The 54603-nt window shown below is 58.5% G+C and carries 55 protein-coding genes and 14 pseudogenes (1 of these 69 only partly in view); 45 read left to right on the top strand and 24 right to left on the bottom strand.

Annotated elements, in window-relative coordinates; all coding sequences use genetic code 11:
• Both FHX15_RS31515 and FHX15_RS29135 read right to left on the bottom strand, forming a co-directional pair.
• A pseudogene (locus FHX15_RS31515) lies at nt 1–819 on the bottom strand (ATP-binding protein) (it extends 1378 nt beyond the left edge of the window).
• Nucleotides 820–970: 151 nt separating this feature from the next.
• On the bottom strand, nt 971–1297 hold the full coding sequence (locus FHX15_RS29135) for a PRC-barrel domain-containing protein (protein WP_184328168.1): 327 nt from the start codon (nt 1295–1297) through the stop codon (nt 971–973).
• A gap of 1067 nt (nt 1298–2364) precedes the next feature.
• On the opposite strand from FHX15_RS29135, the gene FHX15_RS29130 reads away from it, so the two are divergent.
• The 3 genes from FHX15_RS29130 (at nt 2365) to FHX15_RS29120 (ending at nt 6070) form a co-directional block, all read left to right on the top strand.
• A complete protein-coding gene (locus tag FHX15_RS29130) occupies nt 2365–2907 on the top strand; it encodes a DUF1003 domain-containing protein (protein WP_184401817.1) in 543 nt (180 codons plus the stop codon).
• Between the two features lie 612 nt (nt 2908–3519).
• Nucleotides 3520–3894 carry a hypothetical protein gene (locus tag FHX15_RS29125; protein WP_184401866.1) on the top strand — a complete coding sequence of 125 codons (375 nt, stop codon included), beginning with the start codon at nt 3520–3522 and terminating at the stop codon, nt 3892–3894.
• Nucleotides 3839–6070, top strand: a complete 2232-nt coding sequence (locus FHX15_RS29120; RefSeq protein WP_312861943.1) for a cation:proton antiporter — start codon at nt 3839–3841, stop codon at nt 6068–6070. The genes FHX15_RS29125 and FHX15_RS29120 overlap by 56 nt, the downstream gene beginning before the upstream one ends.
• Before the next feature lie 454 nt (nt 6071–6524).
• Here FHX15_RS29120 and FHX15_RS29115 read toward each other — a convergent pair whose 3' ends face one another.
• A complete protein-coding gene (locus FHX15_RS29115; RefSeq protein WP_184401815.1) occupies nt 6525–7451 on the bottom strand; it encodes a LysR family transcriptional regulator in 927 nt (308 codons plus the stop codon).
• Nucleotides 7452–7551: 100 nt separating this feature from the next.
• Here FHX15_RS29115 and FHX15_RS29110 point away from each other — a divergent pair, with 100 nt between their 5' ends.
• Nucleotides 7552–8343, top strand: a complete 792-nt coding sequence (locus tag FHX15_RS29110; RefSeq protein ID WP_184401814.1) for an alpha/beta fold hydrolase — start codon at nt 7552–7554, stop codon at nt 8341–8343.
• 459 nt (nt 8344–8802) lie between these two features.
• Here the strand turns inward: FHX15_RS29110 and FHX15_RS29105 are convergent, their stop codons facing one another.
• The 5 genes from FHX15_RS29105 to FHX15_RS29085 form a co-directional block, all read right to left on the bottom strand.
• Complete coding sequence (locus tag FHX15_RS29105) at nt 8803–9498, bottom strand: response regulator transcription factor (protein ID WP_184401813.1); 696 nt, start codon at nt 9496–9498, stop codon at nt 8803–8805.
• 1 nt (nt 9499) lies between these two features.
• Entirely contained in the window at nt 9500–9877 is a 378-nt protein-coding gene (locus FHX15_RS29100) for a response regulator (RefSeq protein WP_184401812.1), read from the bottom strand.
• A 2-nt stretch (nt 9878–9879) separates the two neighbouring features.
• Nucleotides 9880–10521 carry a response regulator transcription factor gene (locus FHX15_RS29095; RefSeq protein ID WP_184401811.1) on the bottom strand — a complete coding sequence of 214 codons (642 nt, stop codon included), beginning with the start codon at nt 10519–10521 and terminating at the stop codon, nt 9880–9882.
• A complete protein-coding gene (locus tag FHX15_RS29090) occupies nt 10518–14579 on the bottom strand; it encodes a PAS domain-containing protein (RefSeq protein WP_184401810.1) in 4062 nt (1353 codons plus the stop codon). The genes FHX15_RS29095 and FHX15_RS29090 overlap by 4 nt, the downstream gene beginning before the upstream one ends.
• Before the next feature lie 379 nt (nt 14580–14958).
• Complete coding sequence (locus FHX15_RS29085) at nt 14959–15939, bottom strand: alpha/beta fold hydrolase (protein WP_184401809.1); 981 nt, start codon at nt 15937–15939, stop codon at nt 14959–14961.
• A gap of 234 nt (nt 15940–16173) precedes the next feature.
• Between FHX15_RS29085 and FHX15_RS29080 the strand changes: the two are divergent.
• The 7 genes and pseudogenes from FHX15_RS29080 to FHX15_RS29050 all read left to right on the top strand — a co-directional run.
• Nucleotides 16174–16548: pseudogene (locus FHX15_RS29080) on the top strand (carboxymuconolactone decarboxylase family protein); the annotation flags it as partial.
• A 315-nt stretch (nt 16549–16863) separates the two neighbouring features.
• Nucleotides 16864–17832, top strand: a complete 969-nt coding sequence (locus FHX15_RS29075; RefSeq protein WP_184401807.1) for an MBL fold metallo-hydrolase — start codon at nt 16864–16866, stop codon at nt 17830–17832.
• 163 nt (nt 17833–17995) lie between these two features.
• Nucleotides 17996–18748: an SDR family oxidoreductase gene (locus FHX15_RS29070; RefSeq protein WP_184401806.1), complete on the top strand. Its 753-nt coding sequence runs from the start codon at nt 17996–17998 to the stop codon at nt 18746–18748.
• A 52-nt stretch (nt 18749–18800) separates the two neighbouring features.
• Complete coding sequence (locus FHX15_RS29065) at nt 18801–19217, top strand: cupin domain-containing protein (RefSeq protein WP_184401805.1); 417 nt, start codon at nt 18801–18803, stop codon at nt 19215–19217.
• 69 nt (nt 19218–19286) lie between these two features.
• On the top strand, nt 19287–20312 hold the full coding sequence (locus FHX15_RS29060; protein ID WP_184401804.1) for a mechanosensitive ion channel family protein: 1026 nt from the start codon (nt 19287–19289) through the stop codon (nt 20310–20312).
• A gap of 176 nt (nt 20313–20488) precedes the next feature.
• Nucleotides 20489–21943: an amidase gene (locus FHX15_RS29055; RefSeq protein ID WP_184401803.1), complete on the top strand. Its 1455-nt coding sequence runs from the start codon at nt 20489–20491 to the stop codon at nt 21941–21943.
• Nucleotides 21928–22533, top strand: coding sequence for a TetR/AcrR family transcriptional regulator (locus FHX15_RS29050; protein ID WP_184401802.1), 606 nt, complete (start codon nt 21928–21930; stop codon nt 22531–22533). Before FHX15_RS29055 ends, FHX15_RS29050 begins: the two co-directional genes overlap by 16 nt.
• 35 nt (nt 22534–22568) lie before the next feature.
• Here FHX15_RS29050 and FHX15_RS29045 read toward each other — a convergent pair.
• Together FHX15_RS29045 and FHX15_RS29040 are read right to left on the bottom strand one after the other, a co-directional pair.
• A pseudogene (locus FHX15_RS29045) lies at nt 22569–22866 on the bottom strand (ATP-binding cassette domain-containing protein); the annotation flags it as partial.
• Between the two features lie 174 nt (nt 22867–23040).
• Nucleotides 23041–23199 carry a DUF982 domain-containing protein gene (locus tag FHX15_RS29040; RefSeq protein ID WP_184401801.1) on the bottom strand — a complete coding sequence of 53 codons (159 nt, stop codon included), beginning with the start codon at nt 23197–23199 and terminating at the stop codon, nt 23041–23043.
• 26 nt (nt 23200–23225) lie between these two features.
• Between FHX15_RS29040 and FHX15_RS29035 the strand changes: the two are divergent.
• From FHX15_RS29035 to FHX15_RS29020, 4 genes and pseudogenes are all read left to right on the top strand, one after another.
• Nucleotides 23226–23561, top strand: a pseudogene (locus FHX15_RS29035) (LysR substrate-binding domain-containing protein); the annotation flags it as partial.
• Nucleotides 23562–24101: 540 nt separating this feature from the next.
• The gene (locus tag FHX15_RS29030; protein WP_184401800.1) at nt 24102–24332 is read left to right on the top strand and encodes a hypothetical protein; all 231 of its coding nucleotides are present in this window, start codon (nt 24102–24104) and stop codon (nt 24330–24332) included.
• A 377-nt stretch (nt 24333–24709) separates the two neighbouring features.
• Complete coding sequence (locus FHX15_RS31510; protein ID WP_184401799.1) at nt 24710–25120, top strand: hypothetical protein; 411 nt, start codon at nt 24710–24712, stop codon at nt 25118–25120.
• Nucleotides 25121–25235: 115 nt separating this feature from the next.
• Entirely contained in the window at nt 25236–25820 is a 585-nt protein-coding gene (locus FHX15_RS29020; RefSeq protein ID WP_184401798.1) for a hypothetical protein, read from the top strand.
• A gap of 865 nt (nt 25821–26685) precedes the next feature.
• On the opposite strand, the gene FHX15_RS29015 is transcribed toward FHX15_RS29020, so the two are convergent.
• Nucleotides 26686–26868 (bottom strand): hypothetical protein, encoded by a 183-nt coding sequence (locus FHX15_RS29015; RefSeq protein WP_184401797.1) that lies wholly within the window; start codon nt 26866–26868, stop codon nt 26686–26688.
• 420 nt (nt 26869–27288) lie between these two features.
• Between FHX15_RS29015 and FHX15_RS31275 the strand changes: the two genes are divergently transcribed.
• The 3 genes and pseudogenes from FHX15_RS31275 to FHX15_RS29005 all read left to right on the top strand — a co-directional run bounded on the left by FHX15_RS31275 (nt 27289) and on the right by FHX15_RS29005 (nt 28207).
• Nucleotides 27289–27489 (top strand): hypothetical protein, encoded by a 201-nt coding sequence (locus tag FHX15_RS31275; protein ID WP_246779131.1) that lies wholly within the window; start codon nt 27289–27291, stop codon nt 27487–27489.
• Nucleotides 27486–27969: pseudogene (locus FHX15_RS29010) on the top strand (DUF2243 domain-containing protein). The gene FHX15_RS31275 and the pseudogene FHX15_RS29010 overlap by 4 nt, the downstream one beginning before the upstream one ends.
• A 16-nt stretch (nt 27970–27985) precedes the next feature.
• The gene (locus FHX15_RS29005; protein WP_184401865.1) at nt 27986–28207 is read left to right on the top strand and encodes a hypothetical protein; all 222 of its coding nucleotides are present in this window, start codon (nt 27986–27988) and stop codon (nt 28205–28207) included.
• Nucleotides 28208–28240: 33 nt separating this feature from the next.
• Here the strand turns inward: FHX15_RS29005 and FHX15_RS29000 are convergent, their stop codons facing one another.
• A complete protein-coding gene (locus tag FHX15_RS29000; RefSeq protein WP_184401796.1) occupies nt 28241–28483 on the bottom strand; it encodes a DUF982 domain-containing protein in 243 nt (80 codons plus the stop codon).
• Between the two features lie 208 nt (nt 28484–28691).
• Complete coding sequence (locus tag FHX15_RS28995) at nt 28692–28991, bottom strand: DUF982 domain-containing protein (RefSeq protein WP_184401858.1); 300 nt, start codon at nt 28989–28991, stop codon at nt 28692–28694.
• A gap of 127 nt (nt 28992–29118) precedes the next feature.
• Between FHX15_RS28995 and FHX15_RS28990 the strand changes: the two genes are divergently transcribed.
• From FHX15_RS28990 to FHX15_RS31905, 4 genes and pseudogenes are all read left to right on the top strand, one after another.
• On the top strand, nt 29119–29268 hold the full coding sequence (locus FHX15_RS28990; RefSeq protein ID WP_184401795.1) for a hypothetical protein: 150 nt from the start codon (nt 29119–29121) through the stop codon (nt 29266–29268).
• A 225-nt stretch (nt 29269–29493) separates the two neighbouring features.
• Nucleotides 29494–30337 (top strand): annotated as a pseudogene (locus tag FHX15_RS31665) (type II toxin-antitoxin system HipA family toxin); the annotation flags it as partial.
• Between the two features lie 1326 nt (nt 30338–31663).
• Complete coding sequence (locus tag FHX15_RS28980; RefSeq protein WP_409527047.1) at nt 31664–31966, top strand: ferritin-like domain-containing protein; 303 nt, start codon at nt 31664–31666, stop codon at nt 31964–31966.
• Nucleotides 31963–32118, top strand: coding sequence for a hypothetical protein (locus FHX15_RS31905; RefSeq protein ID WP_409527046.1), 156 nt, complete (start codon nt 31963–31965; stop codon nt 32116–32118). Before FHX15_RS28980 ends, FHX15_RS31905 begins: the two co-directional genes overlap by 4 nt.
• 177 nt (nt 32119–32295) lie before the next feature.
• On the opposite strand, the gene FHX15_RS28975 is transcribed toward FHX15_RS31905, so the two are convergent.
• Both FHX15_RS28975 and FHX15_RS28970 read right to left on the bottom strand, forming a co-directional pair.
• Nucleotides 32296–32514 carry a hypothetical protein gene (locus FHX15_RS28975; RefSeq protein WP_184401794.1) on the bottom strand — a complete coding sequence of 73 codons (219 nt, stop codon included), beginning with the start codon at nt 32512–32514 and terminating at the stop codon, nt 32296–32298.
• A gap of 62 nt (nt 32515–32576) precedes the next feature.
• Complete coding sequence (locus FHX15_RS28970) at nt 32577–32819, bottom strand: hypothetical protein (protein WP_184401793.1); 243 nt, start codon at nt 32817–32819, stop codon at nt 32577–32579.
• A 344-nt stretch (nt 32820–33163) separates the two neighbouring features.
• Between FHX15_RS28970 and FHX15_RS28965 the strand changes: the two genes are divergently transcribed.
• The 3 genes and pseudogenes from FHX15_RS28965 (at nt 33164) to FHX15_RS28960 (ending at nt 34439) form a co-directional block, all read left to right on the top strand.
• Nucleotides 33164–33352: a hypothetical protein gene (locus tag FHX15_RS28965; RefSeq protein WP_184401792.1), complete on the top strand. Its 189-nt coding sequence runs from the start codon at nt 33164–33166 to the stop codon at nt 33350–33352.
• Between the two features lie 190 nt (nt 33353–33542).
• Nucleotides 33543–33963: pseudogene (locus FHX15_RS31260) on the top strand (EamA family transporter); the annotation flags it as partial.
• A gap of 200 nt (nt 33964–34163) precedes the next feature.
• Nucleotides 34164–34439, top strand: coding sequence for a DUF6894 family protein (locus tag FHX15_RS28960; protein WP_184401791.1), 276 nt, complete (start codon nt 34164–34166; stop codon nt 34437–34439).
• A 1579-nt stretch (nt 34440–36018) separates the two neighbouring features.
• On the opposite strand, the gene FHX15_RS28955 is transcribed toward FHX15_RS28960, so the two are convergent.
• Complete coding sequence (locus FHX15_RS28955; protein ID WP_184401790.1) at nt 36019–36705, bottom strand: glutathione S-transferase family protein; 687 nt, start codon at nt 36703–36705, stop codon at nt 36019–36021.
• Between the two features lie 104 nt (nt 36706–36809).
• Here FHX15_RS28955 and FHX15_RS28950 point away from each other — a divergent pair, with 104 nt between their 5' ends.
• Both FHX15_RS28950 and FHX15_RS28945 read left to right on the top strand, forming a co-directional pair.
• Nucleotides 36810–37385 carry a TetR/AcrR family transcriptional regulator gene (locus FHX15_RS28950; protein ID WP_184401789.1) on the top strand — a complete coding sequence of 192 codons (576 nt, stop codon included), beginning with the start codon at nt 36810–36812 and terminating at the stop codon, nt 37383–37385.
• A 257-nt stretch (nt 37386–37642) separates the two neighbouring features.
• Nucleotides 37643–38732 (top strand): annotated as a pseudogene (locus FHX15_RS28945) (GSU2403 family nucleotidyltransferase fold protein).
• A 113-nt stretch (nt 38733–38845) separates the two neighbouring features.
• Here FHX15_RS28945 and FHX15_RS28940 read toward each other — a convergent pair.
• Nucleotides 38846–39467: pseudogene (locus tag FHX15_RS28940) on the bottom strand (plasmid pRiA4b ORF-3 family protein).
• Between the two features lie 258 nt (nt 39468–39725).
• Here FHX15_RS28940 and FHX15_RS31660 point away from each other — a divergent pair.
• The 3 genes and pseudogenes from FHX15_RS31660 to FHX15_RS31900 all read left to right on the top strand — a co-directional run.
• A pseudogene (locus FHX15_RS31660) lies at nt 39726–39773 on the top strand (hypothetical protein); the annotation flags it as partial.
• 21 nt (nt 39774–39794) lie between these two features.
• Nucleotides 39795–40220: a LysR substrate-binding domain-containing protein gene (locus FHX15_RS31250; RefSeq protein WP_246779140.1), complete on the top strand. Its 426-nt coding sequence runs from the start codon at nt 39795–39797 to the stop codon at nt 40218–40220.
• Entirely contained in the window at nt 40193–40564 is a 372-nt protein-coding gene (locus tag FHX15_RS31900; RefSeq protein ID WP_409527045.1) for a LysR substrate-binding domain-containing protein, read from the top strand. Before FHX15_RS31250 ends, FHX15_RS31900 begins: the two co-directional genes overlap by 28 nt.
• Before the next feature lie 151 nt (nt 40565–40715).
• Here FHX15_RS31900 and FHX15_RS28930 read toward each other — a convergent pair whose 3' ends face one another.
• Entirely contained in the window at nt 40716–41003 is a 288-nt protein-coding gene (locus tag FHX15_RS28930; RefSeq protein ID WP_246779139.1) for a helix-turn-helix domain-containing protein, read from the bottom strand.
• Between the two features lie 193 nt (nt 41004–41196).
• Here FHX15_RS28930 and FHX15_RS28925 point away from each other — a divergent pair, with 193 nt between their 5' ends.
• From FHX15_RS28925 to xth, 3 genes are all read left to right on the top strand, one after another.
• A complete protein-coding gene (locus FHX15_RS28925) occupies nt 41197–42051 on the top strand; it encodes an SDR family oxidoreductase (protein WP_184401787.1) in 855 nt (284 codons plus the stop codon).
• 81 nt (nt 42052–42132) lie between these two features.
• Nucleotides 42133–42309: a DUF3606 domain-containing protein gene (locus tag FHX15_RS28920; RefSeq protein WP_184401786.1), complete on the top strand. Its 177-nt coding sequence runs from the start codon at nt 42133–42135 to the stop codon at nt 42307–42309.
• 3 nt (nt 42310–42312) lie between these two features.
• The gene (gene xth, locus FHX15_RS28915; RefSeq protein ID WP_184401785.1) at nt 42313–43113 is read left to right on the top strand and encodes an exodeoxyribonuclease III; all 801 of its coding nucleotides are present in this window, start codon (nt 42313–42315) and stop codon (nt 43111–43113) included.
• Nucleotides 43114–43139: 26 nt separating this feature from the next.
• On the opposite strand, the pseudogene FHX15_RS31655 reads toward xth, so the two are convergent.
• Nucleotides 43140–43325: pseudogene (locus FHX15_RS31655) on the bottom strand (SOS response-associated peptidase); the annotation flags it as partial.
• Nucleotides 43326–43565: 240 nt separating this feature from the next.
• Between FHX15_RS31655 and FHX15_RS28910 the strand changes: the two are divergent.
• The 8 genes and pseudogenes from FHX15_RS28910 (at nt 43566) to FHX15_RS31895 (ending at nt 46829) form a co-directional block, all read left to right on the top strand.
• The gene (locus FHX15_RS28910) at nt 43566–43979 is read left to right on the top strand and encodes a hypothetical protein (protein WP_184401784.1); all 414 of its coding nucleotides are present in this window, start codon (nt 43566–43568) and stop codon (nt 43977–43979) included.
• A gap of 515 nt (nt 43980–44494) precedes the next feature.
• A complete protein-coding gene (locus tag FHX15_RS28905; protein WP_016736157.1) occupies nt 44495–44704 on the top strand; it encodes a cold-shock protein in 210 nt (69 codons plus the stop codon).
• 118 nt (nt 44705–44822) lie between these two features.
• On the top strand, nt 44823–45047 hold the full coding sequence (locus FHX15_RS28900) for a hypothetical protein (RefSeq protein ID WP_184401783.1): 225 nt from the start codon (nt 44823–44825) through the stop codon (nt 45045–45047).
• 29 nt (nt 45048–45076) lie between these two features.
• Nucleotides 45077–45457: a DUF6481 family protein gene (locus FHX15_RS28895; RefSeq protein WP_184401782.1), complete on the top strand. Its 381-nt coding sequence runs from the start codon at nt 45077–45079 to the stop codon at nt 45455–45457.
• Nucleotides 45458–45554: 97 nt separating this feature from the next.
• Nucleotides 45555–45830, top strand: coding sequence for a hypothetical protein (locus FHX15_RS28890; protein ID WP_184401781.1), 276 nt, complete (start codon nt 45555–45557; stop codon nt 45828–45830).
• 85 nt (nt 45831–45915) lie between these two features.
• Nucleotides 45916–46215 carry a PAS domain-containing protein gene (locus FHX15_RS31245; RefSeq protein WP_246779129.1) on the top strand — a complete coding sequence of 100 codons (300 nt, stop codon included), beginning with the start codon at nt 45916–45918 and terminating at the stop codon, nt 46213–46215.
• 92 nt (nt 46216–46307) lie between these two features.
• A pseudogene (locus FHX15_RS31240) lies at nt 46308–46681 on the top strand (HWE histidine kinase domain-containing protein).
• Nucleotides 46644–46829 carry a hypothetical protein gene (locus FHX15_RS31895; protein WP_409527044.1) on the top strand — a complete coding sequence of 62 codons (186 nt, stop codon included), beginning with the start codon at nt 46644–46646 and terminating at the stop codon, nt 46827–46829. Before FHX15_RS31240 ends, FHX15_RS31895 begins: the two are co-directional and overlap by 38 nt.
• A gap of 663 nt (nt 46830–47492) precedes the next feature.
• Here FHX15_RS31895 and FHX15_RS28880 read toward each other — a convergent pair.
• Complete coding sequence (locus FHX15_RS28880; protein WP_184401780.1) at nt 47493–47738, bottom strand: type II toxin-antitoxin system Phd/YefM family antitoxin; 246 nt, start codon at nt 47736–47738, stop codon at nt 47493–47495.
• 370 nt (nt 47739–48108) lie between these two features.
• On the opposite strand from FHX15_RS28880, the gene FHX15_RS28875 reads away from it, so the two are divergent.
• Nucleotides 48109–48510, top strand: a complete 402-nt coding sequence (locus FHX15_RS28875; RefSeq protein WP_184401779.1) for a hypothetical protein — start codon at nt 48109–48111, stop codon at nt 48508–48510.
• Between the two features lie 256 nt (nt 48511–48766).
• Nucleotides 48767–49255 (top strand): hypothetical protein, encoded by a 489-nt coding sequence (locus tag FHX15_RS28870; protein ID WP_184401778.1) that lies wholly within the window; start codon nt 48767–48769, stop codon nt 49253–49255.
• Nucleotides 49256–49343: 88 nt separating this feature from the next.
• Here the strand turns inward: FHX15_RS28870 and FHX15_RS28865 are convergent.
• The 4 genes and pseudogenes from FHX15_RS28865 to FHX15_RS28850 all read right to left on the bottom strand — a co-directional run.
• Nucleotides 49344–49642: pseudogene (locus tag FHX15_RS28865) on the bottom strand (zincin-like metallopeptidase domain-containing protein); the annotation flags it as partial.
• 358 nt (nt 49643–50000) lie between these two features.
• Complete coding sequence (locus tag FHX15_RS28860; protein WP_184401777.1) at nt 50001–50324, bottom strand: helix-turn-helix transcriptional regulator; 324 nt, start codon at nt 50322–50324, stop codon at nt 50001–50003.
• Between the two features lie 21 nt (nt 50325–50345).
• On the bottom strand, nt 50346–51668 hold the full coding sequence (locus tag FHX15_RS28855; RefSeq protein WP_184401776.1) for a type II toxin-antitoxin system HipA family toxin: 1323 nt from the start codon (nt 51666–51668) through the stop codon (nt 50346–50348).
• Nucleotides 51669–51951: 283 nt separating this feature from the next.
• Complete coding sequence (locus FHX15_RS28850) at nt 51952–52551, bottom strand: LysE family transporter (RefSeq protein WP_184401775.1); 600 nt, start codon at nt 52549–52551, stop codon at nt 51952–51954.
• 367 nt (nt 52552–52918) lie between these two features.
• Between FHX15_RS28850 and FHX15_RS28845 the strand changes: the two genes are divergently transcribed.
• Entirely contained in the window at nt 52919–53908 is a 990-nt protein-coding gene (locus FHX15_RS28845) for a LuxR C-terminal-related transcriptional regulator (protein WP_184401774.1), read from the top strand.
• A 431-nt stretch (nt 53909–54339) separates the two neighbouring features.
• Nucleotides 54340–54507 (top strand): annotated as a pseudogene (locus tag FHX15_RS31235) (CopG family transcriptional regulator); the annotation flags it as partial.
• Between the last annotated feature and the right edge of the window lie 96 nt (nt 54508–54603).

Below are 54603 nucleotides of genomic sequence, written 5' to 3'. Positions count from 1 at the left end.
AATCACCTCACCCGTTCGCGAAATTACAGGGACCGCGAGATAGCTTCGAACAGGAAGATGTCCCTCCGGCATGCCGTGGTGCGGCGCGTTTTTGCCGTAGCGAGCGTCCTTTGTGATGTCATCGGATCGAACGACTCCCTCCCCCAGGAACGTCGGGGCGAAAACCTCGGTGTTGCGGGGCATCGGAAATTTGGAAAATGCCTCGCGGGCAACGCCTGAGAGTGTGTACAGCAAATAACTCTCGCCCGCCGAATTGACGAGGTTGTAAAAGAAGGCGCCAAACTGAGCACCGGTGAGCTCGACGCCGGCGTCCGTTACCAACTGGACGACTTTCTCAAGATCATTTTCGCGGGCAAGAGCGGCGCCGGCGCGATTTAGAATTTCGAGCGCACGGGTGCGCTCCCGCAACGCAATTTCCGTTTCCCGCTGCTCGGTGCGGTCACGGAGGATCTTAACGAAACCGATGATGTGCCCGTCGTCATTCAGGATCGGCGTTGTCTCACCGACGGCCCATATCCGCCCGCCGTCCTTCTGCAACCTCCATCCTTCGCCGCTCCCCTTTCCCTTCGACCTGGCATCGGCAAGCTCGGTCGCAAGAAGCGCCGCTGCGCCGTCCTCGGGCGGGAATATCGCGACAAGGGTCTGCCCAAGCATTTCCGTCTGCGACCATCCGAGAAGTCTTTCGGCTCCCTTACTCCAGCCGGTAATAATTCCCTCCAGGTCGAGCATGATGATGCCGGTGTCGACCGCGCTATCGAGGATTTGCTGGAGACGTTCGGCTGAAAAATCGCTGACGGAATGCGTGAATTGCCTGCCCATTGGGATACCGGCCGACGTTAGCATAATCGCCGGGAAGAAAAAGATGGCCGCGCCCGATATCCCGACCGATTGTCGGAGGCTCGAGCTCTCGTGCTGACCAGCCCTGCAAATAAAAAGGCGTCGGCCCGAACGTTCACACAGCCCTCGCCAATTAGGGGCTTGCGGACGATCGACGAGGCGGCTTCAACTGCTGCGGATCACACAGCAACCTTGGTGAAGCTGCGTTCGAAAGATCGAGCTGATCCCAGGGAACAGCCAGTCCTTCACCTGAGCGAAGCCCGGCAGCTCCGAGGACTGCGCGTGCGAACGAAGAGGACGCCAGGCTTTCAAGAAGTGCAAAGGTTCCGACGTGGTATTCGACGACGAAGAGTTCGCCGCCATGCGCTTCTGCGACAACTTCCTCGATGCGTCCCACCACCTCGTTGCCCGGTCCTAGCACCCGTGCGCCCAGCAGATCCTGGAGAAATAGCTCACTCATGACAGCCCTCCTGGAATCCACCTTAAACCATTCGACGAAACCACGACGCTGGTTACAACTCCGAGCGAAACCTCCAGCAATTTCTTCATCGTATCTTCCTCAGCCGATCAAGGTCGTCCCGTGTGCGCCTGAGGGCTGAGACGACGCGCTCGGTTTGCGGGCGATCCCTCCTTGAGGCGGCATCCGTTGCTTGGCCAAGTAGGGAAGGGAGGTCCAGTATGGGACGGCGAAAACCCGCTGTTCTTCAGTTCATCTACCAGCGCGGAAACTTCTCGGCTGCACCGCTCCAGAGCAGGCCCGCTGAACGTCGCGGGAACGCGACCGTCCAATCGGGCCTCGGCGATCATTTCGGCGCTCGCGACCCATGACCCCATTTGCTGAAGAATGCGTCTTTGCTGATCGGCCTCGCTGGAGCAAGACGCCAATAGGGCAACCGTCGCAAGCAGGCAGGTTCTATTACGCCGGCCACTTCAGGAAACCTTCTCCATATTTGTCGTCTTTGCTCTCGATCATGGAACGCCTGTGCACGGTCGCGCGCTTGGCTAGGAAAACGCAAAGCGATGCGGTGAGTTCCGGCTGCAGCCATCGGTGCATCTTCACGTCGCCAGTGACGATCAGGACGAGAAGCCTGGCGGTCCGACGGGAGCCAGCAAGCTGTGCGGCGCAGGTTCAGGGACACGGTTTCACGATATTTGTTGCCCCAAAGGGTCTACTTGCGACCGTTACACAAGATTCGAGCGACGTCGGACGGAACTTCGGTTTGCTGCCGAGGTTAAAGAGTGAGTGTCGAAGCAAAGTATCAGCGATGAACAGCTCTGAGACAAGTACGGATCATAAGACCATCCGGAAGCGCGACGATTACCCATAGCAAAGCCGGGTGGCGTTCTTCTGATTGGCTTCGGAAAAGCAGGGGACGAGTTCTTCGTGATTTTGATCGGAATAAACTGGCTTTCCTCTACGAAGTGGGATGGCGAAACCAGACGTTTCAACAAATCGCCGAGCGAGAATGAAGCGTCTAAACGTATCGCCGGCCTGCGCGACATGACAGAGTGCGACCGGAAATCACCATGAAAAACATTGCAAAAGCCAGTCCCACAACACCAGCTGCCGACAGCCTGCATCCGGCGCTTAACCGCAATATTGACGCTATTTTGCAGCGTCGCCGCAAGGCAGCGGACACGGCAGGCGTACAAGAGCGGGCCGCCGCCGCGATTAGTCGGTTCGCCGGATCCATTGCCTTCGTTTACATCCATATCGTCGTGTACGGTTTATGGATTATTGCAAATACGAACCTGATCCCGGGGATGCCTGTCTGGGATCCCTCCCTCGTTATACTGGCGATGGCAGCATCGGTAGAGGCGATCTTCCTTTCGACATTCGTGCTCATTAACCAGAACAGAATGGCTGCCGAGGATGACCTGCGGGCTGATCTCGACCTGCAGGTCAGCTTGCTGAACGAGCACGAGACGACACGCCTTATCGCGATGGTGGAAGCCATCGTCAAAAAGCTGGAAGTCCCAACCGAAGCGGATGACGAGGTAGAGGAACTCAAGAGGGATGTCGCACCTGAGGCGGTGCTCGATCGCCTTGAGGCCAAGGAAGTCGATTGAGTTGCAACGCTAACGTCGGGTTGATCCTCGAGAGGCGATACGGCACTCAAATGCTGCGGCTTCACGACAGGTTGGACGTCGGCTGAAGCCGATCACCCCGCAACAATGCGTCCATTGATTGGTCGAGAGGCAGGCCAACAGTCACCGCTCCAATTCGGCTCCTGCGCCACGGCTTCAGTGCCATCACTCAGCGCCCTCACCGGTTGCCGACGCGTTTGGCGGGCGACGTTTCCAGGCGAAAAAAACGTGAGATACGCGACGGCAACGATGATCCCGATGACGAAAAGGGTCGGTACCAACTTGATCGTGCCTTTGCTGGCTTTTTCCTCTCTATCGTTCATGGCGATCTAACCAGGCAGGAAGTGGAAGGTTCCGCGCCTAAAGACCAAGCTCGGCAGACATGCGCGACTTGACAGGGTGGTTCGGTTTACCGAGGGCCCGCATGAAACTAGCGATCGCCTCCAGATGGCGGGGCGTCCGGCGTCGGTCTCGACCTTCGGCGTCTTCTAACCCGCTGCGTGTTCGGGAAACCTATTCAAGGGCAACTTCCACTGCGGTTTGGTTCAGTCGGTCGGGGCGGTGGACCGCTGTTCTGGGTGCCGAGGAAAGGAGATGATTGACCTCGACACGATTGCCACCGAAGCGAGCGATGTATCTAAGAGCTTGCTGTCGGCTGATTTGATAATGCTCGGCAAGTTCCTTGGCCGACTATTCATGGTCGCTCATAGCGAGCTCCTGTCTGTCAGAAACTTGCTGGCGGTTCACTCGGTTTCCCGCAGGCGGGCATCGCCGGGAGCGATTTTCCGGTCATTGTGCCGACTGGAACAGAAGCTGGCTCAGTCCGTTCTCATGCGATACCATTCATGGGAATTCTTCGCGCATGACAACCAGGGCAATTTTCCCGCAGCTTCGTCGATGGGAGCTGCCTGCCGTGGCAGCCTGCGTTGTCGTTGGCAGTTGCTTTCCAGTCTTTGCAGCCGATGGTAAGTCTACCGGTCCGTCCGAAGCACTCTTTCTTGTCCAGATTATCATCCTCGTGGTCATCGGCAGGTTGCTCGGTGAGGCCATGGTCCGCATCGGACAGCCGTCCATCATGGGCCAGATCATCGGAGGTATCCTTCTCGGGCCGTCCGTTTTCGGGTATCTCCTGCCCGGCGCGCAGTCGGCGCTCTTCCCCGCGCTCGATACGCAAAAAGCGATGGCTGATGCGGTGGCGCAGCTCGGCATCCTGTTTCTGCTGCTCCTGGCCGGCATGGAAACCGACCTCGCCCTGGCGCTGCGACTGCGCCGGGCCGCGGCGGGCGTCTCCCTGACGGGCATTGTCGTGCCCTTTGCGTTCGGCTTCGCCCTAGGAGAGCTCTTGCCCGCAAGTCTCTTGCCTAACCCGGATGCGAGACTTGTCACCTCCCTTTTCCTTGGGACAGCGCTATCGATCTCGTCGGTGAAGATCGCGGCCACGGTCGTTCGCGAGATGGACTTCATGCGGCGCAATGTCGGCCAGCTGATCGTCGCGTCCGCCATCATCGACGACACCGTGGGCTGGGTGATTATCGCCGTGACGTTCAGCCTGGCGGAAAACGGTGCCGTCGATCTTACAACCTTGGCACAAAGCGTCATCGGTACGGCTCTCTTCATGGCCTTCAGTTTCACGATCGGGCGACGCATCGTCTTTGAGATTATCCGCTGGACAAACGACAGGTTCAAAAGCGATCTGCCGGTCCCAAGCGCCATTATCGCAATCATGGGAGCCATGGCGATCATTACCGACGCCATTGGCGTCCACACGGTGCTCGGTGCCTTCGTCGCTGGCATTCTCGTCGGGCAATCCCCCATCCTTACCCGTCAGATCGAGGGGCAGCTCAGGGCACTCACGACGGCCCTGTTCATGCCGGTCTTCTTCGGGCTCACCGGCCTGCACACCGATCTGAGCGTTCTCGCTGATTGGTCTATCCTGCTTCTGGCGGTCGGACTGGTCATCATTGCCAGCCTCGGCAAGTTCGGTGGCGCGTTTGTCGGGGCTAAATTCGGCGGCTTCTCCAACGCCGAGGCCATCGCCCTTGGATGCGGAATGAATGCTCGAGGTTCCACCGAAGTCATTGTTGCTTCGATCGGCCTTTCGGTCGGTGTTCTCGACGAGCGGCTTTTTTCCGTCATCGTTGCAATGGCGGTGGTCACGACGATGGCCATGCCGCCGACCCTCCGTTGGGCGCTCGCGCGCCTTCCGATGCGCAAGGAGGAGAAGGATCGTCTCGAGCTCGAATCCTTTAAGGAACAAAGCTTTGTATTGCAATTCGAACGGATCCTGCTTGCAACCGATCAATCCGCAAGCAGCGATCTGGCTGCACGGATATCGGGGTATTTCGCAGCATTGAGGAAAATGCCGGTCACGGTTCTCGATATTCGGGGAGAGGACGGCCGAACGGCAGATCCGCAAGATGCCAAAAACAACGCCATCGGCGCGCAACAGATCAGCAAGCGTGTGAAGGCGACTGCCGAAACGGCGGTCGAAGCGCAGGACGATGTTGCAGAACCGAGTAAGGGCGACGCGGTTCATGTCTCCATTCGGGACAAGGACGGTAAGCTTGAAGAGATTCTCACGGAGACTGCCGAGAAGGGCCACGACATCATGCTTTTGGGCGTCGAGCCGGCAGACAGCGAAAACGGCAAGTACAGCGCACAACTCGCCGGGATGATCGCGGCCTTCAAGGGCGCAATAGCGATCGTCGCAGCGCGTGGCATCATCGCTGAAAGAGATCGGGACTTGCGTATCCTCGTGCCTATCAGTGGCACCGAACGGTCGCTGAGGGCCGCGGAATTCGCCTTAGTCGTTGCGAAAGCCACGGGCGCTGCAATAACCGCGGTCTATTTCCGCGACCCGACGCAATCGACTTCGCTCCGTCGGGTCAGCGACGCAGGGAATGCCCACATGGCAGCCTTCGAGCAATTGGATCGAATCGCGTCCTTCTACGAGGTTGATGTCGAGAAAGTCGCCCCACAGGCGTCGGCACCGGAACTTGCCATTCTCAAGCTGGCCCGAAGAGGACGCTTCGACCTCATTGTTCTCGGCGTCAGCCGGCGCGCGGGCCAGGAACTTTCGTATGGCAGTGTCGCCGACACTTTGGCAGAGACCGCCGACCGCTCATTCGTCTTCGTCGAAACATAAGCCCTTCCACTCCCACTCCATCCTTTACCGCGGTCCCCAATAGGGTCAGGGCGAAAAAATGTCGTAAGCGCAGACAAACAGCAAGCGGAGTACGATACTGGGCGAACCGACCGTAGCGCATGCAATAGAGTGCATTCATAAATCACCTCAGGCCGACAACTTCGATATCGACATGCATATTGCGACCGAGATGGGCAAGGCCGTGGGGCCGTCTATGGCTGAACTCATCGACTGGGCCCTCATGCGGAGGGAGCGGATGGCAAACGAGCGCACGCCGTGAGCATGCCTGATCTAGCAAAGGAGCAGCGCGGGAAGCGTGTCAGAACAGAGTTGGCTCTGTTTCCTTCAACCGCAAGGATCGTCTATCGCGGTTTCGGTGTCGCGCTTTCTTTGGCTGGCCCAGTCGAAGAAAGCGCGCAATTCATCTTGATATTTTCCAAAAAAGCGGAATCCTCTACGGCCAGTTTTCCGAGGGCTGCAAAGCGCGGCGCAATGCCGGAGCTTCCTGCTGGACATGATCCCATAACCGTTGCGCGATCGGTCCGTGCGGCCGGTCGCGGCGGCGTGCCACCACCAGCTCCTCGGTACGGCCCGGCATATGGACGCCTGTAATCGATCGCAGGCGTCCGTCAACCAGCTCGTCTTCAATCAGGAAGCGGGGCAGGTGGCCCCAGCCTAGACCTTGCAAGATAATCTCCTTCTTCATGCTGTGGTCGGCCACCAGGCATTGTGGCGCGCCTTCGATCATGAAGTAGTTCTGTTGCGGTGAATGGCGGGCGGTGTCGCGCATCACGCATTGAGTGAGCGCCTGCATCTGGTCGAGAGTGATCGGCTGCTTGATGTCATCGCTCAGAAAGCCCGGCGCCACCACGGGAATAAATGGCACCTTGCACAGATCGATCCATTCCACCCGCGCGTCGCCCTTGTCGATCCAGTGCAAGATCAAATCGGCCTCGTCATCGAAGAGGCGCTCCCACGGCCCGCCAACGGCTTCGAAATGCAGATGCAGGCGCGTGCCGGGACATTGGGCAAAGAACCGGCCGAGCATGCCCAGCACCTGCGCTCGAGGGCAGAGGTCGCCAATGACGACGTGGATTTCGCTTTCTTCGCCCATTGAGAGCTGCGTGGCATGGACCCGCAGGCCTTCCAACTCTCGCAATAGCGACTGAGCCCGGCGGTGGAACGACCGCCCTGCCTCGGTCGGGCGAACTCGATAGCCGCTGCGATCGAGAAGAACGAGGTCGAGTTGTCGCTCAAGCTTGGCGACGGCAGCGAACACCGCCGGGTGCGAACGGTGCAGCAGCGCGGCCGCTGGCTGAAAGCCGCCGGTGCGGACGACGGCATCGAAACACTGCAGGTCGTGCAACGTGAATTCAGCCATGTCAGTCCAGATTACAGAGATTGTCCTATCTTTGTAATATCAACAAACGTCGGGCGCCGCTACGGTTGGTTCATTCAACGTTTCTGAAGGAACCATCATCATGAGTGAGCTGCCTTTCGTGACTGTCGGTGACGGCACGCGAATCGCCTACCGCTTCGACGGCGACGGTGCAAAGCCGGTGCTGCTACTGTCCAACTCGATCGCCACCACACTGCACATGTGGGACGGGCAGATCGACAAATTATCGAAGGATTTCCGCGTTCTGCGCTACGATTTTCGCGGCCATGGTGGATCGAGCGTGCCGGTCGGCGCCTATTCGCTCGACCGGCTTGGCCGCGACGTCATCGAATTGCTTGATGCGCTTGATCTGCAACGCGTGCACTTCCTCGGCCTGTCGCTCGGTGGCTTCGTCGGCCAGTGGCTCGGAATCTACGCGCCCGAGCGTATCGACCGGCTGATCCTGAGCAACACGTCGTCGCACCTCTCACCCGCAAGCTATTTCGACGAGCGTATCGCCGTCGTGCGTCAGGCACCAGACATGTCGGAGACCGCCGAGATATTCCTCAACAACTGGTTCCCGTCAGGTATGTTGGCGGCCAACGACCCAGTTATCGAGGAATTCCGAGCCATGCTGATGACAATCGACCGACAAGGCTTGGCAGGGTTGTTTGCGGCGGTTCGCGATGCGGACCTTCGCCGCACCGTGGCACTAATCAACCGGCCGACACTCGTGATTGCTGGGGAGTACGACACCGTGACGGCGCTCAGCCATAGCGAGTTGATCGCCGCGACAGTGCCCGGCGCGAAGCTGGTTGTTTTGCCTGCGGTTCATCTGTCGAACGTTGAATATCCATCAGAGTTCATGCAGGCGGTCCAGGATTTTCTGGGCTGACTGGTTACGATCGCGTAGGAGCCGACATCGGCAGCCATGCCACCACTCTTTCTATCTGAAACCGCGGTTGCGATTTGATCGAAGGCCCGCCCGATGAGGTGCTTCACGACACGTCCTTATTGAAATGTGGATATGCACCCGTCGGGGCCCCACCGTGGGACGGTTGGATCGGCGCGCTCGTGGTGTTAGATTGAATTTTGAGAGCCCAAAGTTCAAAGACTTCATTAAATGATGGCCTCCGGTTCGTCTCCTGTTTACGGATCTTGCTGTCGCAGCAATATTCCCGGCGATGCAGCAGCTCGTCAGTAACTGGAAAGGCCGCGTTAGCGTCGCGTCGTGAGGCGCGGTGCTTCAATTGCTCCCGCTGCGGGAGAACAACGATGTCGTAATGCGCGCTGGCAATCCGACACAAGGGGACTTGATCGCCGAAATCTGGGATTTCTGGATACGCTCGTTCCGTCAGATCCAAGCGCCGCCCGTCTCGCGCATCGCCGTGGGTAGCGTCTCCCAAGCCCTGATCAACTCGCCGATTGAACCGGCGCCCATCTTGCGCATGACGTTGGCGCGGTGCAGTTTGACCGTGACCTCACTGATCCCGAGGTCGAAGGCGATCTGCTTGTTGACGCGCCCTTGCGCAACCTCGCGCAGGATCTCGCGCTCTCGGTGCGTCAGTGTTTCGAGCCGTTCAAGATTGCGCCTGACGACCAAGGCCTTCGCTCGTCTAGCCGCGTCCAGTTCGATACCAGCATTTACGGCATCGAGTAGCGTCTGGTCGCGCACAGGCTTTGTGAGAAAATCGACGGCGCCTGCCTTCATCGCCTGCACGGTCATCGGAATATCACCGTGTCCGGTCAGGAAGATGATTGGCTTCGCATTACCTCGTTCGGCCAGATGGTGCTGCAGGTGAAGGCCGCTCGCTCCTGGCATCCGCACGTCAAGGATTAGGCATCCGGGGCTGTCCAACACGTCGGCGTTAAGTACCTCACGGGTCGAGGCAAAGCTTACGGGCTGGAACCCCGCTGAGAGAATCAGCTCCGACAAGGCCTCGCGAACGGCCGCATCGTCATCGACGATGATGACTATGGGCTCAACTGCGTTGTTCTTGTGCTGCCGCGATGATGGTGCTGATCTCCGGAGCGGCTCGTCGATTCTCATGTCACCCTCCTTTACTCGATTTTTGCAAAGCGTTTTCTATCGCGATGAGCAAGGCAGGTGCGTCAAATGGCTTTCGAAAAAAGCCGTTGACGCCCTTGGCGCGGCCTTGGTCGGCGATTTCGTGCCTGCCGGTGACCAGAAACACCGGTAGTTCTGGACGCGACTTGTTGACAATGTCACGAAGCTCAAAGCCGTTCGTGCCCGGCATGCCAATGTCGGTGATCAACAAATCTACGTTTGAAAGGCCCCGGGCCAACAGATGCTCAGGCGACCGAAAACAGCAAGCTGCGAAGCCGGCTGATTCTAGCAGCTCCTCCAGCGATTCGAGCAGCCGCGGATCGTCATCGACCACCGCGACAATCGGTCTTGTCTTCTCCATACTCAATTTCCTCCCGTCTTGCGCGAATGGGTGATTGGTATTTCCAATCGCTCCGCCATTCGCACAAGGTCGGCGAGCGATGCCGCCGCCATTTTCTGCATCACATTCCTCCGATGGATTTGCAGCGTCACTTCACTGATCCCGAGTTTCGAGGCCGCCTGCTTGTTGAGGAGGCCACTCACTACGAGCGGCAGGACATCGCGCTCGCGCGGCGTCAATTCGAGATAGCGTTGTCTCAACAAGCTCAGTTCAGCCCGTTCCGATCGCTTTCGCCGATCCTCGAAAATTGCCATGTGAACCGCGGCCATCAGGTCCGTATCGCTGAACGGTTTGGTGAGAAAATCTACTGCGCCGTGCTTGATCGCTCGCACCGAGGAAGGGATGTCGCCATGGCCGGTGATGAAGACGATCGGCGGGTGATCGCCCTTGGCGATCTGCCGCTGCAGTTCGAGACCGTTGATATCAGGCAATTCAACGTCGAGTATCAGGCAGGCAGGCAAATCTGGCTTTTCGGCGTTCACATAGTCGCCTGCCGACCCAAACGCGATAGCGCGCATGCCGTGGGTCTCTAGGAGCTCGCCAAGCGCTTCCCTGACGCGTGCATCGTCGTCAACGATAAAAATAATATGGTCGTCCGTTGTCATGGAGCCGCATTTCCTACGATTGGTAAGGTGAAAATGAATCGCGCGCCGCGCGGTTCATTTCTCTCGGCCCACAAACGTCCGCCATGCGCCTCGACGATCGAACGGCAGATGGCAAGGCCCATACCCATTCCGCTCTCTTTTGTGGTGAAGAAGGGTTCAAAAATCTGGTCTGGAAATTCAATACCGCCTCCCAGATCGAGTATCTCGATCTGCACTTCGCTGCCCACGCGATGGGCGCCGATCTTGAGCGATTTTTCCCCTGCGACGGGTTCCATTGCCTCTATGCCGTTGCGCATCAGATTGATCAGGACCTGTTGGATCTGGATGCGGTCTACGGTCACAGGCGGAAGGTTGTCCTCCAAGTCGATGTCGATCCGGATGCGACGACGCAAAGCCTCGCTGGCCACCAGAGTACACGCCTCCGAGATGACGCCTGGCAGCGACAAGCTAATCCTGTTCTCCACGGATTGCTTGAACAGCGCCCGGATGCGACCGACGACTTCCGCCGCTGAGTTCGCGTCGCGAATGACTCGTTCGGTCGTGATCTTCGCGCGCGCGATATTGACCGGGTCGGCCGATAGCCAGCGGTAGCACGCATGCGAATTGGAGACGATCGCCGCCAGAGGCTGATTGACCTCATGGGCGATCGAGGCAGAAAGCTCGGCGAGGCTCGCGGCTTGGCTTGCGCGCGCCAACCGGTCCTGCGCCAGGCGCAGCTCTTCCTGCATTCGCACCTCGCCATCGATATCCAGGCAGATGACATTCCATTGCACGATGGTGCCATCGTCCTTGCGCATCGGCGCGGCGCGCGTTTCGACCCAAATGTATTCCCCGTCAAAGCGCCGCAGGCGGTGCTTTCTGCGATAGGGCTCGCCGCTCGCCAGGCAATGGGCGTAATGTTCCTTGACGCCAGCCACGTCGTCGGGATGGACCCCTGCATCGAGGGTAGCGTTCAGCCGCGACTTGGTCTTTCCATCCAGTTCCTCCAACTCATAGCCAAGGAACTCACGCAGTTGCTGGCTGCGATAGACCGGTTCGCCGTCAGGCGCAGCGCAATCGATCATCGCCGGCAGTGTTTCTACCAATTGCCAAAGGAAGCGCTCTCTCTCAAGCAAGGCTTCCTGCGCGCGCATCTCGTCCTCAATGTCTATCGAGGCAATGTACCATTGTACGATTGTGCCATCTGCATCGCGCAGAGGCTGCGCGCGCGCCTCTATCCAGCGATAGATGCCCTGCTTATTGCGCCGGCGAAACCGGTTCACGAAAGGTTGGCCGGCGGCAAAGCCATCCAATGCCCTTTGAAACATTTCCGAAAAGTCGTCTGGATGAGCCACGTCTCGGGCCAGCGCATCGAAGTCTCTAATGTTCGCCCTCGGCGAACCAACGTCATCGAGATATCTCTTGCTGGTGTAGGTCATCTCGCCTGAGGCAGCAAAGCTGAGGATATTGAAAGGCATGGCGTCGATCATCTGCTCCAGTTGCCGCTTGCTGCTCTTCAGCGCTTCCTCGGCCTGCACTTGATCGTCGATGTCGATGGAAACCTGATACCAGTGAACGATCGCTCCGTCTTGACCGCGCAGAGGCTGCGCACGCGCCTCTATCCAGCGATAGTTGCCGTCTTTCCAACGCCGGCGATACCGCATCGTGAAGGCGTCGCCAGTTTTAAGCGAGTTGGCTGACGCTCGCAGCACCTCGGGGGCATCTTCGGGGTGAACCAGCTTTTGCGCCACCCGGACGCTATCTTCGAAGTTCGCCTTGGAAAGGCCTAGATCCTCCAAAGATCGCTTGTTAACGTAGGCCAGCTCGCCAGCAGGCGTCCAGCTCCAGATGTGGATAGGCAAGGCGTCAACAAGCTGCGAGAGCTCTCGTTCCCGATTACGCAATGCCTCTTCGGCCTTCTTGCGTTCGGTGATGTCAATGAAGCCGACCAGGCTCTTGTCGGCGATGGCGCCAGGGCGGGCGGTGGCGAAAACGACGTCCATGACGCTGCCATCCATTCGCGTCACCTTGGTTTCCTCTTGAAAGACTTCGTCGCCACGATAACGCGACTCTATGGCACGGCGGATGGTGGCGAGACCAGGTTGCCAATAGCGAGTGATAGGACCCCGGATCTCCTCCTGGTCATTAGCTCCCAACATTTCCGTCAAGTGACGGTTGGCTTCTTCGATCTCGAGGGCCTCAAGGGCGCGTGCCAGAAACTCGGGATGCTCGTCAATATAGACTGTGAGGTCGCTGACACCCTTGGCCCGCAGCTCCTTGAACAACGGAACCAGCTTTCCGGCATCCACCTCGGCGAGTCCGATAGGCATATAGTGAAACAGGTCGCGATAACGGCGCTCGCTTTGCTGCAAAGCCTCTTGTGCGATCACCAGATCGTGGATATCGACACTGACGCCGTACCACTGCAGGATGGCACCGTTATCGTCCCGCAATGGCTCTGCGCGCGTCTCGGTCCAGCGATAAGTGCCGTCGGTCCGGCGCTGTCGATATCTTTGGATGTAAGGTTCGCCCGTGCGGAACGAATGCTGGATGGCCTGCCGGGCCGCGTCGGCATCCTCCGGATGAATGACACTGAGCGATGGCGACCCGTCGGGCGCCGTAATATCCATTAGGCTGGCTCCGGTGGCATCTCTGAACCGTTTGTTGATGTAGGATGGCATTCCGTCCGACGTTGTCGCCCAAATTAGAGCGGGCACCGCGTCGATGAGCTGCTGGAGCCTTTGTTCGCTCTGTCGCAGCGCTTCCAGCGCCTGCACCTCGTCATCGATGTCGATCGAGATCGCAAACCACTGGATGATCCTCCCGCCTTCGTCTCGAAATGGCTCCCCCCGGCCGTCAACCCAGCGATACACGCCATCCGCGCGGCGCATGCGATACTTCATCGAGTAAGGATCGCCTGTCGCGACAGCCTGGCGCACCGCCTGTAGTAGACCGACCGCATCATCTGGGTGGACCAGGGTCTCAATGTTTGTTGCCAGTTGGCTGGTGCCCGGCTTGCTCAACTGTTGCAGATCAAGCCCGAAGAAATCGATCAAGCGCTTATTAAAGAAGGTCGGCTCGCCTTCCGGCGTCAGCCGTCGGATGTGGACGGGGACCAGGTTCACGATCTGCGAGAGCTCTCGTTCCCGCTCGCGCAGCGCCTCCATACTTTCTCGCAACGTCAGCAACGTGAGCTGGTGCTGCCGGGATATCGCGGCCACGACCAGGGCCGAAAATGCCGAGATGGCCAGAAAGAGCTGCAGCATGATCTGGTTGTGGCGCTGGCTCTCGACATTTCCGGAAAACTGGCTGGCGCCGGATATCGTGAAGATCGCGGTTACAAGCGCGAGGAGGGCGAGGGTAACAGCAGCCCCCTTGAATTCGAAGCGCACAGCAGCCCAAAGCAACGGCGGCATGATGATATAAGCGAAAGGCAGATAGCCGCTGAGCGAAAGGGCCGCTACGCCGAGTAGGATTAGTCCCAAGACGCACGCTTCAATCCATCGCGCAGCCGATAGCTCGGCCCTGCCGTTCCAATTCTGGATCACGACCAGCGCGAGGGGCGCGACGATCAATATGCCGGTAGCATTCCCGATCCACCAGAGAGGCCAGGCCCCCAAGAAGGTTTGCGAAAATATCCCGAACAATGCGAGTGTCGCACTTCCGACCGTCGCGCTGATCACCGGCGCAACGCCGGCGCCCAGCACGACGAATACAAGAACTTCCTGCAAGCTTTCAAGTCGAGCCGGCCGACCCAAAGCCCGGTTCACGAGCGATGCCCCGACCATGGCTTCGAGTGCGTTGCCGGCATAAATCAGGGCGGCGGCGGGGAGTGGGCTATGGAACCAAAAGACATTGCTGAGTAGTTCGCCGAGGCAGCCGAGCAGCACCCACCACGGCCAGCTCTTCTTGGGGGCGAGGATAAGAGTTGCAATGAAAAGCCCACTCGGAGGCCATATGGAAATGCCCGTTCCGGGTACGATTGCAAGTGCCTGCGCGAACCCGCAGCCTAGAACATAAGCCGAAAAAAACAGACCCTGGTGCAGGAGTTGTGGGCGGTATGACCAGTCGCGCGTCATCGGCGGCTCCTGCAGGAAACATAAGCTTGGCTGACACCAGCATGTCCAAAGGCTGGTCTCGATAGCAGGATCAGCTATCCAGCGTCGTACACTATTCGCGTCCTAGTGCGGCGGCAACTTATGGAAATCCATGTATTGGTGGCGATGCCGCCGCTGCCTTGGTGGAAAACTCTCGATCCTCAGTGAATGTCTGACACCGCTTATCTGGTTCCTGTGTCGGCCAAAGGCCGCTGGTGACTGTCGGCCACGTCTGCGGCGTGTTGGACGAGCTCCGAGAAAACGATGAAAAAGAAATAGCGGAACTGGCGCGCCAAGGCCACGCCAGTTCCGGATGGCTCGCGGAGCATGGCGGTCTGCCCCCGCGCGAGCCGTCGCCCGCTCACGCTTTCAGGAAGGCGAGCAGCTCGGCGTTGACTTGGTCTTGATGCGTGGCGGTGATGCCGTGCGGCGCGCCGGGATAGTAGATCTCCTTGGCGCCTTTGATCAGCCGAGCAGACTTGACCGCGGAATCCTTGAGCGGAACGATCTGGTCGTCCTCTCCGTGTAGGACGAGCGTCGGTATATCGAACTTCTTGAGATCTTCGGTGAAGTCGGTTTCCGAGAATGCCTTGACGCATTCATAAGCGTTCAAGAGACCCGCCTGCATGCTCCAGAGCCAGAATTGATCGAGCGTACCCTGGGAAACATTCGAGCCGGGCCGATTGGCGCCATAAAATTGCGGGGCAAGGTCGCGGTAGAACTGGGAGCGATCCTTGACGAGGCCAGCACGGATCGCGTCGAACGCCTCGATCGGCAGGCCTTCCGGATTGACCGCCGATTTCACCATGACGGGTGGCACGGCGGCAATAAGGACGGCCTTGGCGACGCGTTTCGTACCGTGCCGACCGATATAACGGGCGACCTCGCCGCCACCGGTGGAGTGGCCGACCAGCGTTGCGTCCCTGAGATCAAGCGCCTCGATAACGGCCGCCAGATCATCGGCGTATCCGTTCATGTCGTTCCCCGAGGTTGGCTGGCTGGAGCGTCCATGACCACGGCGATCGTGCGCCACGACGCGGAAGCCGTGCTGGACGAGGAAGTGCATCTGGCTGTCCCATGCATCGGAGTTCAGCGGCCAGCCATGCGAGAAGGTGACGACCGGACCGGTGCCCCAATCCTTGTAATAGATTTCTGTACCGTCCTTGGTGGTGATCATGTTCGTGGCTTGCTTTCCATGGCTGATGGCGGCGGAGAGAGGCGGCTTCGAAGTTTTTGCGGCGGCAATCGCGGGCAAGCCCACAGCAATACCGGCGGTGAGGCTGCCGAGGAGCGCCTCGCGGCGCGAGACGCCGATAGCCGGAGCATTCGAATTGTTCTGCATATTTTAGGCCTTCCCGATGATTGAAATGCGAACGAGGATGGAGACCGGCGGCCTCGAAAACTATTGGCCCAAAGCATTTGCGGACTGTGCGAAGGTTTAGGTGTTCGCATCGAACGGCTAGCCAGCCGGTTTGTCGGCCATGACGGCGCTAAGGCAATTCAAAGACCGCCATAGGTCGGGTGGGTTGAGGTCATCGTCGACGAGATAGCAAGGCATCGGAGGCGAGGCTGACGTTTGGATATAGTGGCTGGGAAGAATGCTGGGATCGATGGCCTCGTCGCCGGCGAGGCCTGGATTGCCACGAGTTTTGATCCAAAGCTGATGGAGCTGATCAAGGTGCGCGTGTCGCAGATCAACGGCTGCGCCCATTGCCTGCACATACATCGTCAAGACGCGCTCAAGCAGGGCGAAACCGAAGAGCGGATGCTTCTTCTGAGCGCCTGGCGTGAATCGCAGCGTTACAGTGACCGGGAGGGTGCCGCGCTCGCCTGGGCCGAGTCGCTGACCAATGTCGCCGAGACTCGCGCATCGGATGCGGATTTTGAAATTGCCCACAGTGCCTTTTCCGAAGACGAATTCCTGGCGCTGTCTATCGGCATCGCCATGATCTAAGCCTGGAACCGACTGGCGATCGGTCTTCGGCTGCAGCATCCGTCAGACCACAAGCCGCGCCGCCTGATCGCCGAGCAGACGCGGATGCGCCGGGGGAATTAATCGCCCGGCAAGATCTAATAAAACGCGTCTGCTCTTTCACGGCGGTCTCTTCGCCGCCCACTGCGGGCGCGCTGAGAGCATAGGCTACCCTATCCTCAGGTATGGCCTCTCCTCTTACTCGGCCGGATCGACGGGCAAACGCGCCTCAACATAAGATCCGCGCCGTGGCTTGTAACCGACAACTTCGATCACCCAAAACAGGAGAGCATCATGTCGCAGACAGAAACAAAACCCGGTTCGATTGCTCAGCAGGAGGCTAACATGAGCTTGGAAAACAACTCACGCGCCGGGAGAACAGGCGCCGACGAACTGGTCCCGTCGCGCTACGCGGTGCAGATCGGTGATATCGAGGTGCTCGTAATCAGCGATGGCGTGTTGCCGCTGCCGACCAAGATGCTGGGATACAATGCCGATCCGGCCGAGCACGCGGCCTGGCTGAACGACATGTTTCTGCCGCCGGATGCTTTCGACTGGGCGCTAAACGTCGTCGTGGTGCGCAGCGGCAAGCAGACGATCCTCATCGACGCCGGCCTTGGACTGGACCCGGAATTGAACCTGCCGCGGGCCGGTCAATTGATCAAGCGACTCGAAGCCGCCGGCATCGACCTTGGATCCGTAACCGACGTGGTGCTGACCCACATGCATATGGACCACGTTGGAGGGCTGCTCGTTGACGGTGTGAAGGCGCGGCTGCGCCCAGACCTGCGGATCCACGTCGCGGCGGCCGAGGTCAAATTCTGGGAGGCGCCTGATTTCTCTCATGTATCCATGCCGCCCGGTTTCCCGGATGCGCTTCGGGCTGCCGCCAAGCAGTTCAGGAGGGAGTACGACAGCCACCTGCGATTGTTCGATGATGAACACGAGGTGGCGCCCGGCGTGGTCGTCTCTCGAACCGGCGGCCACACACCCGGCCACAGCGTCGTGCGTGTGGCATCGGGCAAAGACCGGCTGATGTTTGCCGGCGATGCGGTGTTCGCGGTCGGCTTCGATCACCCCGACTGGTTCAACGGCTTCGAACACGATCCGGAAGAAGCTGCCCGTGTCCGCGTTCGTCTGTTGCGGGAACTGGCGGAGACCGGTGAGCTTCTGGTGGCCACTCATATGCCGTTCCCCTCGGTAGGCCATGTGGCAGCCGACGGCGATCGCTTTCGTTGGGTGCCTGTCTTCTGGGACTACTGATCCCTGGTACAATAGGGTCGAGCCGGCGTATGGCCTTTTAGGGCCACGCCCCGGCTCAGCCGAGTGGATCTGTGGAACCGGCGGGGCCGGCTGATCCTCGGCCAAGCATCTAGGAACGAATGAACAAATGCGGCGCCCTGGGCGGCCGCAAATGGAGAAACTCATGAAAATCGTCATCATCGGCGGAACCGGCCTGATCGGTTCGAAGACAGCCAACCGCCTTCGCAAGCAAGGCCATGAAGTCATTGCCGCCGCCCCGAACACAGGCGTCAATACGATCACTGGCGAAGGGCTAGCCGGGGCACTTGCCGGCGCCTCCGTCGTCATCGACCTCGCAAACTCGCCCTCCTTCGAGGACAAAGCCGTCCTCGAATTCTTCGAGACGTCAGGCCGCAATCTGGCGGCGGCGGAAAAGGCCGCGGGTGTGAAGCATCACATCGCTCTTTCCATCATCGGCACCGAGCGCCTGCCAGAGAGCGGCTACATGCGAGCCAAGGTTGCTCAGGAAAAGATCGTCAGGAGCGCCGGCATTCCCTATACGATCATCCACTCGACGCAGTTCATGGAGTTTCTCGGTGGAATCGCCCAGGCGGGCACCGTCGGCGACACGACCCGCCTGTCGACCGGCTTTCTGCAGCCGATCGCCTCTGATGACGTCGCGGACTTCGTGACCGATGCGGCCCTTGCGGTGCCGATGAACGGCGTCATTGAGATTTCCGGCCCCGAGCGCGCACGGCTTTGCGATTTCGTCGCCCGTTACCTGAAGGCGATGGGCGATACCCGCAAGGTCGTCGCCGATCCCGAAGCCCTCTACTTCGGCACCAAGCTGGAGGACGGTTCGCTTGTATCCGACAACAATCCCCGCCTCGGCCATATCTCCTTCGAGGAGTGGTTCGCCACCTCCGCCCGAAAGTGAATGAACGCGGTGCAACGCCAACACCACCGAGCTCTCAAGAAAGGAATTCGAGATGAACAAATCAATTCTCGGCCTCGCCCTGGCCGCCCTTCTTTCGATCACCACCGTCGCACATGCTGCAGGCGAAAAGGACGCTAAGGTCACGCTCGTCTACGAGCATGAATTGCCGAATGTTCCTGGCAAGAGCATCAAGGGCGTCCTCGTGGAATACCGCCCTGGAGGCTTTTCCTCGGGCCACACCCATCCGGACTCGGCCTTCATCTATGCGACGGTCCTGGAGGGTGCGATCCGCAGTCAGGTCAATGACGGTCCAGTTAAGGTCTATAGGGCCGGCGAAAACTTCTCCGAGATGCCCGGCGATCGCCATGGCGTCAGCGAGAATGCCAGCAAGACCAAGTCGGCTAAGCTGCTGGCTGTCTTCGTCGTCGACAGCAGCCAGAAAGAATTGACTTTCCCGCTCAAGAAGTAGGCGCGTTGAGGCGGATGCCGTCGGCATCCGCCAGCGCCTCCCGAAGGAAAGCATCTCGGTGAGCCTGTCATGTTCGGCGAACATCATTCCCTGCCGCTCGTCCTGATCAATATTCTGGGATTTGCCGGCATTCTCGTATGGCACATTCAGGGGCGCGGCCGTCCGACTGGGCGCCTGATTGTACAAATTCTCTTCTTCGCTACCATGAGCCTCGTGCTCGCGATTGGCAGAATTTCGCCCTACGAGCTCGATAACGCCGATCTTATGGGCGCCGGGTCGTTGATTGCCAAGTCCGCAAGGATTCTCTGGTGGACCCATCTTGCATGGACGATCATCGGCTTCCTGCACATCTATATCGCTATCAACCACAAGCCACGGGAAGCACATCTACTGCACGACATGATCGTCGCCGTCGTTTATCTCGGCGTTACGCTGTCAGTCATCGGCTTTGTGTTTGGTGCACCTATAGGTCCTCTGGTTGCAACCTCGGGCGTGGTTGCGGTTATCATTGGCCTTGCGCTGCAAAATACGCTTGCCGACCTCTTTTCGGGGATCGCACTGACGCTGGGGCGGGCCTACGGCATCGGTGATTGGATCCGACTGAGCGACGGCACTGAGGGGCGCGTTGCCGAAACCAACTGGCGCTCGACGAATCTGCTGACTGGCGCGCATAATGTGGTAGTAGTGCCCAACAGCGTCCTTGCGAAGCAAGGGATGACCAACCTCAGCCGCCCCGACGAAACGCACTGGATTGCGTTTTCCGTGCATATTGCGGCCACCCGCGCGCCCTCTGTTATTGAAGAGATCATGCAGGGGGTTCTGCAGGGCTGTGAGACAATCATCAAAGTTCCACCGCCGGCCGTCGCTCTCAAAGCGATTGACGCGATCACGATCGAGGTGGAACTGCAGTTCTGCGTGGCGAGCCCGGCGAGGCGAATGCCAGCCAAAAACGAGGTCATTGATCTCGTCTACCGCGGTTGTACGGCGAATGGCCTTTCTCTCGCAATGCCGCCCCAGAGCCTGCTTTGGGGGTCAGCCGTTACGGGAGGTGAGCCCGCAGCTACCGTCAAATCGTTCTCATCCAACGCGGTTTAGGCATAACACCGAGCTGAGGCGCAGGTTGACGAACTTGAGCAGCAAGTATGCTTCGCAGCGGCCGAGAATGCCAAGCCGCAATCTGAGGGCTGAAACGCGCCGGGTGCTGTCCCGGAACTGGACTTCCAAACCCACCGGACATAAAAGAGAATGAAATATTCTCTTTTGGGGTCTCGATGCCTTTCCTTCTCTCGAACGACATGGATCTGCCGCTTATTGATATTGACGCGACGGCGCAGGCTGAACTGGTAAGGAGAGGTAGCTTAACGGCTGGCGATTTGCTTGACGCCGCAATTGCACGATATCAAGCCCTGAACCCTATCCTGAATGCGGTTGCGAGCTTCGATCCCGAGAAGGCCAGCCAGCGTCTACACCGAACCTTGAGCGGCTCCGTTTTCGAAGGGGTACCGACGCTACTGAAGGATCTTCTTGCCTATCCTGGCCTGCCAGCCTCATTCGGCTCTCGGCTTTTGGCCGGTTATGTTCCAGCGGCGGGGTCGCCCTATACCGACGCGATTGATGCTGCCGGCCTGGTTGTTATAGGCAAGTCAACCACCTCGGAGTTTGGCCTCCTGGGGACGACAGAATCGATGGCAACGGGCCAGACACGCAATCCCTGGGATCTGTCGCGCTCGACCGGGGGGTCGTCAGGAGGAGCGGCAGCAGCTGTCGCCTCGGGCATGTTTCCAGTGGCGCATGCCTCGGACGGAGGTGGCTCGATACGTGGTCCGGCCTCGCTTTGCGGCGTTTTCGGTTTCAAACCTGGACGAGGCAAAACGAGATCGACAGGCATGCCCGATGACGCGCCACTTTCGGCGTTGTTAAGCGACCATTGTCTCAGCCGAACGGTTCGCGACAGCGCCACTTGGCTGCGCGTGACGGAAAAGGAGGGGATCACAAATCCGTTGGCGGATGCTGCCGAACTGGCCGCGGATTTACCTGGCTCGCTGCGGATTGGTTGGTTCGAGCGAGATTGTTTCGGCCATCTGCCTGACCCGGACGTGCGCATAGCCCTCCGCGCAACAGTTAAGCTCTGTGAATCGCTCAGCCATCGTCTCATGCCAATTGACGGTCCACGTTTGGATCGCGCGGAGCCTGGAGGTGCAATACTCGATTTGATGGCGGCGACGACCGCACATCTGACGGGCATGGTCGCTCCAAACCTGACACCAACCCAAAGCGAGCAGTCGCTGGAGCCCTATACGCGGTGGTTGGTTAAACGTGGCCGCGGCATTGCCCCTTTCCGCATCGGTGAAGCAATGGAGACGATGGCGACATTTGGCCACGACTTTAAGAAACTCCTCGAGGGGTTCGACGTGCTACTCTCTCCGACAATTCCATTTACTGCCTTCCCGCTCGGCGAGTTTGCTCCCGGCACAGACAACGAAATACTGCGTTTGCATTTTGAGCGGAGTGCTGCATTCACGGCTCTTGCGTCAATGGCAGGCTTTCCGGCCATGTCGGTGCCATTACAAGTCAGCGAAGGCGGTCTGCCCATCGGAAGCCATTTCGTTGTCCGTGAAGGCGACGAGGCGCTTCTGCTCCGATTGGCCTTTCAACTTGAGGCGGCGGCTCCATGGCTTCCCCGACTGCGCGAACTGTCGCGGAGGCTGGCATGGCGCAAGTCCTGAAAAAAGAGATGCATGCCCGGATTCTTCGGGCTGCAGGCAAGCAATTTGCGGCCCGGGGTTTTGAGGCCGTCCGCCTTGCCGATATAGCGCGCGAGGCGGGCACTGCCGTCAGCAATATCTATAAATATGTGGCCGACAAGGAAGCGTTATTCCTCCAAGTCGTTACCCCGGCTCTCGCGGAGCGCCATATGCAACTTTTACTGGCCCGCCTGGATGAGTTTGGTGAGCGTCGGCCCTGGACTGCTCTCACCGACAGCCAATCGTATGCTGCAGCAAGGCTCCTGGAGTTTTGGGTGGACCACCCGCATGTGGGAGCGATCCTGATGGGAAATGCACAAGGCAGCCGCTTTGCTTTCGTGCGTGAACAAATGATCGAGGAGATGACCTCACGCGCAATGAAGACGCAAGGGAAGGAAGTGCGTGGATCTATCGAGTTCGTGCTTCGCAGAATCTTCTCTTCGACTTTGGATACTATTTGCGCAGTCCTGCAGCAATATAAGAAACCTGAGGAAATACGTGATGCTATCGGCTGCTTCTGGCGTTTCCAGTTGGCTGGCCTGCAAGCCTTGTTGAAGGAAGAAGCAGCCTAACACTGGGTCGCTTGCTCCAAAGGCTGCCGCGCACTTTGGATTTGTGTCCGATAGACGATCGTCGTCTTCAGGCGTCGATGTAACGCCTTGATCTCGGCCCTTGACGCGCAGCTTGGCATCGAGGTTCGACAGCGGCTCATCGAAGAGAAAGACCTTCTGGTCGCGAACATTGGCGCGGCCCATGGCGACGCGTTGGCGCTGACCACCCGAGAGCTGCGCCGGCTTGCGCGCGAGCAGCGGCTGCAGGCCGAGAATGGCGGCAGCTTCCGCCACTTTCCTGTCGATCTCCGCCGGCTTGGCGCCGGCCAGTTCCAGCGCAAAGCCCATGTTCTTGCGGCTCTGGCCCGAGCGCGGCCTCCTGAAAAGGGTGCCTCCCGGTCAGCGAAAGACACCCCTTTCGGGCTGGCTCTGAAGGGGCGCCAGCAAGACGAAAAATAAGGGACGGGCCGCTGGTTGCAATCCGACTAAAGTCCCGCGGCGGCAAGCATACCCTGTTCTGCAGACCGTTCAGTGGAGAACAGTAATAGTGGCGACGCCTGACCCCTCGGCTGCCCGAATGATCGCTTTTCTGAGTTCGCTGGGATCAGTTCTACCGATCATAACGTCCAGGCAAGCCTCAGTCGCAGCAAGGAACTCATCACCGCCGTCTGACGGCCGGTCCTTCATCAAGGCATCGGCAGCGTCTTGAACATGATCTGCGCTCCGAGAAGATCATCTCACTCTCGCGCGAGAACCTCTCCGACAGCGAGCGCTATTTCGCAGAAAAGTTCGAAGAGCACGATCTGGCCGACAATGTCGCTTACACCTGTGACGACACCTTCTCGCTGGTGTCGCTGGTCTCCGTCGGGCGAGGCATCGGCTTCGTGCCGGAATGGACCCAGAATCTGCCAAATCGCGGGTTCTAGCTGAAGAAGGTGAGAGACGTTGACTTCAAGATCGTCTCGGTGTTGCCTCAAACAGGGAGGATCCGACCGCCGACGTGACACCTTATCGATATCGCACGATCGCTGGCGCGGCCGGGTAGATGAGGACAGGAGACGGCCGGACGTCTGTTGTCGGGATCGCCACCAGGTGCGACGTCGGCCGGGAAGCGGAACACTCGGTCGCGGGGCAGTCGGTCCCGCGTCTCCTGCGGACTGCTGAAGCCGACGTTCCTGCGGCTACCCTTCTTCGCGCCCTCGCGTGACGCGAATTCCCGCTTTCCCGCACCTGTTGTGCGATCGCTATGCTGAAAGCTCCGATATGCTCCTTTTTTTTTGATCGATCCCGTCGGGTCGAGCGTCGGGTTATGCTCGTAAGCTTCGGTCGAGCGTGGGGACCATCGGTGCAACCTCCCGACCAGCCTCAGCGTTTGCCGTGAGCTTGATGCCGACTATCAGGAGATCGGGCTCTCCCGTCTCCAAGCGTCCCTGCGCCATCAGCCGCCTTGAGACGGAGGGAGGATTGCTTGGCGGCCTGGGATCGCGCGGCTCCATGCGTGTGTCGTGACGAGGCCGGCATCCCCGCAATTGCCGTTGTATAGTGATCGTGGCGGCGTTATGATCTTTCAAACATCTGTGGGGTAGTCCATGACAACAGGACCCATCAGGCCTCGTGATGAAGCGCTGACATCAGACGATCTTGCAATCTGCGATCGCGTCCTGGCAGATGTCAAAGCGGAATTCAGTCTCGATGAAGGAAGCGAAGAGCTCACTCGATCAGCATCCATCATTATCGAACTTTATCGACAAGGTGTTCGCACCGAGCAACAGTTGAAAATGCTCGTCTATGCTGCGCGCGGCAAATTCGACGCGCTCTAGATGCGAGCTTTGACGAGGATGTTTAGTCGAACCGAGATCTAGGGGAGTGCAGCAGAAACAAAAGCTGTCGCAAACCCTCATTTTAATCGAGTTCGCACTTCGGAACGACACGTGCGTTGGCTGCCACTGCGTGCGCGATTCGTTACCGGTGTTGCCTGGAGTGTCATATAGCATACCTTGAGATCGGAGTTTAATGGCGTTTGGACCTCGGCGTCACCGAAGATCACTGCGGTGCAAACATCTCGGCAGGATCGGGCTGTCATCTCCGTGATGGCGTTACGGGAATTCCGTAAATAAGTTCGAAACAATCTTCAGCGAATATTGACGGGGACTTACAATAGTCGCGAACGATTTTTTACCTATCGAGGATTTTATTCATGCCTGATGAAACCAGCACGCCCGCAGCTGAAACCACATCCGCGGTCGCTGCCCCGGCAAGAGAAAAGAGGGTTCGAGCTCCCCGCAAGCCGAAGGCTGCTCCGGAAGTTGCCGCGACAACATCCGTCAGTGCTCCGGCGAAGAAGCCCCGTGGTCCGGCGAAGAAATCTACCCTCGCGAACGCGCCTGTCGCTGCCGCCCCGGTTCCCGCTCCTGCAAAGAAGGTCCCCGCACCTAAAGCTCAGGCTGCAAAGCGTGCGCCCAGCCCCGTTGAGGCAGCGCCGGTTGAGACGGATGGCTTCGCCGATCTCCTCAAGCTTGAGGAAGAAAACCAGAGACTTCGAAAGGCGCTCTCTGAAAAGCTTCGCGCCGAAAACGCGGACCTGCGCAAGAAGCTTGGGCTGTCCTGACCCATCACCTAGACTGGCGTCTTCAATTCTAAACATTTGACCGGGCTCACATTGCAAGCCCGGTTGCCCGCTCGGTACTATGCGCTTCAAGAAAACGAGTCGGGAGATGCGATCGATGAGATCACCATGGCAATTGATCAAAGGCCTTGCGTCGCGTCGTAAGATAGAGGACGCGACTGCGCCTGCAGATCGAACGGTCGAAACAGTCGATACGAGCACAAGGGAGTTCGAAGAGGCCCATCCTCCGGTTGACCTACCCAAGGCCGTTCCGGAGAACGATACGACGGCGCGCGATGCCGGAAGCGAGATACGTCAAACTGGCGATCTTTTGGAGCACCGTTTGCCGCTGCCGGCCGATCCCAGCTCTATCGCGGGTCGCAAGACGAAGGAAGTTATTCCGGACAACAACGGCGAAGTTCAGGGAATCATGGGTTCCCGCTCAGATATTATCGCTAAAGGCTCGCCGTCCGCAGCTGTTGCATCTACAAGAACAAGTCGAAGGAAGCACGGCCGATCGTCAAGTCGACCGGGTGTTCCTTCAGAGTCCCCCGCCGAGCCGATTGCCGTGGCGGAGACGCCGGTTGCCCAGGCAATCGCCCTGGACCTGGAAATCAATGAACTTCGTTCACGGTTGTCGGAAAGACTTCGTCAACAGAACAGGCAGTTGCGCAAGCTACTCGATCGTTACGATCGCTATTAGGCTTTGATCGTGCCCCAACGGCTGATGAGCCGGCACTCACGCTCTTGGAATCGGACATGACCGCGCCACCGTCCTGTGACCACGAGGCGCTTGCGGACGCAGTCCCGCTGCTGGTCGCCGGAAGTCGAAGCAGGCACTAGAGGATTAGGGCATGTCAGCTCAAGAAAGCGAGCATGATCTTCCACCAAATCATAACGACCGGAGGCGATGCAGATGACAGTGGGATGATCGCTGGCGAAATTCGGTCAGGCCGCCAGAAACGACATGATGGGATTGCCCAGACAAGGACGTCGAGCTGGGCGGTAAATAGTTCGCTTCTTCCCACTTTCGAGCCCCGAGCACTCCCGCGTAAGCGCCCATCAGTCTGGCCCTGGCGAACATGTTCCAGATGACCCGCTGGTTGAAAAGCAGGACCTCTGCGGGATCTACAAGGACGAGCAGACAAATGATCCAGAAGCTGCTCGATCGGTTATGATTTCTCGGGAAGCGACCATTGAGGTCCGCCGGCCGCTTCCCGATTCCTCCGAGCGATCTGCCGCTAACGCTCAAGGAGATCCGCACCATACGCCTACCGTGCATATGGGGCATCAGGACGATAAAACTCGCCGACGAATTGCACTCGGGCAGCAATGAAAGTTCACTCCAGAGCCCAAAAACGCTGTCCGAGCGGGAGCTTTTGTGGATGGGCTGTGGATAGACTGTGCATGGAAGCGGATCCCTGCGACATTCGTTCCACGTCTCTTCACGCTGTGCTTGCCAAACCGTCCCGACTCGCCGACATGCTCATCACCCACTCTTCGCCTCCGCCGCAATCGTCGCCGAGATGGTTCGGGCGCTCCCCATCGGTCGAGCGCCCTTTTTCGTTTCAGCCGCTGCCTGGCGAGACGCTGTCGTCGCTCTTGTCAGGCAGCGATCCAGCGCCCGGAGTTTTGCTCTCGTCTTGAAGATGCGGCTTATCATGAGGGCCTGCTGGCGGATTATCTCCGGCGTCGGCTGGCTTCTTCCCGGTCTCCTCGATTGCCTCCTGGGCCTTCGTATCCTTGTTCATGCCAGAACTCCTTGTCTTGGCGAGAGGAAACCAGTGAGGCCGTTCGGAGTTCCGTCCCATCTCGACCTACACCGGGATCTTCGTTGCCTCGTCCTTAGCTCTTAACCTCGGGCGGAGCTGCCAGGGCCAACATTTTTCTGAGCCTGCTGCAGCATCTCTTTGATGAACTCTAAAGCGGTCATCTACGTCGGAGTCTTGTCAGATCGCTTGATCACAGGCCCATTGCGTAGCCGACGCCGTTCGAGCCCGCGAACAGACAAGATAGGCGCGGCCGACAGTGCAAATAGCATCAATTGCATTGCCTTGATCGTTTGCAAGCCAACATCCGCCAAGCAATTTGTACGTTTTGCGGACTCTGATCAATTGTCGGGAACGATATTGCCCGCTGCTAGTTCAGTGGCCGCAGAAAGGACAGCGGCGATGAATGCAGTGAATCGGATGATGGTTTTTTCGGCCGTCGCGTTGGCAAGTTGGATGGTTGCCGGGGCGATAGCGATCTTCGACATCCACCGAAATCTGAGACACCCGACGGCGTCACATGTTGCGGAAGTGCCGATGGGTGGCTTCATGCTCGTCGGAACGTCTGTCACCGTCATCATCCTTGCATCGGCATTGGCGTGACAACGGTCGGCCCTTCCATCAGTCGGAAACTTCCCTTTTCCGCCGGCTTCTGCCTCGGAGTCGGCCTTGGCGGGGTACCTGGACGGTGTGGTTTTCCATCAGCTCTTGCAATGGCACCACCTCTTCAGTTCGTGGTACCCGATCATCTCAGTCGAAAACTTGGAGTTCAACACGTTCTGGGACGGCGTCTTTCATTCTGCCGCCTACCTGTTCATTTTAGCCGGGGTTATCATCCTTTGGCGTGCGGCGCGTCTCATTCACTTCAAATGGTCCACGCGATGTCTTGGCGCGTCCATGTTGATCGGCTTCGGAACTTCCAACCTGATCGAAGGACTGGTCGACCATCAGCTGCTCGGCATCCATCATGTTAACGAGACCGTTGATAGATCGCAGTGGATCTACTGGGATCTGGCATTCATTGCGTCGGGAGTCGCCATGCTGGTGGTCGGCTTATTGTTATGGAGACGGACCGATGCGTGAGACGGGAGCGGCTTTCATGGAAGAGTTGCTGACAGGGTGGAGCTGGGCCGCCTTTGGCCTCGGCATCCTTGTTGCAACGCAGCCGGTCTGGTCACATTTTCTTTCCAACAACGTGTTCTCGAGGGACGACCAGCTTTCCATCCGCTGCTCCTCTTCAGATGGTCTGAAGACGCTTGGCCAAACGGGCGATGTTCGTAGGATGTTGATACAACCTCGTTGGGCGACGAAGTTCAAATAGGTGCGCATGATGTTTATCGACGCTCAACCTCAATCAAGGTCTCAGGATTCCAGCTTCCATGGCCGCGCGAATGAACGCGCGCTTTGCTGTCGCGTTGTCAACCTTCCCGTCGATTGCGCCGAGACAGGCTCGTCGAGCAGCGGAAAAGGACTTACCTCCTTTTGTGGGCCACGAGCTCATCAGGTATGCTACAGCATCGCGCGAGTTGCCGACGCTTTGGAAATGATCGGAATCAATCATCAACTCGATTGGTTTGTCCCACAGATCGCTGCTCATCTTGTCTCCTCCGGCGTGCTGACCGCAGAAGAAATACGCAGCAGAGCCACTCGTTCCGCAGATTCCAGCTATCGGACTAAGGTCGGGGTACATCTGGGACTAAAGACCCACGTGCGAGCGTCATGACCTCTCGTACACCTTTCCGCGCCCCTCAGCTATGGCTGATGAGAGAGGCTGCAATCGCAGCCTCTCTGCTTATAAGAACCGATCAGGCAGAAACGCGACCGCCGCCGGCCGGGGTCTTGATCATCCACGGCTGGATGGCCGGCTGCTTCATCAAGATCCCCCTCTTATTCCCAAACGCGCGAATGGCATCGCGAGCTACCTCAAGTGGCTTATGTCCATCGTGGACCATGTAGCAGGTTTTAAGGGTCGCTTCATGGGTAATGTCCCGGTCCCGCTCGGGCCAATCTTGAAGGAAGTCAATCGCGTCTGCCAAGGAGATTATCTCCCGAACCAGGCCGTCCCGCGCCTTCAGATACACCGGGCGATTGAAGTTTGCATTCATAGCTACCTCACTGAAAACGTTGGTGATCAACAAGGATGGCGCCGAAGCTTAGCGCCGGCGGAGAAGGTATTTCTTTGGTTTTTCCGTTTCAATGCACGCCGGTGAAATTTTTCCGGTAGGCACCCCCATGAGCTTCCTCGAAGCCTTCGCCAAGGAAGGCCGAGATGTCGAGCGTATCGCCGAAGCCCTCTGCGACACCCCGCGAGCTGATTGGCTTGGCGACCTGTCGTTCGTTCGCATCATCGATGGTCGTTGCCAGCGATCTCTACTATGGTGAGTAGCGGGCCGTACTCGGCAGGATTTCGCCTCTTTGTCGGATGTCATAGGCCCGCTCTCCTGTGTGATAGGTGATCCACCAGAGCGCGACATGCTGCGGCAACTGATAGTTCAAATTCGCCCACGTGTAAGAGCTCTTTCTCCCGTCGGCCTTATGTGGTAAAGACCGCAGCGGACGACGAGGACGTGCTCGACCGCGCTCGCGTCTGTCAACACCAACGCGAGGGTCCGGGAGGAGGTGTTCCAGGCTCCCATCCAGACCGGGTCCCGGCCGTGATCGAGCTTGGTCGGCTTCTGCAGATCACCGAGCCCATTCTGCATGACGAAGAGACAGACAAAGACCTCCAACTCATATTTGCCCCCGGTTCGTCATTGGGCGGCGATCGACCGAAAGCTTCAGTCGTCGATCAGCATAGCCATCTTTCCATCGCCAACTTTCCCAAGGAATCCGACGAATATAGCATGGAGACCTGGGAAGAGATCGCACTTCGGCTCGGCGACCAGGCCGCTATCGCCACCCCACAACACGAACTTATCGAGGTGGCCGGCAAAGCCGTGATGTTATCTCGACGCTTCGACCGCAAAAGCGCCATCCGCGTTTTATTTTGTCAGCGAATGGCAATGATGGGTGCCAGGGATGGCGAGCGCGGCAATTATCCCGAAATCGTCGATGCGCTTGCGCAACACGGCGCGCAGGGGAAGCCGGATGCCCTGCTCGCTATCGTCGGGTGGTCTTTAACGTGCTGATCTCCAATGTCGACGATCACCTCCGCAACCACGGATTGCTGTGGTTGGGCAATGCTGGCTGGTCGCTGTCGCCGGCCTACGACCTCAATCCCGTTCCCGCGGATCTCAAGGCTCGGGTGCTGACCACCAATATCGATCTCGATGAAGGTACCTGCTCGCTCGATTTTCTGGAGGCTGCATCGGGATATTTTGCGCTCACGCTGACGCAGGCATGCGTCATTATCAGAGAGGTTGCGACCGTCACCGCAACTTGGCGAGAGACCGCCAGGGCAGTCGGAGCGGGAAGCAGCGAGATCAATTTTATGGCCAGCGCTTCTGAGCATACGATCTGAGGCAAGCGCTAACGAAGGCATCGCCCTCAATTTTTATCGGCTTATCTTTGAAAGTATCCGCCGTTTGCGCAAGGCTGAAAATCTGCAGGCGATGGTGGCGCGGGATGCCTAGGCAGGTTCAGTGCTGCGACCGGCGCCACGGCTTGGCCGGCTGCTGGTGGCCTGGTCCGCGGCGATCAATCTCCGCCTTAAAACCATTCGTGTGCACCGCATTATCCAGCGGATAGCCGCGAAGTTTGACCGCGTGCATTTCTGCTATAAGGCCGGCCCGAACGGCCCGGCTTGCATCGTTGATACGATCGCTTGGCCACGTATGTGAATCAGCACTGAAGATCGACCCCCTGACAAAAGGCAGCAAGTGCATGAATTACAGCAAATATCGGGCCGAGTGGGGGTCGTCATCGGCGCCGATCGTGGCGATTTCATTTCGTATTTCGAATCGATACCGTACGCAAACGTGGCGGGGGTCAAGGTTAGGTGCTGGTTCACACAGATTCCGTACGCTAGCAGACGGGATCCCTTTATGCGCTGAGAAGTTTCTTCGTCTGAAGATGCCGCGGTGACCGATGCCTTCTGAGGGAGAGCGCTATGACGAACGACGACGACCCCTACGGATCAACCGATGCCACGACTGAATACGAGGCGCAGGGAAAGCGCGGGGCGCGAGCCGGAAAAGCCCGCTCCGGTTGGGCAGTCTTTGTGGCGGCCATCTTCGTTGGAACTATTGCCGCTTGGGTCGCGTGCCACGATGGAGCCGCGAACCCTGCACCGGGAACCACCGATGACGGAATTCGCTCGGGGCGCGGAGCAGCTCAGAACTGAAAGACCAGATCAACTTGGCGCAACAGCGCCTCAAAGGTCCACTCGTCATCATTGTCTTTGCTTGCTTTTGAACGGTAGCGCGAGCTTGACACGCTGGGTGAATGTCTTCGAATGCTTGCTTCTGTCGAAATCGCGTCTAACCAGGTAGCTCGCTGGGAGATACCGTGACTAGCAGTGCGGCATTGCCCTAGGCAGCTCCCTCTGCTGTTGTTATTTTCCCCCAAGGGGCCAGGCAACTTGTCGCGGCATGAACAATACGGGCGGAGGGCTCTGCCATCCGCGCGGCGGCGTCTCCTCGGGTCTATTGAAAACACTAAGCTCCAGCGTCCGAATGCGCAATCTTCGCCGCAACAGCGTACGTCTCAGGTGCCGCCAGTGAGCAACGCCCCGTCCGCGAGGCCGTCGCTTTGGTACGCTATCGCACACGGGAGCATCGTTGCGGAACCAGGCTGTCCAACCATTGCTCGAGGCCAGCATCTGAAAGAGGAGACTACTATGGTCACGACGGTCGGCGAGGAAGCCAGCATTGGAAAGCTAGTGACGAATCTAATCTACCTTGAGCATGACGCGATCGCCGCCTACGACTCCTGCATCGATCGTCTCGATAATAAGGAGCTCAGCGCGCAAATTGCGACATTCAAACAGGACCATCTGCAACACCTTAGGGTCCTGACGGAGATGGCCCGGGAACTCGGCGTTGAGGTCCCCCTCCGAAGGCGATATGAAGCAGATGCTGACGACAGGCAAGATCGCGCTTGCACATATGTGGGGGTGATGCCGCAATCCTCAAGGCGATGAAGACGAACGAGGACGACACGGTCGCGGCCTATGAGCGCGCCATCCGGCACGAGGATGCGATCCCGGCGTCGAAGGCTTTCTTCATGAAGGCGCACCAGGACGAGGAACGCCATCGCGCCTGGATGAGCACGACCTCAAATACGCTGTCTTGATGCATCTGTCCCTCGTCCACTCGGTTGCCACCGGCATCGAGATTGCCAGTGACGGCGACGAGATTGTCGTCATGCCGAGCATCGGGGTACCTCGGCCATAGTTGCACAGCGCGCCCATTGGGCGTCGAGCTTGTCATCATGAGACGATATTTGCGACGCAGTGGCGGTGAATTCGAGTTACCTGCCGGCGGAGGAAACCTCGACTTGGCCGCTGACACGCTCGTCGTTCAGCAAGCTGCCTCTTAGCATGGCCTGGGTGATCCTGCCGGCGCGATAGGCCTCGATGACTTCACGATGGTCTTCTTCAAGCTCGATGACAGAGACCGGCTCAACAATTCCGAGCTCGGTCATAAAGCTGCGCAACCAGGTTGACTGTTCTGCCTCAAGAGTTGACATGGAAATGGTCCTTTCATGGTTCGAAAGCCAATCATGGTCCGAAAGCCGAGTGGTAAGCCTCGTCAGGTATCATCGACGACACCCGTTGCAGGACGCTCCTCGCCGCTGACTTCCTGGGTCAGCCACGCACCGTTTTCATCCTGGAAGGTAATCTCGGCTCCTTCGCCGGTGAGGCGCTGCCGTTTCGCAGCTGCGCGGGCCGCCTGCAGAGCCTCCTCGTGAGACGGAAATGTCTCCGACCAGACGTCAGCCACGCGATCGGCAAATCCCTCGTCGTGTTCGCCGATATGATAGAGTAAGGGCATTGGATCCTCCGCGTTACCTGACAACAACGAACAGCGACGGGGCTAGTTCCTTCATTGTCTTGTTGCTGCGGCGGCAAAAAGCCGCTGAAGCATACGTAACCTAGGGCTAGCCCAAGCACGGCCGCGCCTCCTCGGACAACGAAAAGCCAGATTTGGTTATGGTCCAGTTGTTATCGGCTCCAAACATGTTTGAGGCGTGGGCGTGCGTTAATCGCGATCGCGAGCTGTGTTCTGAGGGCATACCGGCCGAAAAGAAGATAAGTCAGCAGCTGTAAACAGGGGATCGGACAAGGAACGAATTGGAGTGCCCGAAGTTTAGCTGCGATCCCACTCGGAGTGAAACGATGGCTGACAATCAGCTGCCAAAAGGCGAAGCCCAAGACGGACCAGAAATGCCGCCGGCGCGTTATGCCGAAGCGGCCCGTCCCGACCCTCAAGCGGTCGCCACGGTTGAGCAGCCGCAAGAGCGATCGAGATCGCCACTGCCTGACTACACGCTTTTGATGAGACAGGCCCTTGAAGGCCGAGCCTAGGCGGGCTGTGCTGTGCCCGGACAACCGTCCCTGCCCATCAAGATCCGCTTGAACGGTGGGCGTATGTACCGACTTGGGGTCCAGCATGACAGAAGCGTCGGGTCATCCAACGCGCGGCAAGGCAAAAAGGTAGGGAACTCATCCGTGCCCCACCCGAAGGGCGTGCAGTGCGGGTCTGCGACGAGACCTTGTTAATTTGGTAGCAATGGTCGCTGTCACCTACGGAACGATTTATCAGAAGAAGCACTTGCAAAATGGCGATTTGACCGCAATTGCGAGGTTGCAGTATCTCGGTGCCCTGGCCTTGACCGCCCCTTCGCGCTGGCGTCCGACGCGTTCCGTTTGATGGCGCGCTCGAGACCTATGCCGCGCTTGTCTGGTCGGTATTCGGAATATCGGTGGGAGGTATTGCGCTGCTTCTCTGCTTGATCCGCGGAGGTCAGGTTTTGCGCGCCGCCTCGATGATCTGCCTCTGCCCGGTTACGGCAGCGGACCAAGCCCTCATCGCATTCGGGGAGCCGCTTACCGCTCCACTGATCATTGGCACGGTGATTGTGGCTGGCGGGATTTACCTTGCCAATCGGAAGGCACCTCGACCCTTGAAACCTTGACGCATCATTCTTAGGGTGCGGCTTGCATTTGATAGCAGCGGTACTCTGTTACTCGTGTGGTTCAACACCTGCGAAACGGTCACTCTCCTCTGCGAGAGCCAGCGGCAATTCATCGCGCGTGCGTCAGCGCGGTCATGAGGATCTGGTGGAACCACATACCGGCAGGCGCGTTCAGTTCAGATGGTTTAGGGTAAGCTGCTATGACTATGTTTTACTTCGCGGAACAAGACCGCGAGGGAGTTGTCGAACCAGATATCGGTTTCGATCTTCCTGACCTTCAGGCTGCAATAGATTATGCACGGGATGCCCTTTCCGACATGGCCCTCGACGGCCTTCCGATTGGTAACGGAGCGAGGTATGCTGTTACGGTTCTTGGTCCTGATAGAAGTCCGATTGTGATGGTCAGTCTTCGTTTGTCGCTCGAATTCTGTGGTGGCTCGAAGGAACACGAGAACCGCAGTAATCGCGATACCTGAGGCGAGCCACGTGCATTCAGGCCTCGCTTGTCATAGTGCTCTTCAGGCCTGCGCGCGGCCTCTCGTGCGGTCTCTTCCCAACCCTGCTGCGACATAATCCTTTTCCGGCTCAGGTCTGAAAGTTGCCATTCCATCGCCATAGGCCACGTGATGGGGCCGACAATGTCTTCGCCGTCGCAGGCGATGAAGTGCTGCTTGCTCTCACCGGACCAGGTCTCTCGTCATTTATATCGGGGCTGGTACTCAGCGGTCACCGAACACCCGTCCTCTTCAAGGTTTTCAACCCCGCCTACTTTGGCTTCTGTGCGAGATGGCATCTGACGGTGGCTAACGCCCATCACCCTCGTCAATGTGGCGGCGACCCCCCGACCACATATCGCGTTCGCAAAACGTTCAAGTTGCGCCGCAATACCCTAATTTAGTCCAACTAGAAGGGGAACAACCGGAGGCGGCGGCACTCGCAGAAAATGTGGCGGGGCCAGATTCTACCAAGCTAACGGTCGAGATCGTCCACAGCTTCCGAGTTCCACCTACGAATTTTCGGCCCATCCCGGCGCGCACCAGAAAAGACACCGCTTCATTGAGCAGAAGGTTCGCACCCCCTTGCCACAGCAATGGAGGGCATCGCGACGCCTAGCATCATGAAGATATCGCGATAGACCAGATCGTGATGCCGATGTGGCTCAGTTCTAAGCACATAGGCGACGGCCGAAATGGCAGGAGCCGGAGAGTGAATCAGTCTCCGGCTCCATGGGGCGAAAATAGGTTGGGTTAGCGACAAACATTGGTCGTCCGCGTAACTCGCTCACCATACCGATATGTCGTTACCCGTTTGGTGGTGCACTCCGGGTGGCGCCGGACCTCTTCGTGGACCATTCGTGCTTTCCACCCACGGTGATCGTTATACCAACCACGGTGCTGGCCACGTTCCCAGCCGCGATGCAAACCCGGACCGTCATCAGTGCGAATGATGATGCTGTCCGCATAGGAAGCGGCGGGGACTGCAATCATGGACGAAAAAGCCAGGGCTACAGCAAGAATGATATTTTTCATGGGGCTTTACCTCGCGTTGTTGGACCGCGGTTAAATGATTGCCTGGTCTTTGCGTTCCATCAAAAAACTCCCTTCGGACTTCAGTCTGAAGAGGCGTCAGACCATTGGCGGGCGCCAGATCATCGTTGGCTCATTGCTGCGATCGCCGCCTCCCCAAATGAAATTGTTGGCCAAGCCGAGTTCCGACGGCCAGCTTTCGCTCCGAGCGCTGCTCACCAGCTCCCTCGACGTGGGAAGGAACGCTCGTGATGTCCTCGATCGCCGCAATGCATGTGGCCAAGACGCAGCTGGGCCTCGATGAGAAAACGTACCGTGCCTAAGCTTGCTCGGATCACGGGCAAGCAGTCTGCCAAAGATATGACTGAAGTCGAGCGCCGGAAGGTCCTTAGGTTGCGCCGGGAAGCGTTGTTAGGTGTTGATATCGTGGACATGAGAAAACTCCGCGAGGCTATGCCGCCTAGGCGGCGCGAGTGGCGAATGTGGTTTGACGTGTCGGTGCGGTGTTCAGACCGGTTTCGTTCGGGGGTTAGAAGCCGAGTCTGCGCAGATCCTCGGCGACGAAAATCTGGCCGCTGCGGTTCTTGACGCTCGGCAGTTCGGAGACCTTTGCGCGCCAGGACTTCAGCGCGGAATGATCGTCAGGGATGGCAATGCCGGCGGCGTCCGCGAACATCAGCCCGGCAAACACGGTGATGTCGGCCATCGAGAATGCATCGCCGGCAACGAACGACCGGTCCTGGAGCACCGTGTCGAAATACCTCATGCCGGCGAGCGCCTTGTCGCGCTGGCGATTGCCCCAATCCTGACGTCCAGCCCATTCCGGGCTCTTGAACACTTGCAGCTCGGCGCCGAGGCCCGGCGTCGCGTGATGGAAGTAGTTGCCTACCGCATCGAGCAGCTCGGTCTCGGCCCGCTTCTGCATCATGTGGATGACGGCTTTTTCCTTCGGCGTTTTGCCGGTGAGCCGCGGATCGCCATCGAGGTTGTCGAGATATTCGGTGATGGCGGTGGCTTCCGCGATATAGGTGCCGTCCTCAAGCTGGAGGACCGGCAGCACGCCCAAAGGATTCTTTTCGAGGAAAGCCGGCTGCTTGTGCTCGGCGCCAATGAGGTCAACGGAAACGAACTCGACCTGCGGTTCGAGGCCCTTCTCGGCGAGTACGATGCGAATACGAGCCGGATTGGGAAAGCCGGGGCGATCGAAGATTTTCATGGGAAGCTCCTTTGTCTGTCTATCGATAGATAGATTGCGGTCGTCGTTTATCCCTTCCCTTTTGCCGCGTCAACAACTATCTATCGAGTGGTAGGGAAAGATTTATGATGGCAAAGACCAAGACGGATATGCGCGAGGCGATCATGACCGCCGCTAGATCGACGGTGCAGTCGCATGGCTACAATGCACTCAGCTTTCGTGAGCTTGCCAAAGAGGTGGGGATCAAAAGTGCTAGCGTGCACTATCATTTTCCGACCAAGGGTGACCTCGGCGCCGCCTTGGCGCGTCGCTATACCGAGGAAGGGGCAGCCTATCTCGCTGAGCTTCTGACGACACCCGAAGATGCGAGTTGGTGCATGGACAAATACACGGCGATCTTTCGCTCTGCCCTGGCCAACGATAATCGCATGTGCCTGTGCGGCATCATGAGCGCGGAATTTGACGATCTTCCCACAGAAGTACGGACCGAGATCGACAGGTTCGCCGCCATGAACGTCGGTTGGCTTGCCAAGGTGCTCTCGCGGGCAAAGCCTTCAGCGAGCGACCAGGACTTAGAGGAGCATGCGATGGCTATTTTCGCAGCCATCGAGGGTGCCCAGCTGGTTGCGCGCGGCTGCCGGGATATCGGCATCTATGACCGGACGATCCGATCCTATCGGGCAGCAGGCCTTATCCCGTGATTGGTTACGGCACCGAATACGACGGCGGTCACGGCTGATAGGGTGCGCGCGGCGGTTTACTTGAACTGCCGGCCGACCTTCGAGCCGCGGTCATGAATAATCCTCGTCGTGTTGAAGCGGGTTTGCTTCGGCCCGTTTTTCAACCATTCGTGAGCTATATGGGCCACTTAACCCCGGGCGAAGATGACGGGCGTCGGTTCGAGCGTTTCAATCGTTATACTGTTTTTGAAAAACAGCATAACCCCGGAGTCGAGCTTTTGAAGTCCATCGACCTCATGTATCAGACGATGCTCGCCGAACTGGGTCAGCGCTCGCTCGGCGCCGCTTGGACGGCCGATTTTCCTCCGGAAAGTCGGTTCACCCCGGCGAATATTAAGGGGCGCAAGTACTGGTACTTCGACATTCCAGATGGGCATGGTGGTACGAAACGTCGTTACGTCGGCTCTGATGATGATCCCGACATCGCGCAGCGCGTAGCCGATCATAAGCGAGACAAGGATGATCTACGCGCTCGCAGGCGCTTGGTAAATACCCTGACCCGCGAAGGGGGCATGATCGCCCCTGACGCGATGTCGGGGGATATCGTCGAGGCTCTTGCTGACGGGGGGCTTTTTCGGCTCCGGGGCGTTCTCATCGGCACCGTGGCTTTTCAGTGCTATTCCGGACTGCTGGGCGTCCGCCTTCCCATGGCTGCGATCCTGACCGGCGATGCTGATATCGCCCAGGACTATGCCATCAGTCGGGAGGTTGAAGACAGTCTGCCTCCGATCGTTGAACTGCTGCAGAGCGTCGACCTCAGTTTCCGGCCAGTTCCGCATCGGTCGGGGTCCGCGGCCTCGTCCGCGTTTCAGAATGCCGAGGGCTACAGGGTTGAATTCCTGACGTCGAACCGTGGTTCGGATGATTACAGCGACCAGCCAGCGAAGATCCCCCTTGGTGGCGCCAGCGCGGATCCGCTACGTTTTCTCGACTTCCTCATAAGGGATCCCGTCAGGACAATGCTGCTCACCGAAGCGGTGTCCCAGTCGTCATCCCTGATCCGTCCCGGTATGCGGTCCACAGCTCATAGTCGCTAGCTACCGACACACTGACGGGCAGGGGCTGGCGAAGCGCGAGAAGGACGTTCGTCAAGCTGCGCTGCTCTTTGAAGCCCTACAGCAGACAAGGCGATCTGCTGACTTGGCGCTTGTCTACAACGAAGCATGGGAGCGCGGGCCTGCGTGGCAAGAAGGAATTCGAGCCGGCGCGGCAATGCTGCCGGCACAAGATGCCGAGAGGTTCAGCACGACCCTAATCGAGGGGGCAAAAAAGAACCGCGAAGAAATCGAACTTCCCCTTGGAGAATAGGCGGTCTCCAGCTTCGAAAGCCAAGCAATTGATTTGGTTAGAGGCGGCGAAGATAGATACAGCGACGAGAGTTCGATTCCGCTCAGGGCGCCCATCTGGAGCGCTTGCCAGACTCATTTCTTCGGGACGGCTTTCGGCTTGGGTTGATAGAGGCGACGTTTGACGTTCGCGCGCAAAGCGTTGCGCACATCCTTGTCCACCACCGACAAGTCGAACCATTCCGGATCAAAGTAGCCACCACACCAACGAATGGTCTCGGCATATTCCGGATCTTTCCGATCGGCGATTATCTCCAGGAACCGCTCATAACCGGACACGCCACCAACGTTTTCGGGTGGTCTCGCTCTTTTGCCGGCGGCGCAGGTCGCGTGTTTTGGCGTAGCAGCGAGAATCAGGAACTCCTCGACTATGATTGTATGCCGCCAGCTTCCCCGAAATCATAATGGTAGTTGAAGATAGAACCCTGCTCGAAGTCCAGCAAGCGAACCTCTGTCTGATCGAAGACACGAGGATCGTCGTCAGCCGCATCCTCCGCCAGGATCTCGGCGTCCCCGTACCGCAGGCCACCGATGCGGAACTGATAGCGATGATATTCCACCAGTTGAAAGCGGCCTGAATTCCGAGATGCACCTGCTCCAGGTTCCAATGGACAGGCAGGACCAGACGTCGCCAGACGTTCGGCTCGATCTCGTCGATGGAAACTCTGATCTGTGCAGCGTTTGGAGGTTTGAACATTGCCCAGATGAACAAGGTTGAGAAACGATCGTCAAGAAGGTCGCTGATCGTAGTGCCGTATCCGCACCGTATCGTCCAGCGAAGACCTCTGCCGGCTTCACAGTCTTCACCGCTCGCCACCTCTTTTGTAGCCCCGAACCGGAGCACTGTTTTCTCAGAGTCCGGCACAGAGAAAGCCCCCTCGACCGTTCTCGCAAGCGTGGTGGAGAGCGGCAGTTTCACGCGCGCCGGCGAAATCATGGGTCTCACAGCATCGGGGTGAGCCGTTCGGTGCCACGGCTCGAAGAGCGAATCGGTGTGCGGCTCCTTGACCGGAGCACGCGATCCTTGAGGCTTACCAATGAGGGGGCGCGGCTTTACGAGCTTGCCGCTCCTCATCTCTGCGGGATCGAAGAGGCGGCAAGTCTGGCAGCGGGCGCGGTGGGTCAAGTTCAAGGCTTGCTCCGGGCAAGCGTGAACCCAATCTTTGCCCGAAACGTGCTGGCACCTCGTCTGCCGGAATTTGCGGCCCGTTACTCACAGCTTCGGCTTACCCTTGTCCCGCAACAGGATGGTGGCGATCTGGTCGCCGATGGCGCTGATGTGGCGATCCGTTTCGGTTCGCAGCCGGACTCCACCATGTCATCACGCTTGCTGCTGGAAACGCGCGTGCTGACAGTCGCCTCGCGAAGGTATCTCGTGACGAAGGGGCGTCCTCAAAGGCCGATGGACCTCGTCACCGACGAATGCACCCAGTTCGTGGACCCACAGTGAGGCAGGCCGTTCGAGTGGGAGTTTCAGCAATCTCCCGAGACGGTCATGGTGAAGACGAGCGGTCAATTCACCTTCACGACCCGGATACGATGGTTGAAGCGTGTCTGGCAGGACTGGGGATAGCTCAGGTGCTGGCCTTTGCAGTCGCAGATCATCTGGTTGCCGGGACATTGGTCGGGCTTTTCCCTGATTGGCTTTGCGAGACCTTTCCTCCTTACGCTGTCCGGCCCTCCCGGCGCTTGCCGCCTGACCAAAGTCGAGGCCTTTGTTGCGTTCTGCGAGGAGATCGCAAAGCCAGCAATTTAAGGGCAATGATGCAGGCGGGAGTTAATAGATGCAGGTAAGGCGCGGTGACTGGCGTGTGCCGAGGTCCTTGGAGCGGCACTGCTCAAATGCACAAGGCGGTCGCAGTCGAAGCGTTGATGGCATATGCATCGGATGCAGCTTGGGTTTTACAGGAGATTTGTCGGCCACGGTAGCCGGTTCGTTAGCCTTTCAAGACCTCGAATCGCGCAACAGGAGGCGGGTCCCGACTTCGACGATGGACCTGATCGCCGGGAGCAGTGCCTTTCCCAATTCAGACAACTCATATTCCACTGTCGGCGGGGATGTTGGCATCACCTTACGCGTGAGGACGCCGCGTTGTTCTAGATCCCGCAGCCTGCTCGTCATCACTTTCGCCGAAATGAGTGGATTGTCCCGGCGCAGTTCCGAAAACCGGCGTGGGCCTTCACTGAGAGACCAGAGCACCTCCGGCGTCCAGCAACCGCCGAGCAGATCCATGCATTTCGACATTGGACAGCCGGGGAGCTCCATCACCTTCTTTCGCACTTTAAGGACCATCACGCTTCCTTGGCTGGCAGTTTCCAGTTGGTTACCGGAAAATGAACGTTACCACAAGATACGTGGTTTCCATTGGTAACGATGGTCGATATTCAGAGGCTCTTCCATCCCACAACCAAGAAATGGGTGACCTATGTACGCAGTAACTGGAGCAACAGGACAACTTGGCCGCCTCGTGATCGAGGCGCTGCTGAAAACCATTCCCGCCAACCGGATTGTCGCGGCGGTTCGCAATCCGGCAAAGGCCGGCGATCTGGCTGAACGCGGGGTGATCGTGCATGAGGCGGATTATAGCCGCCCCGAGACGCTTGGTCCGGCGCTGGCCGGGGTGGAGAAACTGCTGCTGATTTCCTCGACCGAAGTCACAGGCCGCTTGCCTCGTCATCGGGCCGTGATCGACGCGGCCACGCAGGCTGGGGTTTCGCTGATCGCCTACACGAGCATGCTGCATGCCGACACGTCGCCGGCAAGGCTCGCAATCGAGCATCGCCAGACAGAGGAGGTCATCGCGGCCTCGGGACTGCCCGCGGTGATCCTACGCAATGGCTGGTACACCGAAAACCACCTCATGGCGCTCCCTCCAGCGCTTGAGCACGGCGCCTTCGTCGGCGCCGCGAAGGGTGGGCGCTTCTCGTCCGCGGCCCGGCAGGACTATGCCGAGGCCGCAGCTGCGGTGCTGGCGACTGGTGGGCATGCCGGGAAGACCTATGAGCTTGCAGCCGACCAGGCCTTTACCCTTGCCGAGCTTGCCGCAGAGGTCTCGCGCCAGTCGGGCAAGACGATCATTTACAACGACCTGTCCGAGGTTGCCTATCGTGATGTCCTGACGGGCGCTGGGCTGCCCGCCGATCTAGCCGCTCTTCTGGCCGATGCCGACGCCGCTGCCTCGCGCGGGGCGCTGTTTGACGACGGTGGTGCGTTAGGCCGGCTGATCGGTCGGCCGACCACTTCGATGCAGAGCCTGGTCGCCGCCGCGTTGCGATCTTGAGGAATTCTCGCACCAACAAGTATGGAACTTCCTGAGTCTGCTTCCGTTTTCCGGAGATTGAAACCATCAGGAGAACCCCCAATGGCAACGACTCCCCGAGGCAGAGCACAGGATAGAGCCAAGGTCGCTGGCGGGCATGATCATGAAGTCCGCTACGAGGCGAAGAAGGAAGGCGTCTCCAAGGGCACGGTCAAGAAGGCCGTGAAGAGCGCCGGCGACTCTGGCAAGAAAGTCGAGCAGGAAATTGGCCGACACTGAGCCGTGAAGCTTGCGACCTATAACGTCAACGGCGTCAACGGCCGGCTTAAAGTCCTCCTCAGATGGTTGGATGAGGCCGCGCCGGACGTCGTCTGCCTCCAGGAGCTGAAGGCGCCGCAGGAAAAGTTTCCGATCAAGGCGATCGAGGCAGCGGGGTACGGGGCCGTCTGGCAGGGCCAGAAGTCCTGGAACGGCGTCGCAATCCTGGCAAGAGGGCAGGAACCCCACCTCACGAGAAAAGGTCTGCCGGGCAAACCCGAAGACGAGCACAGCCGCTACATCGAGGCCATCGTCGACGGGATCGTCATTGGAGGGCTTTATCTCCCGAACGGGAATCCATACCCCGGCCCGAAATTCGACTACAAACTCCGCTGGTTCAAAAGGCTGCATGACTATGCGGCTGAGCTCCTCGAACTGGAAGTTCCGGTCGTGCTCGTGGGCGACTACAATGTCATGCCGACGGAGATCGACGTCTACAAGCCGGAGCGCTGGACGAACGACGCATTGTTCCGCGTTGAAGTCCGGGAAGCATATCGGAAACTCGTCGACCAAGGTTGGACGGATGCTCTGCGCCACCTGCACCCGGACGAACGTATCTACACGTTCTGGGACTATTTTCGTAATGCCTATGCCCGCGACGCCGGGCTGCGGATCGACCATTTCCTGCTGAGCACCGAGGCGGCGGCAAGGCTATTGAAGGCGGAGGTCGCCAGGCATGTGCGCGGATGGGAGCACACGAGCGACCATGCCCCCGTCTGGATCGAATTGGCCGACGTACCGCTCAAGAAGCGAAAGGCGAAGTGAACGAAGTCGGCCGGAAGGCCAGTAGATTACAATAGACTGTCTTGTTCCACCGGCTCGCCAGACTTCGTTACGATCGATGGACCGTAGCGTTCGCGCGACAAAATGATCAGCGCATCGTTCGGCAGTGGTCGAGCGAGGTCCTTCGCCCCGTCCCAAGGGGCCCGCATCCAGATTTTGGTTTCTTCCCTCGTCTGCAGCAGGACAGGATTGGCCTATCAATCGGAGTCGCGCACGCTTGAGCTGCTGGGATTGCCGCGCTGGACAAAGGTCGAGCAGATCCGCGAGCGGGATCTGATGATGTCGCAAGAGGTGCGACAGATGCCGGAGGATCCGATGATTCTGCTCGTCGAAGCCAGCCGCCGATTTTTGGCCGGAAACTTCGGTATCATGCCACCTAGCCGTTCAAGCATGCCGCAGATATTGCGGGCGGGCACCTTGTTGATGTTTCATAGGTGGAGTTTGTCACGGCGCTGCCTGTGCCGGCAACGACGCAGGAATACGATTCTACGTCGGTGTCGTCCGGCGAGAGATTTGTGAAAGCCGGCTTGGAGATGTTGGCCACAACGGACGGGCAGCCCGAGCCTGAAGTCGCGGAAAAGAAGATCGCGCGATCCGTTCCGCGACGATCAGTATCGAGGACAAGGAAAACGGGGCCGGCATCGAACGCTAAATCCGGCGATACTGCGGACGATCTGCGGGCGCGCGCGGAAGCGAAACTGGCGTCGACCGCCGATCGATTGAAGTCGGCGATCCAGAAGTCGCTTGCGGCATCGCCGAGCGTTCCTGCGCCCCGGCGCAAGGCCATTCAGGATATTCTAGCTGTGACAGTCCCGGATGCCGCCGAGATCAGTCTTGAAGAGCGGTGACGCGATGGATGAACGAGATGCATCATCGCTGCGCGCCGGTCGCTTGATTATCCCCTCCGAAATGGCCCCTCTCCCCATCGTCCTTGGCTGCAATGGCGGTGACGATGGCTACGATCGACCGTCTCAGCGCGGCTTGATTATCTTCAGTTCCGCTACAGCCCGAGTTTCGATGTCGCTGCCTGTTTCAAAAAGACCTTGCTTGGACGCGCGGCATCGATGATCTGAAACGAGCGCTGGAGGGGTCTGGTAAGGACCGTCGCTCTGACGCGCTGCCGGACGCGGGTCTTTCGCGAAAGCGCAACCATAAGAAGAACAGCGCGGTCTCTGAAAACTAACCGTTGACGAGCCCGCTCTCCTGCCATATACATCGTTCATCGATCTTTTGCTTGCCGAGCTTTGTCTACCGCGCGATTGGCACCGTGCTTTAAGCGAACTTCCCTTTCAAAAATAGTCGGTTTTCGTCTGCGTGGCGTGAGCTTCGCAGTTTATCAACTTTATGCTTGAAAGGGTTCATCATGACCACTGGCACAGTAAAATGGTTTAATTCCACCAAGGGCTTTGGCTTTATCCAGCCTGATGACGGCGGCGCTGACGCCTTCGTTCACATCTCGGCTGTCGAGCGCGCCGGAATGCGCGAACTCGTCGAAGGCCAGAAGATCGGCTTCGAACTCGAGCGCGATCGTAAGTCCGGCAAGATGTCGGCCTGCAATCTGCAGTCCGCTTAATCGATATCCTGCTTCCCTTGACCACGGATGTACTGGCACTGCCGGAAGCAATGTATCAGTTTGAGGCCAGGCAGTTCGCCTGGCCTCTTTCGTTTGGCCTCATGGCTTAGGATATTCTATGACAGAGACATACAGCAAATCTCGCCAGCAGGCCGAGGCAGCCTTCGGAAATCTCCAGACCGAGTTTTTCGCGAAGAACAATGCGGCGGAAGAGCTCGCATCGATCGCTCAGGAGCGCGATGCCAAGACCATCAGGCTGCGCGAAGCGCGGCTCGCCAAGGAGCAAGCTGGCCGGATCTCCGCAACATCCGCGCTGCTTGCCAAACGATCGAAGTCCCGCTGATCATCCCAAACGCAAAGTCAGATATAGATTTGAGACACGCCAGAAACAACGAACTCACCGACCGACGCTCCGCTGCTGCGGACGCCAAAGCAGCTCTTCTCATCGCATACCGAGCAGCAAAGACGGCGGCAGAGCCATCACAAGCTGCCAGGCAGGCGGAGCGCATCTTGCTTGTCGAAGCCCGCGAAGCGCGCCGCGCGGAACGAGAACGACTGAAAGTCGAGGAGCGCACCCGGCTCGAAACTCTTGCGGCGCAAGAGCAGGCAGCCATCGAGGCAGCCGCCGCGGCCGAGATTGAGGCGCGACAGTCTGCCGAGAATGCCCGGATATCCCGTGTCATTGAAGACGAGGCAGCCCGCAAGGCTGAGCGGGACAGACGCTATGCTGCCCGCAAGGCCCGGCAGGCTTAACGTCCGGGCGCCCACCTTTGAGTGGATGGGGCCGTGGAATAGACCAGGGCGTGATATACAGTCGCGCTCGAACTTACTCATTCTTTAGGAGCCTTTCATGGCACCGGACACGAACGAGCTGCAGGCAATCAATACCGCCTGGCAGATAGCGATCCAGGAAATCCTGCGCATGGTCATACGGGACATGTACCATGGTGCTGGTGAAGCGGCCTTCAGCTCCCACATCAAGCGCATCGAAGAAGCGGCCGTCGACAGCATCCAGACAGATTTGAGGCTTCGCGGCACCAACGAGTGGACCGAGATGCTGGTCAAGGAACGAGCCAGCAATTTCGTGACGACGCTCTTGACGTCCTTCACCTATGACCGGGCATGAATATTCTCATGGTCTTCAAGGTTGATCTGTGAGGCCGCTGCCTAAATCATCCCCACGTAAGCAGCAATAAGCCAAGCGGTCGGGCATGGAAGAACATAGCGCAGAACGCCTTGCAGCCATCGTCGAGTCTTCCTTCGACGCGATCATCAGTAAGGATCTTTCAGGCACGATCGTCAGCTGGAACAGGGCGGCCGAACGCATGTTCGGCTATCCGGAAACCGAAGCGATCGGAAAGCCGATCTATCTGATCATACCCGACGACAAACGGGATGAGGAGGCGGACATCCTGCGCCGGCTGAAACTGGGCGAGCGGGTCGAACCATTCCAGACGACGCGCCGCCACCGAGACGGCCGGATGGTCCCGATCTCGATCACCATTCTCTAATCAAAAGTCGGGCCGGGAAACTCGTCGGTGCATCGAGCATCGCCCGGGACATCTCGGAGACCCGCGAGAGCGATCACCGGCTTCGCCTTTTGATGCGAGAAATCAATCATCGCGTAAAAAATCAATACGCCGTCGTCCTTGCCGTTATTAGGCAGACGGCGACACGGTCTCGCTCAATCGAAGAATTGAGAGGCGGGTCCGCGAACGTATCATGGCGCTGTCTCATACACATGATCTGCTGTCGCATGTCGATTGGGCGGGGGTGAGGCTTGCCGATCTCGTGGGGCATCATCTCCAACCCTTTGAGGCACTACAGCCGGTCGAAATTGTGGGGCCGGAGATCGTACTTGACGCCAACGCTGTCCTTAATCTTGGCATGGCCTTCCACGAACTGATCATGAATGCGATGAGCTTCGGAGTCACGGACGGTGGCGGAATATCGGCTGACGAGCGAAGAGGGCGGTGACATATTCGAGCTCGTCTGGTCTGAGCCGGCCGTGGCTTATGCCGACTTGCTGGCGCAGGAGGAGGGTTTTGGCGCCATGGTTCTCGATAGCCTTTCCGCCTTGTCCGGCCAGGCGAAATGGAGCTCGACGGACGGGCTAATCGTCTAGAAGCTGACAGCGCCGCTTGCACGCATCCAGGTCGGACTGGGATCTTCGGCCTCGCTCTGATTATACCAGGGAGAAGCCGACCAGATGGTCTGCGACATCCGCGCTGCTTGCCGAACGATCCAGGCCCACCTAAAAATTTGGGACACGCGAGAAGGCAGCTCGCCGACAGACGCTTTGCGGCTGCGTACCTCTAGGCGTCCCGTCTCACTGGCGCCGGGCTGCAAAGATGGCGGGCAGAGCTATCACGATTAGCAACGCGCATCCCTCTTGTCGAAGCTCGAGAAGCGGGCGGGCGGAGCGGGAGCAATTGAAGCTCGCGGAGCGCCAAAAGCCGGTCAACGAACCGCTTCATTGGCATGGCGTTCCAAAAATCGGAATCCCTTAGGGCCGTAACGAAGTGAAGGACGGCCTTGGCCGAGGCTTTCTTGCCCCGCGAGGATGGGCGCATAGCGACCAGGGGAAGAAAACGAGCAGGCCGTTGCGGAAAGACGATCGAGCCGAGCTTGCGAGGCGGTTTTTGGTCAGACAAGCCGCATCGAGACCGCGGTGGGCGAGCCGTTGCTTGGAGAAGGATCAGCCAATGGCTCCGTCAGGGCGGGCGCGAACCTGGACGGTGTTTTCCGAAATATCACTGCTATCGAAGCACCCCCCACGTCGCCTGCATTAAACATGATCGTCCTCAAGCAATGCGTCGAGGCCGCTCATCAGCTCCGCATGGACCGCATCGGGCGCGTCGTCGAGACCGTAGGCCACGGTGTGCGAAGCGCCGACAAGCTTTCGATACTGTTCCGTCGTCAGAATGACGAGCTTTTCCTTGCCGCGCTTGGTGAGCGCCACCGGCTCGATCAAGGCCGCCTCTAGGATCTCTCCCGAGGCCCGGTTCATATCGGAAAACGAAAACTGCTTCATAGGTACCTCCAGGCAATTACGTAAAACACGTATTCTATGCGATTCACGCAAGTCAGTAGTTTGCTGCAGCCGGTTCGCTTTTACCGCCGGCCTGGAGAGCCGATCGAGATATGTTCTCACCAGGCAGCGCAGCCGACAAGGGTAAGAACGTGATTGTGGCCCTTACGGGAAATCTATCAAGGCGCAGCCGCTCTTTAATCAGAGCTGCTTCATCAAGTCTGCTAATAGACCGGTCCCTTGTCGCGCAATCAAGGGAATTCGCCCATGGCTGCGCCGCATACACCGAATGCTCGTGAAAACGCGCTTCAGCGCATTGACTTTAAATGGCGCCGAAACAAATGCTTGGCCCGCCTAACAGAGGAGAACACTGATGGCTGACGAAACCATGATTGAGACCACTGCCACGACCGAAGCTGCCGCTGAAAAGAAGACCCGCAAGCCACGGACGCCGAAAGCCGCCGCCGAAGCCAGCTCCGTCGATGCCATCGCTGCACCTGCCGAAAAGCCGGCCAAGAAGACGCGGGCGAAGCGTGGTTCCAAGCCGGTTCCGGTCAAGGCTGAAAAGGCAGTTGCCGCGCCGAAGTCGGTCGCCACCCGCGCGCCTCGCGTCGAGGCTGCTGCTTCCGCTCCGGTCGCTACCTCTGTTGACATGATCGACGATATCGCCGACCTCATCAAGCTTGAGGAAGAGAATAGGCAGCTTCGCAAGGAACTCTCCGAAAAACTGCGGGCCGAAAATGCGGATCTGCGCAAGCGCCTCGGCAAGGCCTGAATTCTGATTTTGAGCGGCGCCACGTATTTCAACGCGATGGCGCCGTCGATCTTTCGTCTGATCGGACCAAGATCAACGCGGTCTTGGTAACAGCGAACGACCGCGGCGATGTCCCGCCACCATGCTTTGAAGGTTGAATGCAATGAGAACGCCATGGAGATTTGTAGCTGACCTGGTGTCGCGTAAGCCGAAGACACATGGTCATGACGAGAGCTCAGCAGTCGCACCGAAGACCATCGCTATCGAATACAAGCCTGTGTCCGAGGAGGAACAACCTGGCCTCGATGCGGCTGAAGTCGGCCGCTCCGCTGAACCCGGCTCCCAGACGCAAGTCGAGGCAAGCCGACCCCAATTTGATACCGATCCGACTGAAGCCGGAACGGCGGCATCAGTTGCAGCAGAAGCTCCCGCGGCCGCAGTCGGTACTGAAGAGCCCGCAAAGGTCCCCACCACGCGGCGGGCCGAGGAAACCTCACCTGCTTCCCCTAGGACCAAAGCTGCCGAAACACCGGTGAAGCCAGCGTCGGCACGTCGAAAGAAGGTTGAGCCGATCGTGGAGCCGACGGCTTCGGTCGGAACTGCGTTAGAAGAATCTCCTGACGTCGCAGCCGGCCCGAAATCCTTCGCGGATGAAATGGCCGACCTCGATGCGGAGGTCGCTGCGTTGCGGCGCCAGCTTGGAAAGAGGCTCGTCGAGCAGAACGCGCAATTGCGCCAAATGCTCGCGAGGTTCGACGTGCGTTAGTCGTGGCCGCCGTCCCCGATCGGGAAGGCTCCGCGAGGCGGCGTCCATGATCTTCATCAATCTCGGTTTGGGCAGGACCAGATGAGCGTTAGGCCGCGACTTTCACGTCCGCTTCAGGTTGCAACGAATGTAAGAAGCTCACGGCGCGTTGCGCATGAGCTGCCGCCTGGAAGATTGTCCGCTTGTCATCGGCAGGACCGATAGCCAGGGCTTCAGACAGGACGCGTGATCCGGTGGCGGCTCGAGCTCCGGCGCGATACCGAGGTCGGCACAATGGAAGCAACTGCCAAGCTCGGCGATCAGTTCTTCGCGGGCGCGCTCCGTGCGATCTTTCGCATACCTTGAGAGGTCGCGATTGAGCCGGTGCGAGGCACCGGCCCAGTGGGTGTTGCCGATATCGGCATAAGACGCATTATGCCCGTAAGCTGGATTATGCCGCATGCAGCTAGCACAAGAGGCAAAGGAACCCGAACCCGCAGCGGGCGAGTAGAGATGGCGGACCGGGGTGCCGGCAAATGCCTGCACTTGGTCTCCTGAGTCCTCTGTGGGCTGCGCGACACTCTCCAGCCCTCGTGACGGTGTTGGAGCCACAGGGTTCCCAGGAAGACCGTTCGGCCTACGTTTGGAGGCTCGTTCACGCCGGCCAATACCGCGGCCCCGGCCCTTTGCGCGCTACCACGTCGGCAGGGTTGACGATGTCATCATGGTACTGCGACTGGAAGACCGAGCAGCGTTGGCGCCTCCCTCAGGGCTCTCGTTGTCGTTCGGACGGCAATTTCGAGGGCAACTCCCGGGCAGTCCTTGGTACAAAACCGACGGTGAAGCCGAAGAGCTTGCCGATTTTGTCAAGCGTTTCAAATGTTGGGTTCGCGGTGCCGGCTTCGATTTCTGCGATTTGCCGTCGCGTGAGCCCAAGCATCTTGGAGAACTCCTCCTGCGTCATCCCAAAGCTCTTGCGGATTTCGGCAACTGCGCCAGGCAGGCGCAGCGCGCCGTGGTGCGCCCGCTCCGCAAGAATTCTGCGATCCTCCAGAATTTTCTCTTTCGTGGGTTTTTTCCAGCGAGCCATCTGATCTGCCTACTTCCGATATTAAGTGCAGGCCACCGAAAGACTGTCCGCAATCTCAACACAGCGGCTCATGGCCCGATCGATAATCTCGCGCGCTGCTCCGTAGTCTTCCGCGATTTGGGGAGCCTGCCTCAGGCGATCGGCAAATTGGCTGAGCGTATCCATAAGGCGCCCCTGTTCATCGGCGCCTAGCATAAGCTCGCTGCAGACCAGTTTCCAATCGGGAAGGTGATCGAGGCCCGCATCACGCATGGAAGCCCACCGTGTGGAGCGAATTATGCCTTCCTTGGCGAGACGCATGGGGGCAAAATCGAATAGCGGCGACAGCCTGATCGTCCCATCAGGATGCTTGCTCAATGCCGAGTTCCGACCGTGATTGTCGGGATTTCCGAGGGCGAGGTTGGCAATGTCGCGCTTCAAATACTCAACGACGTCCGCGAACGGATCGGACGAAAATCGCCTCAAGACTTCGATATAGGCTTCGTGCGCGCCGATAAAGCCGAAATCGGCGACACCGATAGCCGACACCAGGCTTTCCTGTCCGAGGCGCAGTACCTGGCCACCTCGCCCCATTTGCCGATCGAAACGAGGAATGATCAGCACGCCTTCGGCGTAGGTCGAGACTTCGCTGACATTCAGGCCGATCTCCGCGGCAATGCGGGAATAAAGGCCTTCGCCCTCAAGGATCAGACGATCCGTGGGCTCGGTGCTGCGAACCAGTTTGACGATAACATGTCGTATAGCTTCGTCGTCAGAGACGAAGCTGTCCGGGTAATACAATCCATCAGTGGCCTGGGTCATCGAAACTTTCGGCCACTCACCCTGAAGGCCACTCGAGCCGGAGGCGAGCACTCCGAAACGATCGGCGACTTCCATGAAGCGGTCGGATCGCTCCAGAATTTGCGCCTCGGTGACGCCTTGGCGCTGCACGCCATGCAGACGTTCTGCTTCGGAATCGGCTGCTTGCCTGATCCGAATATTGCCTATGCCACCTGTGGCTGATCGGAGAAGCAGGGGAAGATCGGATGCGCGCGCTGCCTCGACGAGCCCTAGATGTTCGGCGAGCCTTCGCCTCGCATGTCCTTGCGGCATGAGGTCCAGCAGGAAGGGAGGCCAATGAGGGTCATATCGGTTCTCGAGGTCCACCGGATAGCGGACGGACAGTGCGCGTAGGTCGCAAACCTTTTCGCCCGAAGCGAATTCCTGAGATGCTTCCGCAATGAAATAGTCGAGGTCATAGTCGACGATCGACGCCCCCTGGTAGCCGGCGTCGTTATCTTTTATCTCTAAGGTCGCGGCCTGATGCCACTCGTGGTCAAAATGGATTTGCAGCGCTAGTCGCATCTATCGACCCCTATGATGGATCAATTAAAGCCTTTCTGAGATAAAATCAACCCATTATAGTGGATCAATAATTTGGGCGTCGCGCGACCAGCCAGTTGTGCAAACGAGGGTCACTACCTGCTTGTTGCCCTGGTTGAGATTGTCCAGGGATGCTGCAAGAGCGGATAGCGATTGGCTGTGAGCGCGGCTGAATGCAATTGCACTATGCTGGCAGTCGTTCGGATCCTATGACCTGAAGAATGGCTGGCAGGACGGTATGCCATGCATAGAGACGGCAAGAGAGTTACCGCAGTGCCGTCACGATGCCGATCGCGATTAACGCCGGCCCCGCTATGAGGTGGAGGTGCGTGAGAAGCTGGCTCGGGAGGCGCTGGCGAAAGAGCCACACTGATCCGCTCATCGTCCAATACCAGGAGAGCGTGCCGAGGCCCACTCCGCAGACGATCAGGATGTGGAAGGGTCCCCCGATCTCATCGGTCAGCACGAGGGAGCCGGCGAACGCGAGATAGGGCAGCAGCGTCATAGGGTTCGCCAATGCCAAACCTGCACCGGCAAAAAATGACCCGAGTTCACCCTTGGTTAGTATCTTGTTGTCCCGGGCACTAGGTTGTCGGAAGAGGGTCCAAATACCTATCAGCACAAAGACCACCCCCGAGAAAAAATGAGATTGCGTTTGAAATCCGGCGAAAGGTGCGGCCGAGACATGGGCGCCAAATACTGCCAAGGTCGCATAGAGACCATGGGTCGTTGCTGCGCCTGCACCACTTGCCAACCCAGGTCCCACCCCACGCACGAGACTCTGCTCCAGGCACATCATACTGACCGGCCCGAACGGCATAGCGATCGACAGCCCGAAGACGAAGCTTGAGATAAAATGATCCACACCCACCCCTCTCGGTGTTCCCTGAGAAGGCGCTACTTTAAATAACACCTCCTTGGCATTCTTGTTTTGACGATCGACACGTCACAATTAGAAGAAGATCATCCTGAATCCGGGTCTGCATCACCTGAACGAGTAGTGCTTGTTAAAATTTCAGCGCCACGTTATCGTCTCACGGCAAGACTAGCGTCGGTCACGCGTCGGGGCGTTTGGATGAAACATTCAACATCGGAGCTGGAAAGGTTATCGGAGATCATCGGCCTGATCTACGATACTATTCTCGACGAGACGATTTGGCCGGAGACGCTACATCAGATCTGTGACTATACTGGCGGCAGCGCTTCTCGCATCTATTGGCGTGACGCGACCAATGGGATGGGCGAGACCGTCTATTCCTGGGGGATCGCGCCAGATTTCCTCCGCTTATATCGTGAGAAATTTGTCACCCTCAATCCCACCTACCCGGCGTCAATCTTCATCAAACCGGGAGATGTGTTTTTCGAGCCGTGATCTCGTTCCCTCAGAAGAGTTTCAGGCCAGCCGTTTCTTTCGTGAATGGGCAGCTCCGCAAGGCTTTCTGGACGCGGCCATCTTCAATATTCAACGCTACGAGGCCAGCGCCGCAGCTTTCACGGTTATTACTGGCGATCGCTATGGTCTCGTGGACGAGAACTTGCGGATGAGGCTGAAGAGGCTGGCGCCGCATCTGCAACGCTCCGCGCTAATTCGCCGCGAATTTGGAAGACACGAAAAGCGTATTCTGTCGCTGGAAGCGGCGCTGAACCGGGTGGAGGCCGGCGTGTTCATTCTCGATCCAGGCGGCCAAGTGACCTGGACTAACCAGAGTGCGCAATCGCTTCTAACCATGGGCGACATCATCCGCGACGACGCGTTCGGCCTAACATTCTCCGACCCCAACGCCCATCGGCTGCTCCGCGAGGTGTTGTCGGGCGATCATGGTCGGCCGGAGCAGCTTCTTCTTGACCGTCCTGCGCTGATCAAGTTGATCGACAGTCAAGGTGGCGAATGGATCGCCTCGCTGATGCAACTCGCGCCGGATTCGCAAACGCAGGCTGCCTTCGAGCGGGTCGGCCGGTCGGCGCGTGCAGCATTGTTCGTGCGGCGCACGGAGACCGTCCCGAAATCCGGAGTTGAGGCCTGTGCAAACCTTTATGGCCTGACGCCCTCCGAGATGCGTGTTCTTCAGGCCGCGCTGGAGATTCACACCGTAGCGGAGATCGCGAGCGCGCTGGGGGTATCGCCGAACACCATCAAGAAGCATCTGTCTTCGATCTTCGCGAAGATGGGTGTCAGCCGCCGCGCGGGTCTCATCCGCCTTGTCATGGCTGCCCGCCCTTAATCCGAACGTCGCACGAAGCGGCTTTCTTTGTGACAAAGACGTTACCGGCCAAGACTTCTCCGGCTTATCTGACGAAGCCGTTAATGGACAAGGTCGCACGCGCGTTCAGGGAGGAGTGAGAGAAGGACGCTCTCCCGGAATAGAAATCTTGAGCCTGTTTCGATTGGTACGAAGAACCGCGGGCCGACGGTTCGATTCTGTTCAACTGCAAAAAGGTCGCGGAAATCGTTCGCACTCGCAGGTGGGCTGTCGACCGCCGCGGAGCAATGGGGTTTTGATCGCCGGTGGATCATCCGAAGGGTATGGAGCAAGGCCATCGGCGCTAAGCCGATGCTCTTATGGCGACATTACTGCAAGCCGAGATTTTGGTGACGAGACCTGACCGTGTAGCCGGAAAATAGGAGGGTCAAAGGTTCTACCCGCTTCGAGGCGTCCAGCGGCCTGATCTGCAGATTATGCTGGGTCGCGCTGCGCTGCAGTTAGGCAATTGCGGATCGATCGCCTTCGACGACGACATTGAAGAAGCTCTGAGCGATCTGCCTGACGAGTTCGGCAAGACGCGCAATGATACAATTAGGTTCATCGTCCGGGAGTTGATGGGATCGTGTCCCACGGAGTGGTGTAGCTTGACGGCCACGGCTCATCCCAGAGGGCCGGATGAGTGTCAGCTTGCTGCTGGCAGGCTGATGAATGGA

The sequence above is a fragment of the Rhizobium sp. BK650 genome (assembly GCF_014195325.1).
Lineage (GTDB): Bacteria > Pseudomonadota > Alphaproteobacteria > Rhizobiales > Rhizobiaceae > Rhizobium.
The sequence above is the reverse complement of the archived record's forward strand: the minus strand, read 5'-3'. Positions and strand labels throughout refer to the sequence as shown.

Coding starts and splice junctions, on each gene's coding strand:
- FHX15_RS28845 (WP_184401774.1), top strand. CDS start 52,919: ATGGGATGGGCGAGACCGTCTATTCCTGGGGGATCGCGCCAGATTTCC.
- FHX15_RS31275 (WP_246779131.1), top strand. CDS start 27,289: ATGAATGCAGTGAATCGGATGATGGTTTTTTCGGCCGTCGCGTTGGCA.
- FHX15_RS31900 (WP_409527045.1), top strand. CDS start 40,193: ATGCACCCAGTTCGTGGACCCACAGTGAGGCAGGCCGTTCGAGTGGGA.
- FHX15_RS28970 (WP_184401793.1), bottom strand. CDS start 32,819: ATGCCCTTACTCTATCATATCGGCGAACACGACGAGGGATTTGCCGAT.
- FHX15_RS29000 (WP_184401796.1), bottom strand. CDS start 28,483: ATGAGCAGCGATCTGTGGGACAAACCAATCGAGTTGATGATTGATTCC.
- FHX15_RS29100 (WP_184401812.1), bottom strand. CDS start 9,877: ATGGAGAAGACAAGACCGATTGTCGCGGTGGTCGATGACGATCCGCGG.
- FHX15_RS31245 (WP_246779129.1), top strand. CDS start 45,916: ATGGAAGAACATAGCGCAGAACGCCTTGCAGCCATCGTCGAGTCTTCC.
- FHX15_RS28890 (WP_184401781.1), top strand. CDS start 45,555: ATGGCACCGGACACGAACGAGCTGCAGGCAATCAATACCGCCTGGCAG.
- FHX15_RS29070 (WP_184401806.1), top strand. CDS start 17,996: ATGAAAATCGTCATCATCGGCGGAACCGGCCTGATCGGTTCGAAGACA.
- FHX15_RS29090 (WP_184401810.1), bottom strand. CDS start 14,579: ATGACGCGCGACTGGTCATACCGCCCACAACTCCTGCACCAGGGTCTG.
- FHX15_RS29125 (WP_184401866.1), top strand. CDS start 3,520: ATGATTGACCTCGACACGATTGCCACCGAAGCGAGCGATGTATCTAAG.
- FHX15_RS29075 (WP_184401807.1), top strand. CDS start 16,864: ATGTCGCAGACAGAAACAAAACCCGGTTCGATTGCTCAGCAGGAGGCT.
- FHX15_RS28855 (WP_184401776.1), bottom strand. CDS start 51,668: ATGCGACTAGCGCTGCAAATCCATTTTGACCACGAGTGGCATCAGGCC.
- FHX15_RS28900 (WP_184401783.1), top strand. CDS start 44,823: ATGACAGAGACATACAGCAAATCTCGCCAGCAGGCCGAGGCAGCCTTC.
- FHX15_RS31510 (WP_184401799.1), top strand. CDS start 24,710: ATGCCTGATGAAACCAGCACGCCCGCAGCTGAAACCACATCCGCGGTC.
- FHX15_RS28860 (WP_184401777.1), bottom strand. CDS start 50,324: ATGGCTCGCTGGAAAAAACCCACGAAAGAGAAAATTCTGGAGGATCGC.
- FHX15_RS28880 (WP_184401780.1), bottom strand. CDS start 47,738: ATGAAGCAGTTTTCGTTTTCCGATATGAACCGGGCCTCGGGAGAGATC.
- FHX15_RS28875 (WP_184401779.1), top strand. CDS start 48,109: ATGGCTGACGAAACCATGATTGAGACCACTGCCACGACCGAAGCTGCC.
- FHX15_RS28965 (WP_184401792.1), top strand. CDS start 33,164: ATGGCTGACAATCAGCTGCCAAAAGGCGAAGCCCAAGACGGACCAGAA.
- FHX15_RS29095 (WP_184401811.1), bottom strand. CDS start 10,521: ATGACAACGGACGACCATATTATTTTTATCGTTGACGACGATGCACGC.
- FHX15_RS29105 (WP_184401813.1), bottom strand. CDS start 9,498: ATGAGAATCGACGAGCCGCTCCGGAGATCAGCACCATCATCGCGGCAG.
- FHX15_RS31905 (WP_409527046.1), top strand. CDS start 31,963: ATGAAGACGAACGAGGACGACACGGTCGCGGCCTATGAGCGCGCCATC.
- FHX15_RS29060 (WP_184401804.1), top strand. CDS start 19,287: ATGTTCGGCGAACATCATTCCCTGCCGCTCGTCCTGATCAATATTCTG.
- FHX15_RS29065 (WP_184401805.1), top strand. CDS start 18,801: ATGAACAAATCAATTCTCGGCCTCGCCCTGGCCGCCCTTCTTTCGATC.
- FHX15_RS28930 (WP_246779139.1), bottom strand. CDS start 41,003: ATGGATCTGCTCGGCGGTTGCTGGACGCCGGAGGTGCTCTGGTCTCTC.
- FHX15_RS29135 (WP_184328168.1), bottom strand. CDS start 1,297: ATGAGTGAGCTATTTCTCCAGGATCTGCTGGGCGCACGGGTGCTAGGA.
- FHX15_RS29085 (WP_184401809.1), bottom strand. CDS start 15,939: ATGCAGAACAATTCGAATGCTCCGGCTATCGGCGTCTCGCGCCGCGAG.
- FHX15_RS28975 (WP_184401794.1), bottom strand. CDS start 32,514: ATGTCAACTCTTGAGGCAGAACAGTCAACCTGGTTGCGCAGCTTTATG.
- FHX15_RS28920 (WP_184401786.1), top strand. CDS start 42,133: ATGGCAACGACTCCCCGAGGCAGAGCACAGGATAGAGCCAAGGTCGCT.
- FHX15_RS28995 (WP_184401858.1), bottom strand. CDS start 28,991: ATGAATGCAAACTTCAATCGCCCGGTGTATCTGAAGGCGCGGGACGGC.
- FHX15_RS29015 (WP_184401797.1), bottom strand. CDS start 26,868: ATGAACAAGGATACGAAGGCCCAGGAGGCAATCGAGGAGACCGGGAAG.
- FHX15_RS28960 (WP_184401791.1), top strand. CDS start 34,164: ATGACTATGTTTTACTTCGCGGAACAAGACCGCGAGGGAGTTGTCGAA.
- FHX15_RS29040 (WP_184401801.1), bottom strand. CDS start 23,199: ATGAAGGACCGGCCGTCAGACGGCGGTGATGAGTTCCTTGCTGCGACT.
- FHX15_RS29030 (WP_184401800.1), top strand. CDS start 24,102: ATGACAACAGGACCCATCAGGCCTCGTGATGAAGCGCTGACATCAGAC.
- FHX15_RS29115 (WP_184401815.1), bottom strand. CDS start 7,451: ATGGCTGAATTCACGTTGCACGACCTGCAGTGTTTCGATGCCGTCGTC.
- FHX15_RS29110 (WP_184401814.1), top strand. CDS start 7,552: ATGAGTGAGCTGCCTTTCGTGACTGTCGGTGACGGCACGCGAATCGCC.
- FHX15_RS29130 (WP_184401817.1), top strand. CDS start 2,365: ATGAAAAACATTGCAAAAGCCAGTCCCACAACACCAGCTGCCGACAGC.
- FHX15_RS28905 (WP_016736157.1), top strand. CDS start 44,495: ATGACCACTGGCACAGTAAAATGGTTTAATTCCACCAAGGGCTTTGGC.
- FHX15_RS28980 (WP_409527047.1), top strand. CDS start 31,664: ATGGTCACGACGGTCGGCGAGGAAGCCAGCATTGGAAAGCTAGTGACG.
- FHX15_RS28990 (WP_184401795.1), top strand. CDS start 29,119: ATGAGCTTCCTCGAAGCCTTCGCCAAGGAAGGCCGAGATGTCGAGCGT.
- FHX15_RS29050 (WP_184401802.1), top strand. CDS start 21,928: ATGGCGCAAGTCCTGAAAAAAGAGATGCATGCCCGGATTCTTCGGGCT.
- FHX15_RS29055 (WP_184401803.1), top strand. CDS start 20,489: ATGCCTTTCCTTCTCTCGAACGACATGGATCTGCCGCTTATTGATATT.
- FHX15_RS29020 (WP_184401798.1), top strand. CDS start 25,236: ATGAGATCACCATGGCAATTGATCAAAGGCCTTGCGTCGCGTCGTAAG.
- FHX15_RS28925 (WP_184401787.1), top strand. CDS start 41,197: ATGTACGCAGTAACTGGAGCAACAGGACAACTTGGCCGCCTCGTGATC.
- FHX15_RS28955 (WP_184401790.1), bottom strand. CDS start 36,705: ATGAAAATCTTCGATCGCCCCGGCTTTCCCAATCCGGCTCGTATTCGC.
- FHX15_RS28950 (WP_184401789.1), top strand. CDS start 36,810: ATGATGGCAAAGACCAAGACGGATATGCGCGAGGCGATCATGACCGCC.
- FHX15_RS29005 (WP_184401865.1), top strand. CDS start 27,986: ATGGAAGAGTTGCTGACAGGGTGGAGCTGGGCCGCCTTTGGCCTCGGC.